Origin of the sequence: Klebsiella sp. CN_Kp066 (assembly GCF_040065135.1) — a bacterium.
In the GTDB taxonomy this organism is placed as follows: domain Bacteria; phylum Pseudomonadota; class Gammaproteobacteria; order Enterobacterales; family Enterobacteriaceae; genus Klebsiella; species Klebsiella oxytoca.
Map to the genome: position 1 here is coordinate 1 of NZ_JBEAIU010000047.1, position 42,305 is coordinate 42,305.

At 54.4% G+C, this 42,305-nt stretch carries 38 protein-coding genes; 20 read left to right on the forward strand and 18 right to left on the reverse strand.

What is annotated here, in order from left to right:
* Nucleotides 1-92: 92 nt before the first annotated feature.
* The 4 genes from hemG to pepQ are packed head-to-tail and all read right to left on the reverse strand — an operon-like array spanning nt 93 to nt 4,076.
* Nucleotides 93-626: a menaquinone-dependent protoporphyrinogen IX dehydrogenase gene (hemG, locus tag ABLV75_RS18915; protein ID WP_004107806.1), complete on the reverse strand. Its 534-nt coding sequence runs from the start codon at nt 624-626 to the stop codon at nt 93-95.
* Nucleotides 627-637: 11 nt separating this feature from the next.
* Nucleotides 638-2,089, reverse strand: coding sequence for a Trk system potassium transporter TrkH (gene trkH, locus ABLV75_RS18920; protein ID WP_004107802.1), 1,452 nt, complete (start codon nt 2,087-2,089; stop codon nt 638-640).
* Nucleotides 2,090-2,130: 41 nt separating this feature from the next.
* Nucleotides 2,131-2,745 carry an IMPACT family protein gene (locus ABLV75_RS18925; protein ID WP_004107800.1) on the reverse strand — a complete coding sequence of 205 codons (615 nt, stop codon included), beginning with the start codon at nt 2,743-2,745 and terminating at the stop codon, nt 2,131-2,133.
* Nucleotides 2,745-4,076 carry a Xaa-Pro dipeptidase gene (pepQ, locus tag ABLV75_RS18930; RefSeq protein WP_004107798.1) on the reverse strand — a complete coding sequence of 444 codons (1,332 nt, stop codon included), beginning with the start codon at nt 4,074-4,076 and terminating at the stop codon, nt 2,745-2,747. Before pepQ ends, ABLV75_RS18925 begins: the two co-directional genes overlap by 1 nt.
* A 191-nt stretch (nt 4,077-4,267) precedes the next feature.
* Here pepQ and fadB point away from each other — a divergent pair, with 191 nt between their 5' ends.
* From fadB to ABLV75_RS18945, 3 genes are all read left to right on the forward strand, one after another.
* Nucleotides 4,268-6,457 carry a fatty acid oxidation complex subunit alpha FadB gene (gene fadB / locus ABLV75_RS18935; protein WP_004107796.1) on the forward strand — a complete coding sequence of 730 codons (2,190 nt, stop codon included), beginning with the start codon at nt 4,268-4,270 and terminating at the stop codon, nt 6,455-6,457.
* A gap of 9 nt (nt 6,458-6,466) precedes the next feature.
* A complete protein-coding gene (fadA, locus tag ABLV75_RS18940) occupies nt 6,467-7,630 on the forward strand; it encodes an acetyl-CoA C-acyltransferase FadA (RefSeq protein WP_004107794.1) in 1,164 nt (387 codons plus the stop codon).
* A 242-nt stretch (nt 7,631-7,872) separates the two neighbouring features.
* Complete coding sequence (locus tag ABLV75_RS18945) at nt 7,873-8,184, forward strand: hypothetical protein (protein WP_004107793.1); 312 nt, start codon at nt 7,873-7,875, stop codon at nt 8,182-8,184.
* 42 nt (nt 8,185-8,226) lie between these two features.
* Here the strand turns inward: ABLV75_RS18945 and fre are convergent, their stop codons facing one another.
* The gene (fre, locus tag ABLV75_RS18950) at nt 8,227-8,928 is read right to left on the reverse strand and encodes an NAD(P)H-flavin reductase (RefSeq protein ID WP_004107791.1); all 702 of its coding nucleotides are present in this window, start codon (nt 8,926-8,928) and stop codon (nt 8,227-8,229) included.
* Between the two features lie 54 nt (nt 8,929-8,982).
* Complete coding sequence (gene ubiD, locus ABLV75_RS18955) at nt 8,983-10,452, reverse strand: 4-hydroxy-3-polyprenylbenzoate decarboxylase (protein ID WP_004107790.1); 1,470 nt, start codon at nt 10,450-10,452, stop codon at nt 8,983-8,985.
* Nucleotides 10,453-10,628: 176 nt separating this feature from the next.
* Here ubiD and rfaH point away from each other — a divergent pair, with 176 nt between their 5' ends.
* Nucleotides 10,629-11,117 carry a transcription/translation regulatory transformer protein RfaH gene (gene rfaH, locus ABLV75_RS18960; protein WP_004097595.1) on the forward strand — a complete coding sequence of 163 codons (489 nt, stop codon included), beginning with the start codon at nt 10,629-10,631 and terminating at the stop codon, nt 11,115-11,117.
* A 6-nt stretch (nt 11,118-11,123) separates the two neighbouring features.
* On the opposite strand, the gene tatD is transcribed toward rfaH, so the two are convergent.
* The 9 genes from tatD to udp all read right to left on the reverse strand — a co-directional run bounded on the left by tatD (nt 11,124) and on the right by udp (nt 19,027).
* Entirely contained in the window at nt 11,124-11,918 is a 795-nt protein-coding gene (gene tatD, locus ABLV75_RS18965) for a 3'-5' ssDNA/RNA exonuclease TatD (protein WP_172956584.1), read from the reverse strand.
* A 30-nt stretch (nt 11,919-11,948) separates the two neighbouring features.
* Nucleotides 11,949-12,722, reverse strand: coding sequence for a Sec-independent protein translocase subunit TatC (gene tatC / locus ABLV75_RS18970; protein ID WP_004107787.1), 774 nt, complete (start codon nt 12,720-12,722; stop codon nt 11,949-11,951).
* A gap of 2 nt (nt 12,723-12,724) precedes the next feature.
* Entirely contained in the window at nt 12,725-13,264 is a 540-nt protein-coding gene (gene tatB, locus ABLV75_RS18975) for a Sec-independent protein translocase protein TatB (protein ID WP_004107785.1), read from the reverse strand.
* 3 nt (nt 13,265-13,267) lie between these two features.
* Complete coding sequence (tatA, locus tag ABLV75_RS18980; RefSeq protein ID WP_004107782.1) at nt 13,268-13,519, reverse strand: Sec-independent protein translocase subunit TatA; 252 nt, start codon at nt 13,517-13,519, stop codon at nt 13,268-13,270.
* Between the two features lie 77 nt (nt 13,520-13,596).
* Entirely contained in the window at nt 13,597-15,237 is a 1,641-nt protein-coding gene (gene ubiB / locus ABLV75_RS18985; protein WP_004107780.1) for a ubiquinone biosynthesis regulatory protein kinase UbiB, read from the reverse strand.
* Nucleotides 15,234-15,839: an SCP2 domain-containing protein gene (locus ABLV75_RS18990; protein WP_004107778.1), complete on the reverse strand. Its 606-nt coding sequence runs from the start codon at nt 15,837-15,839 to the stop codon at nt 15,234-15,236. The genes ubiB and ABLV75_RS18990 overlap by 4 nt, the downstream gene beginning before the upstream one ends.
* 13 nt (nt 15,840-15,852) lie before the next feature.
* On the reverse strand, nt 15,853-16,608 hold the full coding sequence (ubiE, locus tag ABLV75_RS18995) for a bifunctional demethylmenaquinone methyltransferase/2-methoxy-6-polyprenyl-1,4-benzoquinol methylase UbiE (RefSeq protein WP_004107776.1): 756 nt from the start codon (nt 16,606-16,608) through the stop codon (nt 15,853-15,855).
* A gap of 70 nt (nt 16,609-16,678) precedes the next feature.
* Entirely contained in the window at nt 16,679-18,127 is a 1,449-nt protein-coding gene (rmuC, locus tag ABLV75_RS19000; RefSeq protein WP_004107774.1) for a DNA recombination protein RmuC, read from the reverse strand.
* A 138-nt stretch (nt 18,128-18,265) separates the two neighbouring features.
* Nucleotides 18,266-19,027: a uridine phosphorylase gene (udp, locus tag ABLV75_RS19005; RefSeq protein WP_004097583.1), complete on the reverse strand. Its 762-nt coding sequence runs from the start codon at nt 19,025-19,027 to the stop codon at nt 18,266-18,268.
* Between the two features lie 267 nt (nt 19,028-19,294).
* On the opposite strand from udp, the gene ABLV75_RS19010 reads away from it, so the two are divergent.
* Complete coding sequence (locus ABLV75_RS19010; RefSeq protein ID WP_004107771.1) at nt 19,295-20,107, forward strand: dienelactone hydrolase family protein; 813 nt, start codon at nt 19,295-19,297, stop codon at nt 20,105-20,107.
* A 148-nt stretch (nt 20,108-20,255) separates the two neighbouring features.
* On the opposite strand, the gene ABLV75_RS19015 is transcribed toward ABLV75_RS19010, so the two are convergent.
* Together ABLV75_RS19015 and ABLV75_RS19020 are read right to left on the reverse strand one after the other, a co-directional pair.
* Entirely contained in the window at nt 20,256-20,927 is a 672-nt protein-coding gene (locus tag ABLV75_RS19015; RefSeq protein WP_004107769.1) for a transporter substrate-binding domain-containing protein, read from the reverse strand.
* 28 nt (nt 20,928-20,955) lie between these two features.
* Nucleotides 20,956-21,891, reverse strand: coding sequence for a LysR family transcriptional regulator (locus tag ABLV75_RS19020; protein WP_004107766.1), 936 nt, complete (start codon nt 21,889-21,891; stop codon nt 20,956-20,958).
* Nucleotides 21,892-22,372: 481 nt separating this feature from the next.
* Between ABLV75_RS19020 and ABLV75_RS19025 the strand changes: the two genes are divergently transcribed.
* The 7 genes from ABLV75_RS19025 to acnB all read left to right on the forward strand — a co-directional run bounded on the left by ABLV75_RS19025 (nt 22,373) and on the right by acnB (nt 34,066).
* Entirely contained in the window at nt 22,373-23,431 is a 1,059-nt protein-coding gene (locus ABLV75_RS19025; protein WP_004107764.1) for a lactonase family protein, read from the forward strand.
* 12 nt (nt 23,432-23,443) lie between these two features.
* Nucleotides 23,444-24,715, forward strand: a complete 1,272-nt coding sequence (locus ABLV75_RS19030; protein ID WP_004107762.1) for an SLC13 family permease — start codon at nt 23,444-23,446, stop codon at nt 24,713-24,715.
* An 11-nt stretch (nt 24,716-24,726) separates the two neighbouring features.
* Entirely contained in the window at nt 24,727-26,664 is a 1,938-nt protein-coding gene (locus ABLV75_RS19035; RefSeq protein ID WP_032734260.1) for an aconitate hydratase, read from the forward strand.
* A 120-nt stretch (nt 26,665-26,784) separates the two neighbouring features.
* On the forward strand, nt 26,785-27,918 hold the full coding sequence (locus tag ABLV75_RS19040; RefSeq protein WP_004107758.1) for a PrpF domain-containing protein: 1,134 nt from the start codon (nt 26,785-26,787) through the stop codon (nt 27,916-27,918).
* A gap of 48 nt (nt 27,919-27,966) precedes the next feature.
* On the forward strand, nt 27,967-30,231 hold the full coding sequence (locus ABLV75_RS19045) for a hydratase (RefSeq protein WP_004107756.1): 2,265 nt from the start codon (nt 27,967-27,969) through the stop codon (nt 30,229-30,231).
* A 15-nt stretch (nt 30,232-30,246) separates the two neighbouring features.
* Nucleotides 30,247-31,410: an isocitrate/isopropylmalate family dehydrogenase gene (locus ABLV75_RS19050; RefSeq protein WP_004107754.1), complete on the forward strand. Its 1,164-nt coding sequence runs from the start codon at nt 30,247-30,249 to the stop codon at nt 31,408-31,410.
* A 67-nt stretch (nt 31,411-31,477) separates the two neighbouring features.
* Nucleotides 31,478-34,066: a bifunctional aconitate hydratase 2/2-methylisocitrate dehydratase gene (gene acnB, locus ABLV75_RS19055; RefSeq protein WP_348855095.1), complete on the forward strand. Its 2,589-nt coding sequence runs from the start codon at nt 31,478-31,480 to the stop codon at nt 34,064-34,066.
* Between the two features lie 164 nt (nt 34,067-34,230).
* Here the strand turns inward: acnB and ABLV75_RS19060 are convergent, their stop codons facing one another.
* Nucleotides 34,231-34,956, reverse strand: coding sequence for a GntR family transcriptional regulator (locus ABLV75_RS19060; protein WP_004107749.1), 726 nt, complete (start codon nt 34,954-34,956; stop codon nt 34,231-34,233).
* Between the two features lie 145 nt (nt 34,957-35,101).
* Here ABLV75_RS19060 and ABLV75_RS19065 point away from each other — a divergent pair, with 145 nt between their 5' ends.
* The 8 genes from ABLV75_RS19065 to ABLV75_RS19100 all read left to right on the forward strand — a co-directional run bounded on the left by ABLV75_RS19065 (nt 35,102) and on the right by ABLV75_RS19100 (nt 42,301).
* A complete protein-coding gene (locus ABLV75_RS19065; protein WP_004107747.1) occupies nt 35,102-35,896 on the forward strand; it encodes an amidohydrolase family protein in 795 nt (264 codons plus the stop codon).
* 162 nt (nt 35,897-36,058) lie between these two features.
* Nucleotides 36,059-37,360: an SLC13 family permease gene (locus tag ABLV75_RS19070; RefSeq protein WP_004107745.1), complete on the forward strand. Its 1,302-nt coding sequence runs from the start codon at nt 36,059-36,061 to the stop codon at nt 37,358-37,360.
* A gap of 21 nt (nt 37,361-37,381) precedes the next feature.
* Nucleotides 37,382-38,440 carry a [citrate (pro-3S)-lyase] ligase gene (gene citC, locus ABLV75_RS19075; RefSeq protein WP_004107743.1) on the forward strand — a complete coding sequence of 353 codons (1,059 nt, stop codon included), beginning with the start codon at nt 37,382-37,384 and terminating at the stop codon, nt 38,438-38,440.
* Complete coding sequence (gene citD, locus ABLV75_RS19080; protein WP_004107741.1) at nt 38,437-38,733, forward strand: citrate lyase acyl carrier protein; 297 nt, start codon at nt 38,437-38,439, stop codon at nt 38,731-38,733. The genes citC and citD overlap by 4 nt, the downstream gene beginning before the upstream one ends.
* Nucleotides 38,730-39,626, forward strand: coding sequence for a citrate (pro-3S)-lyase subunit beta (citE, locus tag ABLV75_RS19085; RefSeq protein WP_004107730.1), 897 nt, complete (start codon nt 38,730-38,732; stop codon nt 39,624-39,626). Before citD ends, citE begins: the two co-directional genes overlap by 4 nt.
* Nucleotides 39,627-39,633: 7 nt before the next feature.
* A complete protein-coding gene (gene citF, locus ABLV75_RS19090; RefSeq protein ID WP_004107728.1) occupies nt 39,634-41,127 on the forward strand; it encodes a citrate lyase subunit alpha in 1,494 nt (497 codons plus the stop codon).
* Nucleotides 41,128-41,129: 2 nt separating this feature from the next.
* On the forward strand, nt 41,130-42,053 hold the full coding sequence (gene citG / locus ABLV75_RS19095) for a triphosphoribosyl-dephospho-CoA synthase CitG (protein WP_077254301.1): 924 nt from the start codon (nt 41,130-41,132) through the stop codon (nt 42,051-42,053).
* Nucleotides 42,050-42,301, forward strand: a complete 252-nt coding sequence (locus ABLV75_RS19100) for an oxaloacetate decarboxylase subunit gamma (protein WP_004107724.1) — start codon at nt 42,050-42,052, stop codon at nt 42,299-42,301. Before citG ends, ABLV75_RS19100 begins: the two co-directional genes overlap by 4 nt.
* The last annotated feature ends 4 nt before the right edge of the window (nt 42,302-42,305 follow it).

Here is a 42,305-nt window from a genome sequence, read left to right on the forward strand (position 1 = left end):
CGCATTATAGGGAGTAATTACGAAGTGACAAGGGGAAATTTCAAAAAACTTTTCATTCGCTCAACTTTCCATCATCGGGGTGATTTAACGCGCTATTTGCTGGTCATTTGCGCAATTTCCCGCGCAAATCTGCCTACCTGCTGCCAGTCGGTATAGACCACTTCTTTACTGACATCGGTCTCGCCGTCGGTCATCTTCATAATAAGACGGATCATAAAGCGATCGTACCAGCGATAGCGTGGATAGCGGAGCGCACCGGCAAACACTGCGCAATGCTGGGGCTGCCAGGGCGAGTTGAGCAGAAACTTGCGCGTGTAGCTATTAGTTTGCGGCGTTCGTTTTTCTGGCTTACGCGCCACGAGGTTGACCGAGAAAAAAGCCCCCGGCAGCGCCTGTAGCGATTGAAGATGCGTTTTTACAAACCGTTCCAGCGCTGGATGAAAATGACCGTAGCGGATTGATGCGCCTATCACAACGCGATCGTATAAAGGCCACTCCACCTCGTTAGTGCGGTTGAGATCAACCGTGTCCGAATCGATCCCCTGCTCTTTTAGTTCAGAGGCCAAAAACGAGGCGATCTCGCGCGTCTGTCCGTCGCGGGTGGAAAAGAGAATCAAAGTTTTCACAGGCACTCCTGTTATTCGCGCCAGAAAGTCGGAGTAAATAGCACCAGTAAGGTGAACACTTCCAGACGACCAAACAGCATATTAGCAATCAAGATCCATTTCGCGACAGGGTTCATCGTGGCAAAGTTATCCGCCACTACGCCCAGTCCCGGTCCAAGGTTGTTCAGCGTGGCGACGACTGAAGCAAAGGCCGAGAAATCATCCACGCCGGTAGCAATTATCGCCAGCATACTGATGATAAACACCAGCGCATACGCGGAGAAGAATCCCCAGACGGCTTCGAGGATACGCTCCGGCAGTGCACGGTTTCCCAGTTTAATACTGTAGACCGCATTAGGGTGTACCAGACGTTTAAGCTCGCGGTTGCCTTGCTTAAAAAGCAGCAGGATACGAATAACCTTTAGTCCACCGCCGGTGGACCCGGCGCAGCCGCCGATGAAAGCCGAACATAGCAAGAGCACCGGCAAAAATAGCGGCCAGCGCGCAATACTGTCTGTCGTGAAGCCCGCCGTTGTCGCCATCGACACCACCTGGAAAAACGCCTGGTTGACCGTCATTAACGCCGAGCTATAGACGTCATGCAGCCACAGTACAAGGGTGCATACCACCACCAGCGTAAACTGCACGCCGATAAACATACGGAATTCAGGGTCTCGCCAGTACACTTTCAGGCTGCGCCCGCTCAGTAATGAAAAGTGCAGGCCGTAGTTACAGCCAGAAATCAGCAGGAAAACCGCAATAATGGAGTTAATTGTTGGGCTATTAAAGTAACCCACGCTGGCATCATGGGTGGAGAACCCGCCAATCGCGATAGTAGAGAAGCTATGGCCGATGGCGTCAAATGCCGGCATCCCGGCAAACCACAGCGCCAACGCGCAGGCCACCGTCAGCAGGACATAAATAAGCCACAGCGTTTTTGCCGTCTCTGCAATCCGCGGCCGCATTTTGTTATCTTTCAGCGGTCCGGGCATTTCGGCCCGATACAGCTGCATCCCCCCGACGCCCAGTATCGGCAGTATCGCTACCGCCAGAACGATGATCCCCATCCCGCCAAACCACTGCAGCATCTGCCGGTAGAAAAGAATAGCATGGGGTAACGAATCGAGCCCCACCAGCGTGGTTGCCCCCGTCGTTGTCAGACCGGAGAAAGATTCAAAGAATGCATCCGTCACCGTCAGGTTCGGCTGCTCCGCAAAGATAAACGGCAATGCCCCCACGCTACCCAGCACGGTCCAGAAGAGAACCACAATCAGAAATCCTTCCCGGGATTTCAGTTCTCCCTTCTCACGACGATTAGGCCACCACAGCAGCGAACCGATGGCCAGGGCAACGAAAAAGGTCTGGGTAAACGCTCGCCCCGCACCATCGCGATATATCAGAGCTATTAATCCCGGAAGGATCATCGTCCCCGAAAACAAAATGACCAACAGTCCAACGATTCGGGTTATCGCGCGAAAATGCATCTCTGGCGCTTCCTTTGATATGCAAAAAAATCAGGTGGGGATTATTCGTCAATCTTCAGTAATTGCAACGAACCGCGACTAAAATCAGCCAGCTTTGCTGAAAATAGCGCCACTTCAGCCTGGGGAAGCGCCACGCGCAGCTGAACAGACGCCTGATATTCGCTTTCGACAATTTTTCCTGAGAACTGAGCCAACAGCGTTTCAATCCCGGCCAACTGCCCGTATTCACACTGCAAAGTATATGCGGTGAGCGGCGTCTTGCGCTGTGTTGTGAGCTGCGCTAGCGCCTGATGTACACCGCCGCCATACGCTTTCACCAGGCCGCCGGTGCCCAGCAGAATACCACCGTAGTAGCGCACGACGACAGCGGTTATCTCGCCGACGCCGCTGCCCATCAACTGCGCCAGCATTGGTTTCCCCGCCGTTCCCGCCGGTTCGCCATCGTCGGAAAAACCCAGCTGCTGAGAATCATTTGGCGGCCCTGCAACCCACGCTACGCAGTGATGACGCGCATCCGGGTGATCCGCCCTGACTGACTCGACAAACGCCTTTGCCGCCGCTACGCCATCGGTATGGGCCAACAGCGTAATAAAGCGGCTCTTTTTGATCTCTTCAACGACGGTGACCGGCTCGGCCGGTATCAACCAGCTTTCCATTACGCCAGTTTCAGATCGCGCGTCATATTTTCGATGCTGTTTTCGTGGATCACGACGTTGTCTTCGATACGGATACCGCCAAAGGGTTTCAGCGCTTCAATTTTCTGCCAGTTAAAGTGTTTGCTGAACTGTCCTTCGCGCCACGGCGCCAGCAGCGATTCGATAAAGTAGATACCCGGCTCGATCGTCAACACCATGCGCGGCTGCAGAACGCGCGTGCAGCGCAGGTAAGGATATTTTGCCGGCGCGGCCTGGTGGGTACCGGTATCATCCTGCATAAAACCAGCAACGTCATGAACCTGCAGACCTAAGGGGTGGCCAATACCGTGCGGCATAAATGGTCCGGTCAGGTCATTTTCCACCATCGCTTCTTCGCTCATGTCTTTGACTATCTGATGTTTACGCAGCAGTTTGGCGATGCGCTGATGGAACTGGACATGATAATCCACGTAGCTCACGCCCGCCTTCATGGTGCTAATCAGCGCCAGCTGTTCATCATTAACGTCTTTAATCAACTGAGCATAGTCATTATCGCCATGCGCCGCCCAGGTACGGGTCAGGTCGGCTGCATAGCCGTTGTATTCCGCGCCCGCATCCAGCAGGAAGCTACGCATCTCTGCAGGCGCACGATGATCAAGCTTTGTGTAATGCAGTACGGAGGCATGCTCGTTCAGCGCCACAATATTGCTGTACGGCACATCAGTGTCGCGATGGCCGGTCGCGGTCAGATAGGCCTGGTTGATATCAAACTCGCTCATCCCGGAGAGGAAAGCTTCATGAGCAGCCTGATGACCGTTAACCGCCGACTTCTGCGCTTCACGCATACAGGCCAGCTCATAGTCAGTTTTATAAGAGCGATAGTAGTGCAGATAATCGATCGCCCCTTTCGGGTTGATTTTATCCGCCGCAATATCCAGCCCCAGCGCACGTTCCGGTACCGGTCCGATATAAGCGATATTGCCACGCGCGGCAGGCAGCTGGCTGCCGATACCATCCGCTTTCGGCAGGGCGATCACCTCCACCTCTTCGGTCCAGAATGACGTCGGCAACGGTTCTACGTTATGCCAGTAATCAACCGGCAGATAGAACCACAGCTTTGGTTTGTTGACGCCGTCCACCAGCAGCCAGCAGTTCGGAACCTGCGTAACCGGTACCCAGGCTTTGAACTGTGGGTTGACCTTAAATGGATACGGATGATCGTCAAGAAAGACGTTGACCAGTTCACCTGAGTGAATCAACAGAGCATCCAGCTTAAAGCGGGCCAGAACATCGCGGGTGCGTTCTTGTAAGGTAACGATATGATTTTTATAGAGACCGGCCAGGGATTCCATCTTTTATCCTTTGATTTTATTGGATCGTGAATCTTCGCATCTTAGCACATTGGCTCCAGACGGGGTGATCTCTAGCGGGTGTGATCCGACCAGCATTTATTTAAAGACTTATTTGCATTTTCTTAACATAAATTCCACACTCCGTTGCATCTGGTACGACCAGATCATATTGCTGGATTCAGGAGACTGACATGCTCTACAAAGGCGACACCCTGTACCTCGACTGGCGGGAAGACGGCATTGCCGAACTGGTATTCGATGCCCCCGGCTCGGTCAATAAGCTTGATACCGCAACCGTAGCCAGCCTCGGTGAAGCGCTGGACGTGCTCGAAAAACAAAAAGATCTGCAAGGGCTACTGCTGCGCTCTGAGAAAGCAGCCTTTATCGTCGGTGCGGATATCACTGAATTTCTTTCCCTGTTCCTGGTTCCGCAAGAACAGTTAAGCCAGTGGCTGCATTTCGCCAATAGCGTATTTAATCGCCTGGAAGATTTACCGGTTCCCACTATTTCCGCCGTCAACGGCTATGCGCTGGGCGGCGGCTGCGAATGCGTGCTGGCGACCGATTATCGCCTGGCGACGCCGGATTTGCGCATTGGCCTGCCGGAAACGAAGCTGGGTATCATGCCGGGCTTTGGCGGCTCGGTGCGGATGCCGCGGATGCTTGGCGCGGACAGCGCGCTGGAAATCATTGCCGCAGGTAAAGACGTTGGCGCCGAACAGGCCTTAAAAATCGGCCTCGTCGATGGCGTGGTTAAACATGAAAAACTGCTCGATGGCGCGATAGCAATTCTGCGTCAGGCCATTAAAGGTGACCTGGACTGGAAGGCGAAGCGCCAGCCGAAGCTGGAGCCTCTTCACCTGAGTAAAATTGAAGCCGCGATGAGTTTTACCATCGCCAAAGGCATGGTGGCGCAAACCGCCGGGAAACACTACCCTGCGCCCATTACTGCCGTTAAAACCATTGAAGCCGCCGCCCGCTTTGGCCGCGAAGAAGCCTTGAATCTGGAAAACAAAAGTTTTGTCCCGCTGGCGCATACCCACGAGGCGCGGGCGCTGGTAGGTATCTTCCTTAACGATCAGTATGTTAAAGCGAAAGCGAAGAAGCTGACTAAAGATACCGACACGCCAAAACACGCGGCCGTACTGGGCGCGGGGATTATGGGCGGCGGCATTGCATACCAATCGGCATGGAAAGGCGTGCCGGTAGTCATGAAAGATATCAACGACAAATCGCTGACGCTCGGCATGACCGAAGCGGCCAAATTGCTGAATAAACAGCTTGAGCGCGGCAAAATCGATGGTCTCAAAATGGCTGGCGTTATTTCCACTATTCAGCCAACCCTGGATTACGCCGGCTTTGAGCGCGTGGACGTCGTGGTCGAAGCCGTTGTTGAGAATCCGAAAGTGAAAAAAGCGGTGCTGGCGGAAACGGAAGACAAAGTCCGTCCGGATACCGTGCTGGCATCGAATACCTCCACCATTCCCATCAGCGAGTTGGCCAGCGTACTGAAGCGCCCGGAAAACTTCTGCGGAATGCACTTCTTTAATCCGGTGCACCGGATGCCGCTGGTCGAGATTATTCGCGGTGAAAAAAGCTCGGACGAAACCATTGCGAAAGTGGTCGCCTGGGCCAGCAAAATGGGTAAAACGCCAATAGTGGTCAACGACTGCCCCGGTTTCTTTGTTAACCGCGTGCTGTTCCCCTACTTCGCCGGTTTCAGCCAGCTGCTGCGCGACGGCGCAGACTTCCGCAAAGTCGACAAAGTGATGGAAAAGCAGTTTGGCTGGCCGATGGGCCCGGCCTATCTGCTGGACGTCGTTGGCATTGATACCGCGCATCACGCGCAGGCAGTCATGGCGGCGGGCTTCCCGCAGCGGATGCAGAAAGATTATCGCGATGCGATCGATGCGCTGTTCGACGCTAACCGTTTCGGCCAGAAAAATGGCCTCGGCTTCTGGCGCTACAAAGAAGACAGCAAAGGTAAGCCGAAGAAGGAAGAGGATGCCGCAGTCGATAACCTGCTGGCAGAAGTCAGCCAGCCGAAGCGTGATTTCAGCGATGAAGAGATTATCGCCCGCATGATGATCCCGATGGTCAACGAAGTGGTGCGTTGTCTTGAAGAGGGCATTATCGCCAGCCCGGCGGAAGCCGATATGGCGCTGGTCTATGGTCTCGGCTTCCCTCCGTTCCACGGCGGCGCGTTCCGCTGGCTGGATACCCTCGGTAGCGCAAAATATCTCGATATGGCGCAGCAGTATCAGCATCTCGGTCCGCTGTATGACGTGCCGGAAGGATTGCGCAGCAAAGCGCGTCATAACGAACCGTACTATCCCCCGGTTGAGCCTGCCCGTGCGCCAGGCGAGCTGAAAACGGCTTAAGGAGTCACAATGGAACAGGTTGTCATTGTCGATGCAGTTCGTACCCCGATGGGCCGTTCGAAGGGCGGCGCCTTTCGCCATGTGCGCGCGGAAGATCTCTCCGCGCACCTGATGCGTAGCCTGCTTTCACGTAATCCATCCCTTGAAGCAAGCGCCATTGATGATATTTACTGGGGATGCGTTCAGCAGACCCTTGAACAGGGTTTCAATATTGCCCGCAACGCGGCGCTGCTGGCGGAAATCCCGCATTCCGTGCCCGCCAACACGGTCAATCGACTGTGCGGTTCTTCCATGCAGGCGCTTCACGACGCGGCCCGCATGATCATGACCGGCGATGCCAGCGTATGCCTGATTGGCGGCGTAGAACATATGGGCCACGTCCCGATGAGCCACGGTGTGGATTTTCACCCGGGCCTGAGCCGGAACGTCGCTAAAGCCGCCGGGATGATGGGGCTGACCGCAGAAATGCTGGCGCGCCTGCACGGCATCAGCCGGGAAATGCAGGATCAGTTTGCAGCCCGCTCCCACGCCCGCGCCTGGGCCGCGACGCAATCTGGCGCATTCAAAACGGAGATTGTTCCGACCGGCGGTCACGACGCCGACGGCGTACTGAAGTCATACAGCTATGATGAAGTGATTCGCCCGGAGACGACGGTAGAAGCGCTGGCTGCGCTGAGGCCCGCGTTCGATCCCGTCACCGGTACCGTAACGGCGGGTACCTCTTCTGCCCTTTCCGATGGCGCCGCAGCCATGCTGTTAATGAGCGAAAGTCGCGCCCGCGAGCTGGGCCTGAAGCCTCGCGCTCGCGTGCGTTCGATGGCCGTCGTCGGCTGCGACCCGTCAATAATGGGCTTCGGCCCGGTTCCCGCGTCAAAGCTGGCGCTGAAAAAAGCCGGGCTCACCACCAGCGATATCGATGTGTTCGAGATGAACGAAGCTTTTGCCGCGCAGATCCTGCCGTGCATTAAAGATCTGGGACTGATGGAACAGATCGACGAGAAGATCAATCTCAACGGCGGCGCGATCGCCCTGGGCCATCCGCTCGGCTGTTCAGGCGCGCGCATCAGCACCACGCTCATCAACCAGATGGAGCGCAAAGATGCGCAGTTCGGCCTGGCGACGATGTGTATTGGTTTAGGTCAGGGGATCGCGACGGTATTCGAGCGGGTTTAAGCAAAGAGTTAATTCCCTGAATCATTCGCGCGGCATCGCGGCGGCAACCGAGCAAATCCCCGGGAGCATAGATAACTCTGTGACCGGGGTGAGCGAGCGCAGCCAACAAAAAGGCAGCGTGAATGATAACGGGGAGAAGGTTTAGTTGCCGTTCTTCCCGCCTGTCAGGGGCGGGTTTTTTATTTCCGCTATTCAGCTATTATCACCGGATACGTCACGTTGACTAAGGATAATAACGACTTATGAAAACACTCCCTTTCATACTTCTGCTCACCGCATTCTCTGGCGCTGCTCTTGCCAGCGAACAGGATAACGCTCAGGCATGCCTCTCATGGGGAATCAATAAAATGGCGCAGAATCCGGAAAGCGAGCGGCTCAAGGACCTGACCATCACCAATATTAATACCGAACGCTATGATGAGAAGATAGGCAGCCAGCATATCGCGACGCAGTTAGCCGCCACGCTGGAAAAAGAAGGGAACCCCGTAGGGAAAATGCTCTGTTTGCTGGAAAACGATCGACCGCTGTACGTTTACTTTAGCGATGCGCGCTAGAACAGCATCCGGACCAACGCCCGGATGCCTTCACAGCGGCAATCAGATAAAGGCAAACGCGTCGCCAAACAGACGCTCTTCGCGGGCGCCGCGCTCGTTGCAGAACAGATCGCGGGCAATTTTAGCCATCTCGAAGCGACCTGCAATATAGATATCATGATCGCCCAGCGTACCGTAATCCTGCAGGACCGCGGTGAGTACGGTTCCGGTACGGCCACGCCACTCAGCGTCAGGCTGCTCAACCACGGGCTCGATGCGTAAGCCCGGATGCTGCACGCTTAATGCTTCCAGTTCCGCCAGATCATAGAGATGCTTCGCTTCGCGTCCGCCCCAATAGATAGCGATATCGCGGTTTGGATTGCGCGCCAGCGCGGTAAGCAAAATCGAACGCACGTAAGAGAAGCCCGTTCCCCCAGCGATTAAAATCAGCGGGCGTTCTTCATCATCGCGCAGCCAGGCTTCGCCATGCGGCAGATCGACCTCGATTTCACGCTCTTTCAGGATCCGATCCATCACTGCCATCGCATACAGATTAAGTTCAGATGCACCGATATGCAGTTCGATAAACTCCTGTTCCGACGGCGTAGAAGCCATGGAGAATGGGCGCTTATCGCGTTCGTCCATCACGACCATCAGATACTGACCAGCCCGGAAAGAAAACGCCGCTTCCGGCACTAATCGAACGCGATACACAGTATCGGTAATCGCCTCCACCGAGGTCACTTTACAGCTTAAGGTTGTCATGCGTCCCCTCTGTCGGGTCTATTGTGCAAAACAGCGGCGTAGCCCCGCTTACTGTTATTTGAAGATGGCCAGTTCATCCCAGATGGCGTCAACGCGCGCCGTCACCTCAGGATCTTTCTTAATCGGACGACCCCACTCGCGCTGGGTCTCACCGGGCCATTTATTTGTGGCATCCAGCCCCATTTTTGAACCCAAACCGGAAACCGGTGAGGCAAAATCCAGATAATCAATTGGCGTATTTTCTACCATTACCGTATCACGCGCCGGGTCCATACGGGTAGTAATCGCCCAAATCACATCATTCCAGTCACGCGCGTTGACATCATCATCGCAGACGATAACAAACTTGGTATACATGAACTGACGGAGGAAGGACCAGACTCCCATCATGACGCGTTTCGCGTGACCGGCGTACTGCTTCTTCATCGTGACCACCGCCAGGCGATAGGAGCAGCCTTCAGGTGGTAAATAGAAATCCACAATCTCAGGAAACTGCTTTTGCAGAATAGGGACGAAGACTTCGTTCAGCGCAACGCCCAGTACCGCGGGTTCGTCCGGCGGACGTCCGGTGTAGGTCGAATGGTAGATAGCGTCTTCACGCTGAGTAATATGGGTAACGGTAAAGACCGGGAAATTATCCACTTCATTGTAGTAGCCCGTATGATCGCCATACGGCCCTTCCGGCGCCATTTCACCGACTTCAATATACCCTTCCAGCACAATCTCTGCGCTGGCGGGCACCTCCAGATCGTTAGAGATGCACTTCACGACTTCGGTTTTCGTACCGCGCAGCAGCCCGGCAAATGCATACTCGGAGAGGGTGTCGGGAACCGGAGTCACCGCCCCGAGAATGGTTGCCGGATCGGCACCCAGCGCAACGGAGACCGGGAAACGCTCGCCAGGGCGCGCTGCGCACCACTCCTGGAAATCCAGCGCGCCGCCGCGATGCGATAGCCAGCGCATAATCAGCTTGTTCTTGCCAATCAGCTGCTGGCGATAAATGCCCAGATTTTGCCGCTCTTTATGCGGGCCGCGCGTCACCGTCAGGCCCCAGGTGATCAGCGGTGCGGCATCTTCCGGCCAGCAGGTCATGATCGGGATGCGGCCCAGATCGACATCATCGCCCTGAATAATTTTTTGCTGGCATGGCGCCCCGCGCAGACGCTTAGTCGGCATATTCAGCACCTGCTTGAACTGCGGCAGCTTATCAAACAGATCGCGGAAACCTTTTGGTGGTTCCGGCTCTTTCAGGAATGCCAGGAGCTTACCCACTTCGCGCAGAGAACTGACATCCTCCTGCCCCATCCCCAGCGCAACTCGCCGCGGCGTGCCGAAAAGATTACACAACACCGGCATCGCGTAGCCTTTAGGATTTTCAAATAGCAGGGCCGGACCGCCAGCACGCAAGGTGCGATCGGCAATTTCGGTAATTTCCAGATGAGGATCGACCGGCAGGGAAATCCGTTTCAATTCCCCCTGCTGCTCCAGTAATGTCAGAAATTCGCGTAGATCGTGGTATTTCATGGAGTTGTTATTGACCTCTATACAGGCGGCTGATTATACGGCGTTCGCCGGAGCTATGCTGTATTTTTGTTAAATTAGCGTGAAAGAACGCTGAAATTTAGCTTTCAACTGCAATGATTTCGCGATCGCCCCGGCCTTTTGTTATGCTTGCTGCTAGTAGAGTGGAAAGAGTTATTATGCAAGCCTGGTATTTACTTTATTGCAAACGTGGGCAGCTTGAGCGCGCCCAGGAACATCTCGAGCGGCAGGCCGTCAATTGCCTGATGCCAACGATCGAACTGGAAAAAATCGTCCGCGGTAAACGCACGACGGTCAGCGAACCCCTGTTCCCAAACTATCTGTTTATCGAGTTTGACCCGGAAGTGATTCATACCACCACCATCAGCGCAACGCGCGGCGTGAACAGCTTTGTGCGTTTCGGCGCGCTGCCCGCGATCGTGCCGTCTGCGGTTATTCATCAGCTCTCCATCTACAAACCGGAAGGTATTACCGACCCGGAAACGCCGCATGAAGGCGACAGCGTGCTGATCACCGATGGCGCCTTTGAGGGTCTCCAGGCTATCTTTACCGAACCGGATGGCGAAGCCCGCTCTATGCTGCTGCTGAATCTGCTTAACAAGCAGGTATTACAAAGCGTCAAAAATACTGACTTTTATAAAATCTGACGGCGTCTAAAAACGCACGCCAAAGAGCCTTCTGACGTTAGCATCGGTAATCTCTTCCAGCCACGGCGCTTCTTCTCCGCGCCACTCCGCGATACGAGACAGAATATGCGGCAGATATGCAGGCTCATTGCGGCGGGAAGCGGGTTTTGGCTGCATATCCCGCGGCAGCAGATACGGCGCATCGGTCTCAATCAGCAGGCGATCGGCCGGGATATCGGCCAGGAGAGCCCGCAGCTCCAGCCCCCGACGCTCATCGCATACCCAGCCGGTAATGCCAATAAATAATCCCAGCTCCACGCATTCGCGCATCTCTTCGCGGCTACCGGTAAAGCAATGCACCACGGCCCCCGGAAGCTTATCAAGCCACGGGGTTAGCAGGGCCAGGAAACGGTCGTGCGCATCGCGGCAGTGCAAAAATACCGGCATCGACAGTTCCGCAGCCAGCGCCAGTTGGGCGCTAAACGCCGCCTCTTGCTCGTGAGGCGTTGAAAAGTTGCGGTTGAAATCCAGCCCGCATTCACCAATCGCAACGACCTCTGGCTCGCGGGCCAGCTCGTAGACCGCTGCCGCGGCCGATTCCGTCCAGCTGCGGCTGTCGTGGGGATGAACACCGGCCGTTGACCAGCATCCGGAATAACCATGCGCCAGCTGCTGCGCCTGCGCGCTTTCATGAAGGTTGGTCCCCGTCAACAGCATTCCTGTGACTCCCGCCGCCCGGGCTCGGGCAATAACCTCGTCCCGATCGCGGGAAAACTGCGAGCTGGTCAGATTCACGCCGATATCAAACATCATCACTCCCATACGGCAACCGCCCTGACGGGCGGTTGCGCTTTATTCTTCTTTGCCCTGCGCCTCTTCGGCTGCGGCATCCTCGTCACGCGTCAGGCGCTTACCGGTATAGAACCGCGCGAAGAAGACCCCGACTTCAAACAGGCAGTACATAGGAATCGCCAGCAGCGTTTGCGAGAACACATCCGGCGGCGTCAGCAGCATCCCAACGACAAATGCGCCAACCAGAACATAGGGGCGTTTCTTACGCAGGTCTTCCGGCGTGGTGACGCCCATCCAGCACAGCAGGACGATGGCTACGGGAACCTCAAATGAGACGCCAAAGGCGATAAACAACGCCATCACAAAGTCGAGGTAGCTGCGAATATCGGTCGAGACCTGTACGCCTTCCGGCGCCGCATGGGTCAGAAAACCAAACGCCAGCGGGAAAACAACAAAGTAGGCAAAAGCCATGCCGATATAGAACAGCAACGTACTGGAGACCAGCAGCGGCATAACCAATCGACGTTCGTGCTTATACAGCGCTGGCGCCACAAAGGCCCAAACCTGATACAAAATGACCGGCACCGACAAAATTATCGATACCATGAAGGTCAGCTTGATCGGCGTGAAGAAAGGCGAGGCCACATCCGTTGCGATCATAGTCGCGCCAACCGGCATCTGCCGAATAAGCGGCGCAGAAACCAGCTGATAGATGTCATTGGCGAAATAAACCAACGCCAGGAAAATGACCAGAATCGCAAGAATGCTGTTGATTAAGCGCTTGCGCAGCTCAATCAGATGCGTAATTAGCGGTTGAGTATCGTCTACGCCCATTTTTACTGTTTATCACTCGATACGGGGGAGGAGGAATCGGAAGCCGCCACGGCAACTTTTACTTTCTCTGCCGGGATTTCACTCTGCGAAACGGGGAGCTCTTCAGACACGGGTTCAGGTACGTGCTCAGGCGCGCTGGCCTGATGTTCAGCCGTTGCTGGCGTCACGTCCTTGCGCTGCTCTTCACTCCCTTTTACAACCGGGTTATGAATCGTGTTGGCTTCGTCGCTGGCTTTTTCAGGATCGTGGGCGGAATAGGATCGCTTCATAGATTCAGCCGCTTCTCGCAGCTCATCCATAGATGCTTTTAGCTCAGGCGTCAGGTTATCCAGACTGGCCTTTTCCACCTTCTTAAGGCTTTCCTGAAACTCCTGCAGTTTTAATTCCTGGGTTATTTCATTTTGTACGGTAGCCGCCAGCGACCGCAGCGTACGGATCCAGCTGACTACCGTTTTTACCGCTACCGGTAGTCGCTGTGGCCCCAAAACGATGAGGCCAATCACGAATACCAGCAGAAGTTCACTAAAACCGATATCGAACACGAATTACACCTGCTCTTTGTCGTGGCGTTTAGTCTCGTCTTTTTTTGCGTCATCCGGCTTATCAGCAAGGGTTTTTGCCGCGAAATCTGCATCCGGCGCGGATTTTTCCGGTTTATCGTCGTCGCTCATGGCCTTTTTAAAACCTTTGATCGACGCCCCCAAATCGGAACCGAGCGAGCTCAGCTTTTTTGTCCCAAAAAGCAGAACCACAATGACGACAACAATGAGTAACTGCCAAATACTGATACCACCCATACACATTCCCCTATGACAGATGATGAATTAATAGGACGCATTATACACGTTATGCGCAGTGATAAAGGCGACTGCCGTCAGTTCGTCTTACGCCAGCCGATAAGCCAGGTTACGACGCCAGCGGCCATCAGCCAGCCGGGCATCATGCCCCACTCAGGGCGGTGGATGAACAGCAGCGTACCACTCAGTAATAAAACCGCGCCTATACCAAACAGATAACGGGACTGCCCCTGGCGCACGTGCCGCACCTGGATGTCGCGCACGATGGTATCGACGCTATTCTGTAACTGCTTGCTTTGCTGCAGGCTCTGATATACCAGCTCAGGTATTTCCGGCATTCTCTCAATCCAGAACGGCGCCTTCTCTTTAAAAGCCCGCACCAGAGCCGGAATGCCCACCTGATCTTTAATCCACGACTCAAGGAACGGTTTCGCCGTTTTCCACAAGTCTAACTGAGGATAGAGCTGGCGACCTACTCCTTCTACGTAAAGTAATGTCTTCTGCAGCAGAACCAGCTGCGGCTGCACTTCCATATTGAAACGTCGCGCCGTGTTAAACAGGTTCAACAACACATGGCCAAACGAGATTTCCGCCAGCGGTTTTTCAAAAATAGGCTCGCAGACGGTACGAATGGCAAATTCGAACTCTTCGACGTTGGTATCTGCGGGAACCCAGCCGGAATCAACGTGCAGTTCCGCAACCTTACGGTAGTCGCGATTAAAGAAGGCAATAAAGTTTTCCGCCAGATAGCGTTTATCTTCTTTGTTCAGCGAGCCGACGATACCGCAGTCTATACCAATATACTGCGGGTCTTCCGGGTGGTTACGACTGACGAAAATGTTGCCCGGATGCATGTCGGCATGGAAGAAGCTGTCGCGGAAAACCTGAGTAAAGAAGACCTGCACGCCGCGCTCAGCCAGCAGCTGCATGTTGGTCCCCTGCGCTTCCAGCGCGGCGACGTCGGAAACGGGGATCCCGTAAATCCGCTCCATCACCATCATGCCTTCACTGCAGTAGTCCGAGTAAACTTCCGGGACATAAAGCATCGGGCTATCTTCAAAGTTGCGCCGCAGCTGAATAGCGTTAGCCGATTCACGCAGCAGGTTGAGCTCATCCAGCAGCGTTTTTTCGTATTCACGCACCACTTCCTGCGGGCGCAGGCGACGACCGTCCGGTAACAGACGAGGCACCCAGCGGGCAAGGCGGTAGATGAGCTTCATATCCGCTTTGATAACCGGCACGATATCCGGGCGGATCACTTTAATGACCACTTCTTTGCCGTTCTCTTTCAAGCGCGCGGTATGCACCTGGGCAATAGAAGCGGAAGCAAGCGGTTCAACAGAGAAATCATCAAACCAGGCTTCTACCGGCAGGCCGCCCATGGCTTGCTCAATTTGCTTTTTGGCCTGCAGACCATCAAAAGGCGCAACGCGATCCTGCAGCATGGCCAGTTGATCGGCAATGTGGGGAGGGAACAGGTCGCGACGGGTCGAGAGCATCTGGCCAAACTTGATCCACACCGGACCCAGCTCCTGCAGCGCAAGGCGCAGGCGCTCGCCAAGAGGACGTTCTTTATGGCGGTTTGGCATCCAGAACAGCATCCGCCGCCAGATTCGCAGCGGCAGCGTGATACGCATTTTAGGAATGAGCTCATCAAGCCCGTAGCTCAAAAAGGTGTGGACGATGAAATACAGGCGCCGTAATTCTCCTGGCGTCATTTGCCCTCCAGCGTTTCCAGCCGTTTTTCCAGCGCGGCCAGCGCTCGCTCAACGGCTGTGGTTTCTTCAGCAAACCAGGCCAGCTCCAGCGGACCCGGCGCCAGGCGCCACTCTTCGGTAATCGCTTCCGCAACATAGCGCTGCTGGCGCTGAGCGCCACGCAGAAGAAAACGAGCACCGCCGCGGAATACTTTACTAAAGCCTTCCGCAACCACATCCCCGGTATACGGGGCGAGCAGTTCAGCCGGATCGAACTCCGCGAGATCGCACAGCGTAACGGTATTTTGTACCACCTGCAGATCGCCCTGCACTTCAAGATCGCCGCTGCGAATCAGCGCGGTAAGCTGCTGGCGATTACGTAGCTGCGGAAGCACGCTCAGGCGAGTACGCACGGTGCAGTCTGCCTCGCCTTCCCACGCCCCCAGCACATCGACCTGGCGCTCGCTAAAAACCAGCACCACGGGTTCGGAGAGCTCCTGCAGTTCGACACGCAGCACTTTCCCCAGCAGACGCTGACGGGCAGGTTTCAACGCCCGATCGCGCCAGAGGAAGGTATTCAGAACCGTCTCAAGACCGGCGGTAACCAGTGGTTTGAAAGGCATAGCGTCCCTCCTGTCAGAACTTATAACCGCGGTGTAGCGCAACGATGCCTGCCGTGAGGTTGTAGTAGTCGACGTTTTCAAATCCTGCATCCTGCATCATGCCTTTCAGCGTGTCCTGATCGGGATGCATTCGAATAGATTCAGCAAGATAACGATAGCTTTCGGCGTCTTTCGCAACCAGCTCGCCTACGCGCGGCAGGATATGGAAGGAATAGGCGTCGTAGGCTTTGCTAAGCGGCTCAATAATCGGTTTTGAGAATTCCAGCACCAGCAGACGGCCACCCGGCTTTAATACGCGGTACATAGAGCGCAGCGCTTTTTCTTTATCCGTCACGTTACGCAGACCGAAAGAAATCGTAATGCAGTCAAAGGTGTTGTCCGCAAAAGGTAGCGCTTCGGCGTTCGCCTGGACGTATTCCACGTTGCCGACAATGCCGATATTGCGCAGCTTTTCACGGCCCATTTTCAGCATAGAGTCGTTGATATCCGCCAGCATCACGCGGCCGGTTTCGCCGACCAGGCGAGAAAATTTCGCCGTCAGATCGCCGGTTCCTCCGGCCAGATCCAACACGGTTTGCCCACGGCGGACGCCGCTGCAGTCGATGGTGAAACGCTTCCACAAACGATGAATACCGAACGACATCAGATCGTTCATTACGTCATATTTTGCGGCCACAGAATGAAATACATGCGCCACCATGTCAGCTTTCTGCTCTTTGGCGACAGTCTGAAAGCCAAAATGCGTCGTTTCTTGTGAATCCTCAACCATCTCTATGCCTGCTTACTTATCAAGAAAATGTTCGTTGAGTGTAACAGGTTTAGCGCACTTCCCATACGCTTCAACGCGGCTGAGGACGGTTCTCATACGCAGCGGCAACGGCCTTATCGGCAGAAAAGTCTTTATCTTCCTGCGTGTTACCGTCTTCTGTAAGGAAGTATTCTTCATCCTGCGCAGCTGCCTGTTCGACTAAGTCAGGATTAATCCCACGTTTAACCTCCACCCCCAGCCCGCGAAATGACTCCGCCTGCACCAGCAGGTTACCGCGCCCGGAGGCGAGCTTTTTCATCGCCTGACGGTAGTTATCCTGGGCTTTATCCAGGCTCTGGCCAATGGCCGACATATCGTCAACAAACAGACGCATCTTGTCATACAGACGCCCCGCTCTTTCGGCAATTTTCTGCGCGTTACGGCTCTGATGTTCATAGCGCCAGAGATTGGCGATGGTCCGTAGCGCCACCAGCAGCGTGGTCGGGCTCACCAGCATGATGTTGTTTTTCAGCGCTTCGCTAATGAGTTCCGGCTGGCGATCGATTGCCAGCAGGAAGGCCGGTTCCACCGGGATAAACATCAGAACATAGTCAAGCGAGCGCAGCCCAGGCAGCTGCTGATAATCTTTGCGTCCCAGCAGGCGCATATGGTTGCGTACGGAAGCAATATGCTCCTGCAGCGCCGCCTCTCGGGTGTAATCATCGTCAGCGTTGAAGTAGCGCTCATAGGCCACCAGGGTCATTTTGGCATCGATGACCACATCCTTTCCCTGCGGCAAACGGACGATCACATCAGGCTGCATCCGCGCGCGGTTTTCCGTTTCGATGCTCACCTGAGTTTGATATTCATGGCCTTCCCGCAGCCCCGATGCTTCCAGTACGCGGGTCAACACCACCTCGCCCCAGTTGCCCTGGGTTTTGTTATCGCCTTTTAGCGCGCGGGTCAGATTTAGCGCTTCCTGGGCCATCTGCGCATTTAGCTGCTGAAGATTGCGGATTTCATGGGCCAGGGTGTGACGCTCCCGCGCTTCCTGGCCAAAGCTATCCTGCACCTGCCGACGAAAGCCATCCAGCTGTTCGCGCAGCGGCGTCAGCAGACCATGCAGGCTCTGGCGGTTCTGCTCATCTACCCGGCGATTACTGTGCTCAAAAATACGGTTCGCCAGATTCTCAAACTGCTCGCTAAGCCGCTGCTCGCTGTTAACCATCTGGCGGATTTTGTCTTCCGCATGCAGCTGAGTGGATTCAAGACGAGTGGTCACTTCGCGGAGGTCAGCTTCCAGCGAGGCGTTGATTTCGCGCAGGCTGCGCAGCTCGTTATTCAGCAGTTCACACTCTTCGCGCCAGTGAGACTCCTGTACCAGCCGTTGGCGGGTGGCGCTCAGCTCAATATCCAGCTCGCGCCGCTCTTCGATGAGATCGGCGCGAATTTGATCGGCGTGCGCTTTGGTCGCCAGCCAGCCGACAATCAGCCCCACGGCCAGCGCCACGACGGCACTAATAATAATTGAGATATCCACAACGCCCCCTGCGGCAACGACTTACGGCACAAAATAGAATTGTGCTGTACAAACGTCCAGTTTGAAAGGGTTTTCCTGCGAGGCGCTACGCAAAAAAGAAGGGCCGAAGAATCCGACCCTTATACGAAGAGAGAATAATTACAGCAGGCGGCGCGCCGCTTCCACGACAATTTTCACCGCGTGGCTTTCGGTTTGCTTCATGGTTTCCGCGTTCGGAATCTCCTGCTGGGTACGGTTGACGATAACCCCGGCAACCATTCCGGCGCGCAGGCCCTGGCTGGCGCACATGGTCAGCAGAGTGGCGGATTCCATTTCATAGTTCATTACGCCCATCGCCTGCCACTCTTCCATCGAGCCTTTAAAGCGGCTAACGACGCGGCCGGAGAAGGTATCGTAACGTTCCTGGCCCGGATAGAAGGTGTCGGAAGAGGCGGTCACGCCGATATGGGTGGTTGCGCCAATAGACTTCGCCGCTTCAACCAGCGCGGTAGTACATTCAAAATCAGCCACCGCCGGGAACTCCATCGGCGCAAAGTGCAGGCTTGCACCGTCCAGGCGGACAGAAGCGGTGGTCACCAGAACATCACCTACGTTAATGTGCGGCTGAATGGCGCCGGTGGTACCAATACGCAGGAAGGTACGGATGCCGAGCTGGGCCAATTCTTCCACGGCGATAGAGGTCGATGGGCCGCCGATACCGGTAGAGCAGACAATCACTGCTTTACCATCCAGCTCGGCGCGCCAGGTGGTGAATTCACGGTGAGATGCCAGCTTAACCGGCTTATCCATCAGCGCGGCGATCTTTTCCACACGCTCCGGATCGCCAGGGACGATAGCCAGCGTAGCCCCTTGTAAATCGTTTTTGGTGAGGCCGAGATGAAAAACATCAGACTTGGACATAAAAAACTCCTCTGTGGGTCGAATTATCAGCAGAAGCAAAACGGTACTTTACAGAAGCTGCTGGTTCAGTTTTGTGATACCAATCACCATGAATGAAATTCATTGCAATAACTTTCCATAAAATAGTGATAAACATCACATTAACAAGCTAAATCTCAGAACCCTGAACAAAAGATAGCCGGTTTCGGGCACTGTGTTTGGTTAACGTCCTGTCCAGAGCAGCTATAGTTATTGATGCGCTAATAAATTGAGGGTACGGAGAATACCATGACGACAATCAAGCCAACCGGCTTTGCACCTGCAGCCACGCCGCACGCCTCAACTGCCGTTCACACATCAGATGAGAACATCGTCTTCGGGGAGACATCCATCCCTTCGCAGGGAGATAACATGCCGGCATTCCATGCCCGCCCGCGCAGCGTCGACGGTTCGCTGCCGGTGGTTATCGTGGTTCAGGAAATTTTCGGCGTGCATGAACATATCCGCGATATCTGCCGCCGTCTGGCGAAGGAGGGGTATCTGGCTATCGCACCGGAGCTGTATTTCCGCCAGGGCGATCCTAACGATTACAGCGACATTCCTTCTCTGTTCCAGGGACTGGTCACAAAGGTGCCGGATTCTCAGGTGCTGGCCGACCTCGATCACGTGGCCAGCTGGGCCTACCGCCACGGCGGCGACGCCCACCGTCTGCTCATTACCGGTTTCTGCTGGGGTGGGCGCATCACCTGGCTGTACGCTGCGCATAACCCGCAGCTAAAAGCCGCCGTCGCCTGGTACGGCAAGCTGGTCGGCGAAAAAACGCTTAATTCGCCGAAGCATCCGGTCGATGTCGCCGTCGATCTGAATGCCCCGGTTTTAGGGCTGTATGGCGCAAAAGATGACAGCATCCCACAGGATACGGTAGAAACCATGCGCCAGGCGCTACGGGCGGCCAACGCCACGGCGGAAATTGTGGTTTATCCGCAGGCCGGCCACGCTTTTAATGCCGACTATCGCGCCAGCTATCATGAAGAGTCGGCGAAAGACGGCTGGCAGCGAATGCTGGCGTGGTTTGCGCAGTACGGCGGTAAGCGGGGGTAACCCCCGCTTACCGCGCTGCGCTTACCTGACCTACGGATTCACCGCCATTTGCAGATTGGTAGTCCCGATAAGGGCTCCTCGAGCGCCGCACCGGGAAATATGCCGGGCCTGATGCATCGCCGCGGCTTCTTCCCGGTTAATGAAGAGGTCAGGCATAAATATAGCGGGCAACCAGCGCCGCCAGCGTGCCGTCCTGCTGCCACTGAGCTACCAACGCCTCTACCTGCTCGAAATACTGCGGAGCCGTGCGCGGCACGCAGATTGCTTGTTGAATCTGGCTATAGTTGTCAGGCAGCAGGCGAACCGCCCCGTTTTGTAAAGCAGCAGCCTCCAGCAGTTGACGAATATTCGCCACCATATCCCCCTCACCGGCCAGAAAAGCGCTCAGCGCCTGCTGAGTGGTCGGATATTCGTTAAGACGGGCATGTTTTAGTGTGCGCATGAGCGGCAGTGAATAGGCAGAACCTTTGCCGACATTAATCGTAACGCCCTCACGATCCATCTCCGTCACGGACGAGACTTCGCTACAGCGACGCACCAGGAGGGTACAGTCAATCGTCAGATAAGGTGTGGTAAAACACAGTTCATTCTCACGAGCCGGATCAACCGCCAGAAAAGCGATATCCCATTGATTATGTTGGGCATCTTCAACGATGCGTTTCGCCGCTGAATAGGGTTTTAGCCGTTCCGTCTGCTGGCAGGAGCGCGCGATTCTTCGCGCCAGGTCGACCGTCAGCCCCTGAAGTTCACCGGTAGCGGACTGCTCTGCAAGCAGAGCATTGCCTAAATTAATCGCAAAACGCAAAGATGATGATGGCATAGTTCGTTCCTTGTCGGATTAAGGACAGTTATCGCGAAAATAAATCAAAAGACGTTGCCCACTCTTCAGGTTTCCGTTCAAACCACATTTCCAGGAACAAATTCACTAACCTCTCGGCCATTGGGGATAATGGCACATCGTTGCGCCTTATCAGGCCAATACTGCGCCGGATAACCGGTTCGACAAGAGGAATGCTTACCAGTGAATCATGCTGATGATGCGACATCGCCATACAAGGCAACGCGGCAATTCCCAGGCCGGCCTCAACCAGTCCTATCGCCGTTGAATAGTGGCGCACTTCATAAAACCACTCCAGTGTTCCGGCAGTTTCGGCAATCTCCTGTTCGATCAGCATCCGGTTACCGCTGATGCGTCTGACGCCAATTAAGCGATGGGGAGCCAGTTCATTCCACTCCACCAGCTTCTTTGTCGCCAGCGGATGGTCGCGACGGCAAACCAAAATATAAGGCTCATCAACCAGGGGAGTGAAGGTGATTTGAGGATGTGTGACACGGTTCATATTAATACCGAAATCCGTCTCACCACTCATTAACGAATCTAAACTATCCATCGTTGCCTGCTCGTGAATATGCACGCGAATGTTGGGATAGAGCGCATTAAATTTTTCCAGCACCTTAGGGAGAAAATAGAAGGTTGCCGTGGGAATACAGGATAACTTAATGACGCCTTTCTGATGAGCCGCCAGCTCCTGCACGCTAAGAATGGCGTTATCCATATAGTCCAGCAGCGCCCGAGCGTGCGGCAGAAGCGCTTTTCCGGCATAGGTCAGCGTCACCTTACGCGTAGTACGTTCGAATAAAGAAACTTTGAGGTTTTCTTCTAATTTTTTTACTCTGCGCGTTAATGCCGGTTGCGATAAGTTGAGCTCATCCGCCGCCCGAGTAAAACAGCCAAAATCTGCAATAGTTACAAATGCTTTTGTCCCTAACAGCTCGCTTTTCATAGAAGATCCTTTTTACAGAAATGAAACATCGGGCAGATAAAAACTAAAAATAATACGCATCCCGCACAAGATTACTATGATTAATTTCCGCCAACCAACGCAGAAATGTAATAAAGGCTGAACTAAAAAAGACCTCGTTCCAGTCGGCTTTGTGATGCAGTTCATTATTTTTAGCCTTCCTGGCGCCATTGCTCATCGCTTTACATTACCTGCATACGCCTTACACTCGCTATCGTTCGTCTTTTATTAACACTCCAGTTATAAATCATGCCTTGCACAACCTATCTTGTTAAAGCTGGCAACATAAGAACAAGCTATTAATGCAAATTAGTTATCAATTGACACAAAAAAATGATTTATAAGCCTCTCGCCAAAATGACACCATAGCGATAACTCAAGAATTACTGCCAAAATATATTCACATAACAAATAAAAATAGGCGTAAGAGCGCAATATTCTTACCTTAATAAAAGGAATAATTATGTCTGTATCTTATGTTGGAAGCCGTACTACGGCGCTGCGTAACGCCAGAGGCCAGGGATTAAGCGTCTGGAATATTGATGACAACACCGGTAACTGGACGAAAATTCAGACCTTAAAAGAACAGGAAAATCCATCCTGGCTGACTTTCGATAATAGCAAAAACTTCCTCTACTCAGTCCATGGTGATTTTACCGAAGTCACCAGCTACGCGATTAACCCTACAGACGGTACCCTCACCTGGATTAACAAAATAACGCTGGAGGGCGGTAAAAATCCGGTATTTATTACTGCTGATAAAACTAATCGTTACCTGTTAGTAGCGACCTTACAGGGCGGCGCAGTCTATGTTATCCGCCGGCAGGAAAATGGCGCGCTGGGGGAAGTCGTATTTGTCTGGCGTTTTGCAGGCAAAACCGATGACACTATTTCCCATGCGCATCAATGCATCTGGGATCAAGAAAAAAACTATCTTTTCGTGCCGCAGCAGGGGCGCGTTGTCGGCTACGCGGGCGTCAGCGTACTAAAGTTTGACCCGGAAAAAGGCACTCTAACCGAAACCGACTATTTCCGTGCCAGAGAGTACTCTGAGCCGCGCCATATGGCGATCCATCCTAATAATCAATATTGCTATCTGGTTAATGAAAAAGACAATACCGTGACCTGGTTCTTTTTCGATCAAAGCAGCGGCAAGATTGAACCCCAGCAGATTATTCCGGTCCTGCCGGAATCCTATACCGGTGAAGGGCAATCCAGCGCCATACTCGTTGATAACTCTGGAAAATGGATAATTGAATCCACCCGTATTCACGAATCACTCTCTATCTTTCGCATTAATCCACTAACCGGTTATCTTACCCGCATTGAAACCATGAAGATACCGGGTCGTACGCCGCGTTTCATTACCTTTAACGATACCAGCGATCGTTTATTTGTCGCTAACGAAGATAGCGACACGATCATTCAATACGCATTCGACAATATTACCGGCAGCCTGACACAGTTATCCCCAGTCATTGCAACAGAAAGCCCGGTTTGCATTCTGTTTAAATCGCTATAACCGGAAGCCAATATGCCTAATCTTGCAATCATTTCACTATTGGCGATATTCATCGCCATTATTATTGGTTTTTATAAAAAGACCAACGTGGGAATAATTATGGTGGCCTTCGCTTTTATTTTAAGCCTGACCTATCATATCCCTACAGCCAAACTATTTAAGGGATTTAGCGTTTCTTTATTTTTAACGATGCTCGGTGTAACCTATTTATTCAGCATCCTGCATAATAATAAGACGCTAGAAATCTTATCAAAAAAGATCGTCGGTTCGGTGCATAAACGCAATCTTCTGCCGGTGGCTATTTATATTGTTGGCTTTGCGCTGTGTTCTGTAGGGCCGGGCGCGATTCCGGTTCTGGCGATAGTCCCGGTTATTGCCATCCCAATTGCTTTCCAGGCGCGGCTTAACCCGATCATGATGGCGATTATTGGCCAGTGCGGCGTGTTTGGCGGACGCATGACGCAAATCACACCGGAAGGCGTGCTTGTCATGGAATTAATGGAAAAACAGAAACTTACACCTGATCTATTCCCGGTGTGGCTCTGCTTGTTTCTGACGTCGGTTGTGATGGCCATCGTTTGCTACGTCTGGTATCGGGGCTGGCGCCTTGACGATCTCAATATCGGTAACGTGGATGGCATGAACCCTGTCGCGCCGAAATTCACTACCGTCCACTGGTGCTCTTTGGCAGGGCTGGTCGCGTTAATCCTGTGCGCCGTGGTTTTCTCCCTCAACGTAGGATTAACCGCATTTGCCATTGGCGCCTTACTCTCTGCGCTGGGCGCTGGCGATGAAACCTCGGCAATTAAAGGCATACCATGGTCAGTATTAATTCTGGTATGTGGCGTAGGCCTGTTAATGAACGTGGTGATGGAGTCCGGCGGTATTACTCTGCTGGCGAAAACCTTAACTACGGTAATGAATGAAACCACGGCATCATCCGTGATGGTCACAACCGCCGCAATTATGTCTTTCTTTAGTTCAGGTATTGGCGTCGTCTTTCCGACATTAATCCCAACCTGCCAGGGCATCGTTGAACATTTAGGCGTAAATATTTCCGCGATTGAACTGGTCGCCATGGTCGTCGTTGGCGGTACCGTCTCCGGCGTCAGCCCGGTATCCACCACCGGCGCGCTGATTATGTCCGGCGTCGCCACCAATAAAGAAGCAGAGCAGAAATATACCCCCAGCAAAATGTTTATCGAACTCTTCGGCTGGGCTTTTGCCGCCATGCTTCTCAGCTTTGCCATGGCTATTGTCGGTATCTACGCTCTATTTTGTTAACGGACCAGAAAATGAAACAGAACATTACCCAAAAAATTATTGCCCAACATTTACTAAGCGGCAGCATGGTTGCCGGTGAAGAAATTAGTATCCGTATCGATCATACATTAACCCATGATGTCACCGGCACCCCGGCCTATCTGGCCTTCGAAACATTGGGCATTCCACAGGTAAAAACGGAGCGTTCGGTCAGCTATATCGACCACAATATGCTTTATACCGATAATAAAAATCCGGACGACCATATCTATTTACAGACCGTCGCCAGCAAACATGGAATTTATTTATCTAAAGCCGGAAACGGTATTTGCCACACGGTCCATTTCGAACGCTTCAGCCGTCCGGGGATCACTCTATTGGGTTCCGATAGCCACACACCTACCGGCGGTGCTGTCGGCGCCATGGCGCTGGGCGCGGGCGGCCTGGATGTCGCTCTGGCAATGGCGGGTGAGCCGACCTGGCTGAAAATGCCGCGAGTGATTAACGTACGCCTGCATGGCCGTATGCAGCCGGGCGTTTCGGCAAAAGATATTATTCTGGAAATGCTGCGCCGTGAAACGGTCAAAGGCGGACTGGGTAAAGTCTACGAATATACCGGCGAAGGCGTAGCGCATATCAGCATCCGCGATCGTTCAACCATCACCAATATGGGCGCCGAAATGGGCGCAACCACCTCCATTTTCCCCAGCGATGAAGTAACCCGCGAGTTCTTTATTAAAGAGCATCGCGAGCAGGACTGGATTTCATTGCAGCCGGACGAAGGCTGCAAATATGACGGCTATATCGATATCGATCTCAACACGCTGGAGCCGTTGGTGGCGATGCCGGATATGCCGGACAACGTGACTGAAGCGCGCAACTGTCGCGATGTGAAAATCAACCAGGTGTTCCTCGGCAGCTGTACCAACGCCTCGTATACCGACTTCGCCAAAGCCGCGGCGATTATGGAAGGCCGCTTCACTCACCCGGAGGTCAGCTTTGTCGTTGCTCCTGGCAGCCGCCAGCTTTATCAAATGCTGTTACGCGACGGCATCATCGGCAAACTCATCGCTGCGGGCGCACGCGTCATCGACTGCGGCTGCGGCGCCTGCTGCGGTATCGGCCAGGCCCCTTCCACCGATGGTGTTTCGCTGCGCACCTCTAATCGTAATTTTAAAGGCCGCGGCGGCCATTTGAATGCGAAACTATATCTCTCCAGCCCGGAGGTCGCTGCCGCATCGGCCATTACCGGCTACATTTCCGACCCGCGCGATGTGGTTGATGTCGCCGTCCTCAACGACATTGTCGAGCCTCACAACTATATTATCGACGATCGGTTGATTCTGGCCCCGGCGAAAAACGGTGCAGAAGTCGACGTGATTCGCGGGCCAAACATCAAACCAATGCCGATCAACGAACCGCTGCCGAATACGCTGGCCGTACAGGTTTCCGCAGTGCGTGACGATAATATCACCACCGATGATATTACCCCAGCCAACGCCCAGTTCTCCGCCCTGCGCTCCAATATCCCGGAAATCAGCAAATACTGTTATGGCCGCATCGATCCGGGATTCCACGATCGCTGCAAAGAGCTGGGCAAAAGCATCATCATCGGCGGTGAAAATTATGGCCAAGGTTCAAGCCGCGAACATGCGGCCATCGCACCGATGTACCTGGGCGTCAAAGCGGTGATTGCCAAATCGATGGCGCGCATTCACAAAAATAACCTCGTTAACCACGGCGTAGTACCGCTGATTTTCGCTAACCCGGAAGACTATGCCTGTTTCGAGACATTTGACGAACTGCGTATCGAAAACTTCCACGAAGGACTACGTCAGCGCCGAGTGCTACTTAAAAATATGAGCAAAAACCGCGAAGTTGCGCTCAACGTCGACCTCACGCCGCGAGAAATCGAAATCGTGATCGAGGGCGGCCAGCTGCGCCACGTGGCCAGCAAAAATGCGCGGTAAGCCGTTAAGCCTGACACAAAATATCGCCATCCTGGCATAAGGAAAGGCCAACATTAGCGCCTTCATCAAGGCGTCTTAATTGGATGATTAACGTTGAAATTTAGCCACTCAGGAATCCCTATGAGAAAATTCAGAACGGTCTTTATGCGCGGCGGCACCAGCAAAGGCTGCATGTTTTTAAAAGATGACCTGCCTGCCGATCGCAATCAATGGGATCGCATCTTCCTGCAGGTGATGGGCGACCCGGATCCGAAGCAAATCGACGGTATGGGCGGAACGGTTTCCTCTAACAACAAAATCGTGATCGTCTGGAAAAGCGAACTACCTGACGTTGATGTCGAGTACCTTGTCGGCCAGGTTATCGTCGGCAAAAGCCAGGTCGATTATAAATCTAACTGCGGCAACATGACCGCTGCGGTAGGCCCCTACGCGATTGAAGAAGGTCTGATCCCGGCCGTTGAGCCAATCGCCACGGTCAGAATGCTCAACCACAATACCGGCAAACGCATTGATATCACCGTGCCGTGCGAAAACGGAACCTTTGCGCAGGAAGGCGACTGCCAGATTGCCGGGGTGGACGGTACCTGCGCGGAGCTGAAAGTTAACTTCCTCAATCCAGCGGGTTCTAAAACCGGTTCGTTGCTGCCAACCGGCAATACGCTTGACCTCCTGCATATCCCCGGCCACGGCGACATAGAGGCGACTATTCTCGACATCAGCAACCCGATGGTGCTGGTACGCGCGGAAGATATCGGCCTGACGGGCACCGAGCTACCCGACGCGCTTAACCAGAATCAGATCGTCAGCGACCTGCTGGAAAAAATTCGCGGCGCTGCCGCCTGCCTGATGGGATTCGCGAAAGATCTCGATGACGCACGCGACAATAGCCCGGCGGTGCCGAAAGTCGGCATGGTCACTACGCCGAAAAGCTATACGGATATCTCCGGTCAGCTGACACAGCAGCAGGAAATGGATTTATGCGCCCGCGTTATTTCCGTTTTCAAATGCCATAAAGCTTGTCCTCTGACCTCCGCCAGCGCCATCAGCGTAGCGGCGTTTCTCCCCGGCAGCCTGGTACAGCACATCGCCACCCTCAACGACTGGCGCGAGGGCATACGTATCGGGCACCCCAGCGGCGTCATGAAAATGTATCCCTCACTGGTGCAGAACGGCGATAGCACGGAGGTGCCCGGCGTCGCCGTGCAGAGGACGGCCCGACGGATTATGGATGGCACAGTGTACATCCGCGACTAACTCCTGCCGCAACGTGAGCGAATTAACCCAATTATAAAAGGAATAATTATGATCAAGCTTTCCGATGGCGGGGTTTACCTGCTGAATGGCACCGAAGTGGTTGAAGAGAAAAACGCCCCGGCATCTCTGAACAAAACCGAAGCGCAAAAAGGCACCATTTCATGGTCAATCCTCAATGCGCACAACACTTCCGGCGATATATCGCAGCTCAAGTTGAAGTTTGATGCCCTCACCTCTCACGACATCACCTTTGTCGGTATTGTACAGACGGCAAAAGCTTCCGGCATGACCTACTTCCCGATCCCTTATGTGCTGACCAACTGTCATAACTCACTGTGCGCGGTCGGCGGTACCATTAACAGCGATGACCATATGTTCGGCCTGTCGGCGGCCAAAAAATATGGCGGCATCTACGTTCCTCCGCATCTGGCAGTTATCCACCAGTACATGCGCGAGATGATGGCCGGCGGCGGCAAAATGATCCTCGGATCTGACAGTCATACCCGCTACGGTGCGCTGGGGACGATGGCCATCGGCGAAGGCGGAGGCGAACTGGTTAAACAGCTGCTTAACGACACCTATGACGTGGCTTATCCGGGCGTCGTCGCGATTTATCTGACAGGCAAACCGCAGCCGGGCATCGGCCCGCACGACGTCGCGCTGGCAATCATCGGCGCAGTCTTCAAGAAAGGGTATGTGAAAAACAAAGTGATGGAATTCGTCGGGCCGGGCGTCTCCACCATGGACACTGATTATCGCAACGGCATCGACGTGATGACCACGGAAACCACCTGCCTGAGTTCCATCTGGCGTACCGACGCCGACACGCACTGTTTCCTGGCGAAGCACGGTCGTCCGGAGGCCTACCAGCGCCTGGAACCGGCCGATATCGCATACTATGATGGCTGTGTACACGTCGATTTAAGCGCCATCAAACCGATGATCGCCCTGCCGTTCCATCCGAGCAACGTCTACACCATCGATGTGCTAAACGACAACCTGACCGACATTTTGCACAGCGTCGATCAAGAAGCCAAACATATTGCCGGAGAGCAGATCCCGTTCTCGCTGTTAAATCATGTGGAAAACGGCAGACTGCGGGTTCAGCAGGGCATTATTGCCGGCTGTGCGGGCGGTAACTACTCCAACGTTTACGCTGCGGCACAGATGCTGCGTGGTAAAAGCTGCGGCAATGACGCCTTCTCGCTGGCGGTCTACCCGTCTTCTCAACCGGTCTTTATGGACCTGGTGAAGAAAGGCGCGATTGCCGATCTGATGGCGGCCGGCGCGATTATCCGTACCGCCTTCTGCGGCCCTTGCTTCGGCGCGGGCGACACCCCCTGCCACGACGGGCTGAGTATTCGCCACACCACGCGTAACTTCCCGAACCGCGAAGGCTCTAAGCCGGGTGTGGGCCAGATGTCCGCCGTCGCGTTGATGGACGCGCGTTCAATCGCCGCAACGGCGGCGAACGGCGGCCTGCTCACGCCATCCACAGCTTTACCGCCTGTTGACGTCCCGGAATATGACTTCGATCCGACCCCCTACCACAGCCGCGTCTACATCGGAACCCACCAGAAGATCAACGATGCCGAGCTGGTTTATGGCCCGAATATCAAAGACTGGCCGGAAATGGAGCCGCTGCATGACAACATTCTGCTAAAAGTTGTCTCGCGCATCATGGATCCGGTAACCACCACCGATGAGCTGATCCCATCCGGCGAAACCTCCTCCTACCGCTCTAATCCGCTGGGCCTCGCCGAGTTCACGTTGTCCCGCCGCGATCCGCAATATGTCAGCCGCAGCAAGGCAGTACACGCGCTGGAGAGGTCCCGCGCGCAGGGCGAAATCGGCGAAGAACTACAGTCAGTATTTACCCAAATCCAGGCCATCCCGGGGTTCGCTGAGATTAAACCGCTGGATGTAGAGATCGGCAGCGTGATTTACGCCGTGAAGCCCGGCGACGGCTCCGCCCGCGAGCAGGCGGCAAGCTGCCAGCGCGTACTAGGTGGACTGGCGAATATTGCCGAGGAATATGCCACCAAACGCTACCGCTCAAACGTCATTAACTGGGGAATGCTGCCGTTCCAGATGGTGGGCAAACCGACCTTTAACGTGGGGGATTCTATTTTCGTTCCCGGCATTCGCGCCGCTCTGGACGCCGACTCGCGCACGTTCCGGGCCTTTGTCATCAGCCCCGGAGGTCAGGTACAGGAGATTGAGCTAACGATGGCGCCGGTCACCAAAGATGAACGGGAAATCATCAAGGCTGGCTGCCTGATTAACTACAACAAGGCCCGCAACAATAAGTAAATCAATGGAGTTGTTATGACGTTTATCGAAGAAGCTCAGGCAAAATTCGCCGAGTTAATCACCTCAGAACTGGCGCGCATTGAAGCGATGAAGCAGGCGGGGGAAGCGAAAGATTTTTCGCAGCAGGAGCGTATCGTCGTCGGGATCCTGCCCGGCGACGGCATCGGTCCAATCATAATGAAACAGGCTTTGCGGGTACTGGAATTTCTGGCAAAAGATGAAATCGCCACCGGTAAACTGGAGCTGCGTCCGGTCAGCGGCATGACCATCGAAGAGCGCGCGCGTCTGGGGCAGAGTCTGCCTGATAATGTACTGGAACAAGTTAAGCAGTGCGACGTGCTGCTGAAAGGGCCGATGGTGACGCCACGTCCGGGCGAGAAGTGGCCGAACATGGTCAGCGCAAATAGCCTGCTGCGCCGCTCGCTGGATCTGTTTGCCGCTGTACGACCGGTCTCTATTCCGGAAAAGAATATCGACTGGACGTTCTTTCGCGAAAATATCGAAGGCGAGTATATCTGGGGCAATAAAGGCATTCAGATTACTGATGACCTGGCCGTAGACTTCAAAGTTCAGACCGCGCAGGGCACCGAGCGTATCGCTCGTCAGGCGTTTGAATTCGCGAGAAAGAATGGCAAAACCAACGTCACTGTGATCACCAAGTCCAACATCGTCAAGCTAGCGGACGGTAACTTCCTGCAAGGCGTACGCAAGGTCGGCGCAGAGCATTACCCTGACATTGAAGTGCAGGATCGTCTGGTCGATGCCATGTGCGCGCGTATGGGTGATGAGACCTTCTGTAAGGGGCTACAGGTTTTCGTCCTGCCAAATCTGTACGGCGACATTGTGACCGACATCGCCGCCGAGCTTCAGGGCGGACTGGGTACGGCCTCATCAGCCAACATCGGTAGCCGTTACGCGATGTTCGAAGCGATCCACGGTACCGCGCCGGGATTGGTGAGCGAAGGGCGCGGCGAGTATGCCGATCCGTGCAGCCTGATCCGCGCCGTCGGTATGCTGCTGGCGCACATCGGCTACGGCGAGAAGAGTCGCCAACTCAGCAAAGCGCTGCTCCAGTGTACCGTCAGCGAACGCAAAAAAGTCGTCACGACCTACACCAAAGACGCCAGCGCGGCGGAATTCACCGATTACCTGCTGGAAACCTTAGCTCATCAGGCTTAAGGCCCGCCAAAGTCCCGGCGAAGGCTATTTCGCCGGGCTTATCAGCAAAAAACCAAGGATGACAACCGTGCTGGAAGAATACCGCCAACATCAGGCCGCTCGCGCCGCAGAGGGGCTTGTCGCCAAACCGCTGAATGCCGGACAGGTCCAAAAACTCACCGAACTGCTGCAACACCCTCCCGTCGGCGAAGAGGCATTTTTATACGATCTTTTCGTTAACCGTGTCCCGCCCGGCGTCGACGATGCCGCCAGGGTGAAGGCCGATTATCTGGCAGCGCTAGCCGCGGGAGATCTCGTCTCACCGCTGATCGACAAAACTCGGGCGATAGCGCTACTCGGCACCATGCTCGGCGGCTACAATATTCCCGCCTTAATCGCCGCGTTAGATAACCCCGAATTAGCCCCAGCCGCCGCGGACGCACTTTCATACACCCTATTAATATTTGATAATTTTCAGCTCGTGGAAGCTAAAGCTGCAGCGGGAAACCTATCAGCTCAGCAGGTTCTACGGGCATGGGCTGATGCTGAATGGTTCTTAAAACGCCCCGCCGTTGGCGAAAAAATCACGGTCAGCGTATTTAAAGTGCCGGGCGAAACCAATACTGATGACCTCTCTCCGGCGCAGGATGTCTGGTCGCGCTCGGATATTCCGCTGCACGCACTCACTATGCTGAAGAACCCGCATGATGGCATTGAAGCGGACCAGCCTGGCGTCATTGGCCCGCTTAGTAAAATCGCGCAGCTTAAGGAGCAGGGATTCCCGCTGGTTTTTGTCGGCGAGACGGTCGGCACCGGTTCATCGCGTAAATCTGCCGCCAACTCGCTGCTGTGGCACATGGGCGAAGATATCCCCTTCGTGCCTAATAAACGCGGCGGCGGAATGGTTATCGGCGGAAAAATCGCACCAATTTTTTTCAACACTCTGGAGGACTCCGGCGCGCTGCCGATTGAAGCGGATGTAAGCCAGCTGAATATGGGCGACGTTATTGACGTATATCCCTATAAAGGCGAGATACGCCGTCACGACGATAATAAATTATTAACGAACTTCACGCTGAAAACCGACATGCTGCTCGACGAAGTTCGTGCCGGGGGGCGAATTCCGCTGATGATCGGCCGCGCCTTAGTGGCCAGGGCCCGGCAGGCACTCAGTCTGCCACCAGACACTATTTTTCGTCAGGCCAATGCACCCGCAGAGAGCAGCCGCGGCTTCTCACTGGCGCAGAAAATCGTTGGCCGCGCCTGCGGCGTAGCAGGCATCCGCCCCGGAACCTACTGCGAACCGAAAATTACCTCCATCGGTTCACCCGATACCAGTGGGCCGATGACCCGCGACGAACTCAAAGATCTGGCATGCCTGCGCTTTTCCGCCGATCTGGTGATGCAGTCTTTCTGTCACACCGCCGCTTATCCAAAGCAGATAGATGTCCAGACACATCAGACGCTGGCGGACTTTATGCGCGAACGCGGCGGCATATCGCTACGCCCGGGAGATGGCGTTATCCATTCATGGCTCAACCGCATGGTATTACCGGATACCGTTGGCACCGGCGGCGACTCCCATACGCGCTTCCCGATCGGCTTATCCCTGCCTGCAGGCTCCGGGTTGGTGGCCTTCGCCGCCGCCACCGGTATCATGCCGCTGGATATGCCGGAGTCGGTGCGCGTCCGTTTCCATGGCACAATGCGTCCCGGCATCACCCTGCGCGATCTGGTACACGCTATTCCGTATTACGCCAGCAAGCAGGGCCTACTGACCGTCGGCAAGAAAGACAAGATGAACATCTTCTCCGGTCGTATCCTGGAAATTGAAGGGCTGGAGGCGCTCACCGTCGAACAGGCGTTTGAACTCACCGCCGCCACCGCCGAGCGTTCGGCGGCAGGATGCACCATTAAGCTGAACAGCGCGTCGATCATCGACAGTATCAAAGGCAATGTTGTACTGCTGAAGTCGCTGATCGCCGAAGGCTATGGCGATCGCGACGCGCTGGAGCGCCGTATTCTGGCAATGGAAGAGTGGCTGGTCGATCCACAGCTGCTCGAAGCTGATGCCGATGCCGACTATACCGCCACGATTGATATCTATCTTAACGATATCAACGAGCCGTTGCTGTGCGCGCCGAACGACCCGGATGATGTCAGACCGCTATCCGCCGTCGCGAATCATCCTGTAAATGAAGTGTTTATCGGTTCCTGCATGACCAATATCGGTCATTTTCGCGCCGTCGGTGAAGTACTCAACGCTCACGAGGGCCAGCTCCCGGTACGCTTGTGGCTGGCGCCGCCCACCAGGATGGACGCCAGTAAGCTCAAGGATGAGGGGTGGTTCAGCATTTTCGGCCAGCGTGGCGCGCGTATTGAAATTCCCGGCTGTTCCCTGTGTATGGGTAACCAGGCGCGGGTAGCGGATGGAACGACGGTGGTTGCCACCTCTACACGTAACTTTCCCAATCGTCTCGGCGCAGGCGCCCGGGTTTACCTGGCGTCGGCTGAACTTGCTGCGGTCGCGGCTCGACTCGGCAAGCTCCCCACACCAGAAACGTACCTTAGCCTGGTCGAACAGATTGACGAGCGCGTTTATCATTATCTGCAATTCGATCGGTTTGATAACTATATGGAAAAAGCCGCTGAGATGATTTTTCAAACCCGTTGTTAAATGATTTTCCCGCTCCGGTCATAAATGCGCATTTATGGGCCGGGCGGGTTATCGACCGAGCTCAATCTTAAACAACAATTAATGCAGTTATATTATTAATAAGCCTATTAAAGGCATTGGTTTTATTAATTTAATTATGGCACCCTGCATTTCAGGTCGGGACATTATTTATCCCGATATGTGCTGTACTGGAATTCATATTCTTCGCGATACCAGGTTTCGCCCCACAGGATAAGCTTGTCATCTCCTGCCAGGCAAGTATGTTGACGCACCATCACCGGTCGGCTGCGTTTGATATCGAGAAATTTTGCCACATCCTGCCCCGGCAGCGCGACGCGAACCTGGTTATGAATAGTATGAATAATAATGCCCAGCTGCTGTTCAAATAGCGTTTGTAAGGCCAACGTCTCCAGAGAGGCTACAGTAATATGGGCGGCGATTTCAGCATCAAGATAGCGAAATTCAACCGCCAGAGGCCTGCCGTCAATAAGGCGTAAACGAACAAGACGGTATATTTTCGCTCCGGCATTGAGTTGTAAATGTGTCAATAATGCCGGCGTTGCGGGCACTTCGCCAAAGAAGAATACCTGGTACTGAATAGAAAGATTGCTTTCCTGTAAATCTTTCTCAAAAAAACCAAGCTCTTGCTTTCTGACGCGAGTCACAATCGGCGCGGCTTTGACGAATGTGCCTTTGCCACGTATGCGTTCAATGAGCCCTTCGCTTAACAAGCCGTGCATCGCATGAACTACCGTGGCACGGGTAGTGGAAAACTGTTGTGCCAGTTCATTTTCAGACGGCAGCTTGTGACCAGGTGGATAATCGCCCCGCTTAATGCCGCTGCGAAGTTGTTCCTGGATCTGCACATAGATCGGTAAAACGTGAGCCATGTAGGAGTATCTCTATTTGCCAGGTTGTATAGTCAACCCTAAGTTGAGTAGTCAACTATTCAACTCGAGGTTGAACATTCAGGCTCACTACAGAGCCAGCAACAATCATTTTATCGTTATCTCTCTGAAAAAGGATAAAATTTAGATGCATTTTGATACTCATGCTCATGTTTTTACCACCGGTTTGCCGCTGGCAGAGCATTGCCGCTACGTACCAGAGTATGATGCTACTCCGGCCCAATATCTGGCTCAACTGGATCGGCACCATATCGACAAAGCGATACTGATCCAGCCGAGTTTTCTGGGTACCGATAATAGCTATATGCTGGAAGCAATTCGTCAGTCGCCGGACCGTTTTTACGGCGTGGCGGTCATCGATCCAGATACGCCGCTTTGTGCGATGGAAACCCTTAAACAGCAGGGAATCATCGGCGTGCGCCTGAATCTTATCGGACAAGAGCTGCCAGATTTAACTATGCCGGTGTGGCAGCAGCATCTGCGCCATATTAACGCGCTTGGCTGGCATATTGAACTTCATCGCCCAGCGGCGGACCTGGTTCCGCTCCTTGGCGTACTGCTCGCCGCCGATGTAAAAATAGTTATTGACCACTTTGGCCTGCCTGCGGGAAAAGACAACGACCCGGGTTTTATCTATCTTCTCAAATATGCAGAAACCGGTAAAATATGGGTGAAAATTTCCGCCAGCTATCGCAACGGCAGCGCACAAAAGCCAACTGATAACACGGAAATGCTCATGCCCTTATTATTAAAGCACTTTGGTGCCGAGCGCCTGCTATGGGGCAGCGATTGGCCGCATACGCGTTACGAAGATCGCATGACTTACACAAAAGCCATCGATGAGATTTATCATTGGGAATTAACAAATACTCAACGTAATAATATCCTTAGCCAAAGCGTTATAGAGCTTATTAATCGTTGAGCATTATCCTAAAGAAGATTAAAAATATTATTACAATAGCATATATTTGCAGAATGGTTGGGTTCGCCATGTGTATTCGCAAAAAATATGAATAAAAACCGATATTAAATCCGTTAGCTCGGTGATTACCTCATTTCCGATAACACGGTAAAAGGACTTATCATGAACATCAGCATGATAGTAATACTCTCTATTGTCATCTCGATTGCGTTAGGTTACCGGACAAAAATAAATACCGGTCTGTTCGCCATTGTATTTGCCTACTTTATAGGTTGCTTCCTGTTGGATATGAAGGCCGGAGAAGTTATCAAAACATGGCCGATCGGTATTTTCTTTGTTATTTTTGCCGTTTCGCTTTTTTATAACTTTGCATTAATCAATGGCACCTTAGAAAAGCTGGCTATGCATTTGCTCTACTTATGCCGCCACTTTCCGAAATTTTTACCGCTGGTGATTTATTTCGCCGCCACCTTTGTGGCGAGCCTGGGGGCGGGTTTCTTTACCGTTCTCGCCTTCTTCGCGCCGTTAACGTTGCTGTTGTGCCGCAAAACAGGAATGAATAAGCTGGTTGCCGCCGTCGCTGTTAACTATGGCGCGCTGGGCGGTGCTAATTTTATGACCAGCGCCAGCGGTGTTGTATTTCGCGGGCTTATTGATAATGCAGGCTACAGCGCAAACTCTTTTATCTACACGTCATCTATTTTTCTGGTTTCTTTCATCCTACCGATAGTGGTTATTCTTTTATTAATCTTTCTCACCACCCGTGGGAATAATGCGGTCAGCGGCGCTTTGCAGGTTGAAAAACCCGCGCCATTCGATAGTAAGCAGAAATTAAATCTGCTGCTGATTTTCGCGATGCTGCTGGTGGTTCTGGCATTCCCCGTCATGCATCTCATTATGCCTGACGCTAAGGACATCAAGTTTATCAACGCCAGAGTCGATGTCGGCCTGGTCTCTATCGTATTCGCCGTTATCTCCCTGTTTCTCAAGCTCGGCGATGAGAAAAAAGCCATCGCTCTGGTGCCGTGGAATACGCTGATCATGATTTGCGGCGTCGGGATGCTGATTCAGGTCGCGATTAAAGCAGGCACCATTGATATGCTGGCAAGCTGGGTTGGTTCGAGCCTCCCTGCCGCCATCGTCCCCTTCGCTCTGGCGATTATTGGCGGCATGATGTCATTCTTCAGCAGTACTCTGGGCGTCGTCTGTCCGGCCCTGTTCCCGATAATTCCGTCAATAGCCTCCGCCACCGGTATTAACGCCATGATCCTGTTTACCGCTACGGTAATTGGCGCGCAGGCAACGGCAATATCCCCGTTCTCTTCCGGCGGCAGCCTGCTGCTCGGCTCCTGCTCCGAAGACAAAGAACGTAATGAACTATTTCCCACCCTGTTGTTTAAAGCGGTGCCGATGTGCGTGTTCTTCGCGCTATTAAGCGTAGCCATCATGATGTTGTTTTTTTAATTAAGTGAAAGGAGGGTCGATATGGACACCACCACGATTATCAGCAGAGTGCCCCGAAAAAATGCGGCAAAAATTGCTGAAATAATCCGTTTTCTTCAGGCTAATAATCTGGATATCGACCCTCACGTTACCGATTTTGTGGTGATTTACCAACAAGATGAAATTGTTGCATGCGGTGGCGTTGACGGCGACATTATTAAATGTATCGCTATTTCCCGGCACCTCCGTGGCCAGGGAGTATTACTTAAGCTGGTCACTGAGCTTATTAATATCGCCATGGAGAATGGCAACAGTACATTATTCGTGTACACCCGCAGCCATAACGAACGTCTATTTATCGACTGCGGTTTCACCACCCTGGTTTCGATTCCGGGCTGCATGGTATTAATGGAAAATAGCGGTTCTCGCCTGACGCGCTATCTGCAAAAGCTGGCACAGCTGCGTAAACCAGGCAACCGCATTGCCGCCATCGTGATGAATGCCAATCCGTTTACCAACGGCCATCTGCATCTTATTCGCTATGCTTCAGACCATTTTGACTGGTTGCATCTGTTTCTGGTTAACGAAGATGCCGCCCAGTTTCCTTTCACGGACCGCCTCGCGCTGGTTCAGGATGCGACGCAGAGAATGACGAAGCTGACGGTGCATCCTGGTTCACAATATATGATCTCACGCGCCACCTTTCCGGCTTACTTTCTGAAAGAACAGCCGCTCGTCGAGCGCTGCTACACGCAAATCGATATCACGCTTTTTCGTCAATATATCGCCCCGGTGCTCGGCATCACGCACCGTATTGTCGGGAACGAGCCCTTCTGCCCGATAACCGCGCGCTATAACCAGGACATGCGCCATTGGCTCAGCACGCCGGCGCTTCCCTTCGCCCCAGTGGAACTCGTCGAGATTTCACGGCTGCAGTGGCAAGGCACGCCCGTTTCCGCTTCCAGAGTCCGTCGTCTGTTGCAGCAAAATCGCCTTAGCGAGGTCGCCCCCCTGGTACCTGACACCACCCTACGTTATCTGAAGCGCCACCAGAAAACTGACCTGGCGAGCATGACCACAACCCCTACAGGAGCATTATGAAACAGATTGTCCCCGCCGTAGCCGGGACTCTGGAGTCCAGCGATGCATTAATCCGCATCGAACCGCTGGCTCCCGAGCTACCGCCGGAAATTGAAATCACCAGCTCGGTCCAAAAACAGTTTGGCGATGCCATCCGCGCCACGCTGGCTGCCGTACTACAACAACACGCGATTCGCGGCGTCGCCGTCATCGTGGATGACAAAGGCGCGCTGGACTGCATACTGCGCGCGCGTCTGGAAACCGCTCTGATGCGCGCGGGCGCACTGACGCAGGGCTGGGGAGAAAAATCATGAAGCCAGAACGTAAAAACCGCCTGCGCCGCAGCATGCTGTTCGTCCCTGGCGCTAACGCCGCCATGCTGAGCAACGCGTTTATCTATCCTGCCGATGCGCTGATGTTCGATCTCGAAGACGCCGTGGCCGTGCGCGAAAAAGACGCCGCCCGTCGCCTGGTCTACCACACGCTTCAACACCCGCTTTATCGCGATATTGAAACCATTGTTCGCGTGAACGCCCTGGATTCTCAGTGGGGCATCGATGATCTGGAAGCCGTGGTACGCGCCGGAGTCGATATCGTCCGACTACCAAAAACTGATACTGCAGAAGATGTTATCGCGATGGAAAAAGAGATTGCTCGCATAGAACGAGACTGCGGGCGCCAGCCCGGCAGCACCGGCATGCTGGCGGCCATTGAGTCAGCTAAAGGTATTCTGCAGGCTCCGGCCATCGCCCAGGCTTCTCCGCGTTTAATCGGTATCGCGCTAGGCGCGGAAGATTACGTGCGCGATATCCGTACCGAACGCTCCGCTGACGGCATTGAGCTGCTGTTTGCTCGCTGCACCATTCTGCAAGCGGCGCGAGCGGCGGGGATTCAGGCCTTCGACACGGTCTACAGCGATGCCAACAACGAGGCGGGTTTCCTGCAGGAAGCCGAGCATATCAAACAGCTGGGTTTCGACGGCAAATCGCTGGTCAACCCGCGGCAAATTACCCTGCTGCATAACCTCTACGCACCGACGCAGAAAGATGTCGATCATGCCAGACGCGTGGTTGAAGCAGCGGAAGCCGCTGAACGCGAGGGCCTGGGCGTCGTCTCTCTCAACGGCAAAATGATCGATAGCCCGATTATCGCTCGCGCCCATCTGGTGCTATCCCGCGCTGAACTATCCGGCGTCCGTGAGGAGTAAAACCGCCATGAACCACACTCAAGATTTATCCCGCATCATCGGTGAACTGACGCCGTTTACCGATACTGACAAACAGATGCAGCGCCAGCAGCGTCGGGCCAAAACCTGCGCTTCACTGGAAGAAGCCGTACGCCGCAGCGGGCTGCGCGACGGCATGACCGTCTCTTTCCATCACGCCTTTCGCGGCGGCGACCTGACGCTGAACCTGGTGATGAACCAGCTGGCAGCGATGGGCTTTAAAAATATGACCCTGGCCTCCAGCTCCCTGAGCGCCTGCCATGCGCCGCTGATCGATCATATCCGCAACGGCGTGGTCACTCGGATTTACACTTCCGGCCTGCGTGGTCCGCTGGCGGAAGAGATTTCCCGTGGATTGATGGAACATCCGGTCCACATTCACTCGCACGGCGGCCGCGCCCACCTGGTGAAAAGCGGCGAGTTGCATATCGACGTGGCGTTCCTCGGCGTTCCGGCCTGCGATGATATGGGCAATGCCAATGGCTACACCGGCAGCGCCACCTGCGGTTCGTTGGGCTACGCTATGGTCGATGCGCAGCACGCCGCTCAGGTTGTACTGCTAACGGAAGATATTCTGCCTTACCCGCATCACCCGGCCAGCATCAGGCAGGATCAGGTTGACCTGGTGGTACAGGTAAGCTGCGTGGGCGATGCGGAAAAGATCGGCGCCGATGCTACCCGCATGACCTCCAACCCGCGCGAGCTGCAAATTGCGCAGAACGCAGCGCAGGTCATTGAAGCCTCAGGTTATTTCCGCGAAGGCTTCTCCCTGCAAACCGGTACCGGCGGCGCTTCTCTGGCGGTAACCCGCTTCCTCGGCGAGAAAATGCGCCGTAAAAACATCCGCGCCGATTTCGCACTCGGCGGCATTACCGCCACCATCGTTGGCCTGCATGAAGAGGGCTACATTCGTCGTCTGCTTGACGTTCAGGGTTTTGACAGCGTTGCCGCCCGCTCGCTTGCGCGTAATCCCGACCATATTGAAATTAGCGCCAACGAATATGCCAACTTCAGCGCCAAAGGCGCGTCGGTCAATAAGCTGGACGTCGTTGTGCTAAGCGCGCTGGAAATCGACACCGGCTTTAACGTTAACGTGCTGACCGGTTCCGACGGCGTGCTGCGCGGTGCGTCCGGAGGGCACTGCGACACGGCGGTCGGCTCCGCGCTGTCAATTATCGTCGCTCCGCTGGTGCGCGGACGCATTCCGACCGTTGTCGATAAGGTGCTGACCCGTATCACTCCCGGATCCAGCGTCGATGTGCTGGTGACCGACCACGGCGTGGCGGTCAACCCTGCGCGCCCGGAACTCGCACAGCGCCTCCAGGCTGCGGGTCTCAAGACCGTCACCGTGGAATGGCTGCGCGACCGCGCACGCCAGCTGACGGACGAACCGCAGCCCATCGCCTTTACCGATAAACCTGTCGCTATCGTGCGCTATCGGGATGGTTCGGTGATAGATATCGTTTATCAGGTTCGCGATTAGTGATGTTCACGATGCCTCTCGCTCCACAGGGCGCCCACATTGCGCGCCAGGAAAAGCTACCGCAGGCTTATCGTAGCCGTTATTACGCCAGGCTTGCCTACCGGGCAATGCAGACGGAAGCCCGGCTGACGCCTAAACCCGGTCTGGTTGACGGACGAAATAGCGGCGCTCACCAGGATATGGCGCTGCCTGATTTTCTGCGCAGCGCCAGCGCAATTGCTCGCGATCTCCCCCTGTTCGTTGAAGAGGGGGCCGCCAGCGCGGCGCGGGATCCCGACTCTGTACTGGATCGCCTGAAGCCTATCGGGCTGCGTTGCGAAACGGCCATGTTGCGCGCGACGGGAGGCGTCAACACGCATAAAGGCGCCATCTTTATACTCGGACTGTTTTGCGCCGCGATCGGTCGTCACGAGGCGACGGGACAAGCGATCTCACCTGCCGCGCTGGCCGCCACCGTGGGCGCGTTTTGTCAAGGTATCGTCGAACGCGAGTTGGTTGAACTCCGCGGTCTGACCCCACTCACCGCCGGGCAGCGGCTGTTTATTACTCTGGGTTTCACCGGCGCGCGCGGCGAAGCGCAGGCCGGATACCCGTTAGTCATCGACACCGCTCTCCCCCGCTATCGTCAGCTGCGAGGTGAAGGCCTGAGCGAGGAGCTGGCACTGCTCAATACCCTGCTGCTCATTATGTCGCGCAACGATGATACCTGCGTCGCCTCGCGCGGCGGCATTAAAGGGCTGCGCTGGCTACAGCGTCAGGCGCAGCTATTGCTCAACGTCGGCGAGATCCGCTCGCCGGCCAACCTCTCTCTGCTGCAGCAATTCGATGAGCTCTGTATTTCCCGCAATCTCAGTCCCGGCGGCAGCGCCGATCTGCTGATGCTGACCTGGTTTCTTTCACACTTTCACGACGAGGAGAGTCAATGACCAATAATGCACTGCTATTAGGCGAAGGCTTCACCCTGATGTTCCTCGGCATGGGGTTCGTGCTGGCGTTTCTGTTCCTGCTGATTTTCGCCATTCAGGGCATGTCCGCCGCCGTTAACCGCTTCTTCCCTGAACCGGCTCCGGCCCCGAAGGCGGCACCTGCGCCCGCCGCGCCCGCCGACGATTTCGCCCGCTTGAAGCCGGTGATTGCCGCCGCCATCCACCACCATCGCCGACTTAACCCTTAATTCT

What these genes read in the sequence shown, in the direction of transcription:
- trkH (WP_004107802.1), bottom strand. Translation starts at nt 2,089, where the DNA reads ATGCATTTTCGCGCGATAACCCGAATCGTTGGACTGTTGGTCATTTTG.
- ABLV75_RS18925 (WP_004107800.1), bottom strand. Translation starts at nt 2,745, where the DNA reads ATGGAAAGCTGGTTGATACCGGCCGAGCCGGTCACCGTCGTTGAAGAG.
- pepQ (WP_004107798.1), bottom strand. Translation starts at nt 4,076, where the DNA reads ATGGAATCCCTGGCCGGTCTCTATAAAAATCATATCGTTACCTTACAA.
- fadB (WP_004107796.1), top strand. Translation starts at nt 4,268, where the DNA reads ATGCTCTACAAAGGCGACACCCTGTACCTCGACTGGCGGGAAGACGGC.
- fadA (WP_004107794.1), top strand. Translation starts at nt 6,467, where the DNA reads ATGGAACAGGTTGTCATTGTCGATGCAGTTCGTACCCCGATGGGCCGT.
- ABLV75_RS18945 (WP_004107793.1), top strand. Translation starts at nt 7,873, where the DNA reads ATGAAAACACTCCCTTTCATACTTCTGCTCACCGCATTCTCTGGCGCT.
- fre (WP_004107791.1), bottom strand. Translation starts at nt 8,928, where the DNA reads ATGACAACCTTAAGCTGTAAAGTGACCTCGGTGGAGGCGATTACCGAT.
- ubiD (WP_004107790.1), bottom strand. Translation starts at nt 10,452, where the DNA reads ATGAAATACCACGATCTACGCGAATTTCTGACATTACTGGAGCAGCAG.
- rfaH (WP_004097595.1), top strand. Translation starts at nt 10,629, where the DNA reads ATGCAAGCCTGGTATTTACTTTATTGCAAACGTGGGCAGCTTGAGCGC.
- tatD (WP_172956584.1), bottom strand. Translation starts at nt 11,918, where the DNA reads ATGGGAGTGATGATGTTTGATATCGGCGTGAATCTGACCAGCTCGCAG.
- tatC (WP_004107787.1), bottom strand. Translation starts at nt 12,722, where the DNA reads ATGGGCGTAGACGATACTCAACCGCTAATTACGCATCTGATTGAGCTG.
- tatA (WP_004107782.1), bottom strand. Translation starts at nt 13,519, where the DNA reads ATGGGTGGTATCAGTATTTGGCAGTTACTCATTGTTGTCGTCATTGTG.
- ubiB (WP_004107780.1), bottom strand. Translation starts at nt 15,237, where the DNA reads ATGACGCCAGGAGAATTACGGCGCCTGTATTTCATCGTCCACACCTTT.
- ABLV75_RS18990 (WP_004107778.1), bottom strand. Translation starts at nt 15,839, where the DNA reads ATGCCTTTCAAACCACTGGTTACCGCCGGTCTTGAGACGGTTCTGAAT.
- ubiE (WP_004107776.1), bottom strand. Translation starts at nt 16,608, where the DNA reads ATGGTTGAGGATTCACAAGAAACGACGCATTTTGGCTTTCAGACTGTC.
- udp (WP_004097583.1), bottom strand. Translation starts at nt 19,027, where the DNA reads ATGTCCAAGTCTGATGTTTTTCATCTCGGCCTCACCAAAAACGATTTA.
- ABLV75_RS19010 (WP_004107771.1), top strand. Translation starts at nt 19,295, where the DNA reads ATGACGACAATCAAGCCAACCGGCTTTGCACCTGCAGCCACGCCGCAC.
- ABLV75_RS19015 (WP_004107769.1), bottom strand. Translation starts at nt 20,927, where the DNA reads ATGCCATCATCATCTTTGCGTTTTGCGATTAATTTAGGCAATGCTCTG.
- ABLV75_RS19020 (WP_004107766.1), bottom strand. Translation starts at nt 21,891, where the DNA reads ATGAAAAGCGAGCTGTTAGGGACAAAAGCATTTGTAACTATTGCAGAT.
- ABLV75_RS19025 (WP_004107764.1), top strand. Translation starts at nt 22,373, where the DNA reads ATGTCTGTATCTTATGTTGGAAGCCGTACTACGGCGCTGCGTAACGCC.
- ABLV75_RS19030 (WP_004107762.1), top strand. Translation starts at nt 23,444, where the DNA reads ATGCCTAATCTTGCAATCATTTCACTATTGGCGATATTCATCGCCATT.
- ABLV75_RS19035 (WP_032734260.1), top strand. Translation starts at nt 24,727, where the DNA reads ATGAAACAGAACATTACCCAAAAAATTATTGCCCAACATTTACTAAGC.
- ABLV75_RS19040 (WP_004107758.1), top strand. Translation starts at nt 26,785, where the DNA reads ATGAGAAAATTCAGAACGGTCTTTATGCGCGGCGGCACCAGCAAAGGC.
- ABLV75_RS19045 (WP_004107756.1), top strand. Translation starts at nt 27,967, where the DNA reads ATGATCAAGCTTTCCGATGGCGGGGTTTACCTGCTGAATGGCACCGAA.
- ABLV75_RS19050 (WP_004107754.1), top strand. Translation starts at nt 30,247, where the DNA reads ATGACGTTTATCGAAGAAGCTCAGGCAAAATTCGCCGAGTTAATCACC.
- ABLV75_RS19060 (WP_004107749.1), bottom strand. Translation starts at nt 34,956, where the DNA reads ATGGCTCACGTTTTACCGATCTATGTGCAGATCCAGGAACAACTTCGC.
- ABLV75_RS19065 (WP_004107747.1), top strand. Translation starts at nt 35,102, where the DNA reads ATGCATTTTGATACTCATGCTCATGTTTTTACCACCGGTTTGCCGCTG.
- ABLV75_RS19070 (WP_004107745.1), top strand. Translation starts at nt 36,059, where the DNA reads ATGAACATCAGCATGATAGTAATACTCTCTATTGTCATCTCGATTGCG.
- citC (WP_004107743.1), top strand. Translation starts at nt 37,382, where the DNA reads ATGGACACCACCACGATTATCAGCAGAGTGCCCCGAAAAAATGCGGCA.
- citD (WP_004107741.1), top strand. Translation starts at nt 38,437, where the DNA reads ATGAAACAGATTGTCCCCGCCGTAGCCGGGACTCTGGAGTCCAGCGAT.
- citE (WP_004107730.1), top strand. Translation starts at nt 38,730, where the DNA reads ATGAAGCCAGAACGTAAAAACCGCCTGCGCCGCAGCATGCTGTTCGTC.
- citF (WP_004107728.1), top strand. Translation starts at nt 39,634, where the DNA reads ATGAACCACACTCAAGATTTATCCCGCATCATCGGTGAACTGACGCCG.
- citG (WP_077254301.1), top strand. Translation starts at nt 41,130, where the DNA reads ATGTTCACGATGCCTCTCGCTCCACAGGGCGCCCACATTGCGCGCCAG.
- ABLV75_RS19100 (WP_004107724.1), top strand. Translation starts at nt 42,050, where the DNA reads ATGACCAATAATGCACTGCTATTAGGCGAAGGCTTCACCCTGATGTTC.